Raw genomic sequence first — 56,853 nt, forward strand, 5'->3', positions numbered from 1 at the left:
CCGGCCGACGTCGTGCCGCCGGCCGCCCCGGCCCGCGTGGTCGAGCCGGTCGCCGCCGAGTGGGTCGACGGCGTCGACACCGTGCCGCGTGCCGGTGGCACCCCCGGCGAGCTCCAGCCGTACGCCGAGCTCGGTCTCCGCGACGACGAGTACGACCGGATCCGGCAGATCCTCGGCCGCCGGCCCACCCAGGCCGAGCTGGCGATGTACTCGATCATGTGGAGCGAGCACTGCTCCTACAAGTCCAGCAAGGTGCACCTGCGCCAGTTCGGTGAGAAGGCCCCGCCGAGCGACCGGCTGCTCGCCGGCATCGGCGAGAACGCCGGCGTGGTGCAGGTCTCCGACGAGCTGGCGGTGACCTTCAAGGTCGAGTCGCACAACCACCCGAGCTTCGTCGAGCCCTACCAGGGCGCGGCGACCGGCGTCGGCGGCATCGTCCGGGACATCCTCGCCATGGGCGCCCGCCCGGTCGCGGTGATGGACCCGCTGCGCTTCGGCGCGGCCGACCACCCGGACACCGCCCGGGTGCTCACCGGCGTGGTCGCCGGTGTCGGCGGCTACGGCAACTGCCTCGGCCTGCCGAACATCGGCGGCGAGCTGGTCTTCGACCCCAGCTACCAGGGCAACCCGCTGCTCAACGCGCTCTGCCTCGGCGTGCTGCCGGTCAACCGGCTGCAGAACAAGGCCGCCGCCGGCCCCGGCAACATCGTGGTACTGATGGGCGCCAAGACCGGCCGGGACGGCATCGGCGGCGTGTCGGTGCTGGCCAGCGCCACCTTCGACGAGGGCAGCGAGCAGCGCCGCCCGGCCGTGCAGGTGGGTGACCCGTTCATCGAGAAGCTGCTGATCGAGGCCTGCCTGGAGCTCTACGACGGTGAACTGGTCGTCGGCATCCAGGACCTCGGCGGCGCCGGCCTGACCTGCGCGCTCACCGAGACCGCCGCGGCGGCCGGCACCGGCATGCGGGTGTGGCTGGAGCGAGTGCCGCTGCGCGAGCCCTCGATGGAGCCGCACGAGATCCTGGCCAGCGAGTCGCAGGAGCGGATGCTCCTCGTCGTCGCGCCGGACAAGCTCGACGCGGTGCTCAAGACCGCCGACAAGTGGGGCGTGCTGGCCACCGCGATCGGCGAGGTCACCCCGCCGGAGGCGGACGGCCGTCCGGGCCGGCTGACCATCACCTGGCGGGACCACCTGGTGGTCGACGTGCCGCCGGGCTCCCTGGTCGACGACGGCCCGGTCTACGCGCGCCCGATGCGGGAGCCGGCCGACCTGATCCTGCTCCAGGCCGACCGGGCCGAGACGCTGCCCCGCCCGGCCGACCCGGAGGCGCTGCGGGAGACCGTGCTGCGCATGATCGCGTCGCCGAACCTGGCCGACAAGACCTGGGTCACCGAGCAGTACGACCGGTACGTGCTGGGCAACACCGTGCTCGCCCAGCCGGAGGACTCCGGCGTCATCCGGATCGACGAGCGGACCGGCCTCGGTGTCGCCCTCTCCGTCGACGGCAACGGCCGCTACGCGCGGCTCGACCCGTACCACGGCACCAAGTTGGCGCTGGCCGAGGCGTACCGGAACGTGGCCGTCACCGGTGCCAAGCCGATCGCGGTCACCAACTGCCTCAACTTCGGCTCGCCGGAGGACCCGGGCGTGATGTGGCAGTTCGCCGAGGCCGTGCGCGGCCTGGCGGACGGCTGCGCCGAGCTGGGCATCCCGGTGACCGGCGGCAACGTCAGCTTCTACAACCAGACCGGCGCGGCGGCGATCCACCCGACCCCGGTGGTCGGCGTGCTCGGCGTGCTGGACAACGTGGCCGAGCGGGTGCCGATGGGCTTCGTGCCGCGGCCGAACGGCGACCACGACCAGCTCTTCCTGCTCGGCGAGACGCACGTGGAGCTCTCCGGCTCGGAGTGGGCCTGGGTCACCCACGAGCACCTCGGCGGCATCCCGCCGCAGGTCGACCTCGCCCGCGAGAAGGCGCTCGGCGACCTGCTGGCCGAGGCGGCCCGGGTGGGTCACCTCAGCTCGGCGCACGACCTCTCCGACGGTGGCCTGGCCCAGAGCCTGGTCGAGTCCTGCCTGCGTCGCGGGGTCGGTGCCCGGGTCGCGGTGCCGGAGCAGTTCGCCGGTGGCTCGATGCCGTTCGTCTACCTGTTCAGCGAGTCCGCCGGGCGGGCGCTGGTCTCGGTGCCACGCGGGCACGAGAAGGCGTTCACCGCGCTCTGCGCGGAGCGCGGTGTGCCGTTCGAGCTGATCGGCGTCACCGATCCGGGCGCCGGTGCGCTCGAGGTGCACGGCCAGTTCCGGATCGGTCTGGACGAGCTGCGCGCCGCGCACACCGCCACCCTGCCGCGGCTCTTCGGGGGCGCGGAGCTGGTCGAGGTGCCGGCGCCGGCGGCCGGTGTGGCCGGGGCCGTCGAGGCGGTCCCGCTGCCGGTCACCGAGCCGGCCGCCGAGGTCGCGCCGTTGGACCCGGAGTCCGTCGAGTCCGAGCCGATCGCCTCGGCCGGCCCGGTCGCTCCGGTCGGTCTGGCGGAGCCGGTCGCGACGACCGGCAGCGACGAGGTGGCCGACCGCGACGCCGGTGACACCGAGCAGCCGTCGGCGCCTGACGAGCGCTGAGGCGGTGGACGCGGCGGTTCACGCCCAACCCGGTTCCGGCGCCCGGTTCGACTGGGGGCTGACCGGCGCGGCGGAACTCGGCCGGGTCTGTGCCGCGCTGGTGGTGGTGGACGTGCTCTCGTTCACCACCGCCGTCGAGGTGGCGGTCGCCCGGGGCATCCGGGTGCACCCGTTCCCCTGGGGTGAGCAGGCGGCCGACTACGCCCGCCGGGTCGGCGCGGTCGCCGCGGTGGGTCGCCGGCAGGCCAGCCCGGAGCAGCCGTGGTCGCTCTCGCCCGCGGCGCTGCGGGCGGCACCGGTCGTTCCGGACCTGGTGCTCCCCTCGCCCAACGGTTCGGCGATCAGCGCCGCGGCCAGCGCCACCGGACTGCCGGTGGTCGCGGCCTGCCTGCGGAACGCCCGCGCCGTCGGGCGGTGGCTGCGCCGCCAGGGGTACGGCACGACGAACGCCCCGATCGGGGTGGTCGCCGCGGGGGAGCGCTGGCCGGACGGCTCGCTGCGCCCCTCGGTGGAGGACCAGCTCGGCGCGGCCAGTGTGCTGGACGCTCTCTCCGGGGTGCCCGGTGGGCTCTCCGTCGAGGCGGCGATGGCCCTCGCCGCGCTGGCCAGTACGCCGGACGTGCCGGCCGCGATCCGTGGCTGCGTCTCCGGCCGGGAACTCGTCGAGCGCGGCTTCGTCGAGGACGTCGAGATCGCGGTCCAGCTCGACGTGTCGGACGTCGTCCCGCTGCTGCGCCAGGGCGTCTTCTCCGCCGCCTGAGCTACCGGGACAGCCACCTGAACTACCAGGACAAGAGCTGAAAAAGGGGCCGCCCGGGTTGACCCGGGCGGCCCCTTTCGATCGTCGTGCGGTCAGGCGGTTGCCCGCCGGTCAGTCGTCCAGCCAGTCCAGCCGGCGACCGCTGCGGTCCTGCTGCGGCGCGTTGGCGTCGCGGCCCCGGCCACCCTGGTTCTGGTCGCCGTAGCCGCCGGACTGGTCGTAGCCGCCCTGCTGACCGTAGCCCCGGTCGTCGTAGCCACCGCGCTGCGTCGGGGGCTCCTGGCCGTAACCGCCGGGCTGGGCCGGGGGCTCCTGGCCGTAACCGCCGGGCTGGGCCGAGGGCTCCTGGCCGTAGCCACCGGACTGGCCGTAGGAGCCGCCCTGGCCATAGCCGCCCTGGTCGTAGCCCCGGTCGTCGTAGCCACCGCGCTGCGCCGGCGGCTCCTGGCCGTAGCCGCCCGGCTGGTCGTAGCCGTTCTGCTGGCCGTAGCCACCCTGGTCGTAGCCGCCACCACCCTGGCCGTAGCCACCGGCCGGCTCGGCCCCGCGGCCGTACGGCGCGGGCTCGGTCTGGCCGTACCCCTGGGCCTGGTCCTGCTGGTAGAGCCCGGTGGCGTACGGGTCGGCCGGAGCCGGGTACTGGGTGCTGTCGCCGGTGTAGCGCCCGGTCGGCTCGTCATAGCCGCCAGCGCCCGCGGTCGCCGGCGGATAGCCCGCCGCCCCGGCCGGTGCGCCGTAGTCCCGGCTGCCGTAGCCGCCGCCCGAGGAGGGCGCGCCGCCGTAGCCGCCGTCGGAGGCGGGCGGAGTGCCGTAACCGTCACCGGCGGCGCTTCCGTAGCCGCCGTCGGCTCCCGCGCCGGCGCCGTAGCCGCCGCCCGAGCCCGGCGCGTTGCCGTAGCCGCCACCGGAGGCGGGCGCGTTGCCGTAACCGCCACCGGAGGAGGGTGCGTTGCCGTAACCGCCGGCGCCGTAGCCGGCCGGCTCGTCGCCGTAGCCGTTACCGGCCCAGCCCTGCTGCGGGCTCGCGCCGTAGGACTGCGGCGGGGCGCCGTACGGGTCCGGTGGGACGTCGTCGACGACCGGGCGGTGCATCATCGTCGGGGCCTCGCTCAGCGCGGCGCCGCCGACCATCGTCGGGTCGGGGCCGGCGCCGGCCCGGTTGACCACCCGGGTCTGGTCGTCCGCTCCGCGGAAGGCACCCCGGGCTGCCGGCACGGGACCGCCCGCGGGGCCACCGGTCGGCGAGTCGTCGCCGGCGTCGTCCGGGTTCTCCCGGCGCTTCATCCAGAGCAGCACGATCGTGCCCACGCCGGCGGCGACGAGCAGGCCGCCGAGCAGGATGATCACGTAGGAGCCCGTGCTGCTGCCGGAGTCCTCGTTGCTGGCGTTGGCCGCCGCGCCCTCGGTCGCCTCCGGCGTCTCGTCGGTGGCCTCCTCGGTCGCCTCGTCGGTCGGCAGCGCCTCCTCGGTCGCCGACGGGGTCGCGCTCGGCGTCACCTCAACCTTGATCGCCAGGCTGATCCGCTGGCCGGTGATCGACTGACCGGCCGAGGCGTTGACGCTCTTGATCGCCCGGATGTCGTCCTTGCTCGCGCCGAGATCCAGCCGACCCGGGGTGATCGGGTTGTCGGTGCTCCCGCTGAACCGGAAGTTGCCGCTGCCGTCGCTGGTGGTCTCGAACCGCTTGTTCCTGCTGTCCTGCAGGATCACGATCGCGTTCGGCACAGCGCTGCCGTCGGCCTGGGCCACGACCTTGCCGGAGACCGACTTCACGGTCTGCACCTGCGGCGGCGCGTTTGGTCCGCGGACCGTCATGTTCTGCTCGTCGCTGCCTTGATCGCCGCCGGCCTTCGCAGATACGCGCACCGCGCCGGACTTGGTCTGACCTGCCGGGATGTTGTCGGCAACCAGCGTGGCGCTGAACTGTTGCTCACTACCAGGCGCGATCAGCCGAGCGGGCACGTTGCAGTCGCCTTGGCAGGACAGACCGTCGAAGGTAGCGACGCTGACGCTGAACGTCGTGGGGAGGTCATTGTTGTTCTTGACCGTAAAATCAAGCTTGGCCTGTTGCCCGCTCTGCAACGAACCTGCTGACAGGTTTGTGATTCGCACATCGGGGTCATCGGCTAGGGCTGGTGTGGCGGGGAGGGCGAGGAGGGCGCCGGCAACCAGCGCTACGACCACACCGGCCCGCTGCTTCCAGGCACGTCGGTGTGTTGACACGTCCACCGCCTTCCGGGCTGACTTCCCTCACCGGCGGGCGCCGGGCCGGGGATCATCACGGTACGAATACGCCGTCGGCAACTATGCCTTGTCCGGCTGTCTCGGCGCGACCCAGGGCCAGCGTCGAGTCGCGCCGGCTCGGGTCGTATCGTCCCGTCGTGTCCTCTCCGCACATTAAGTCCGCCGCGGTAGCGGCGGCGTTGTCGGCGCTCGATGAGGGGCGTACGCCCGAACGGCCGGTCCTCCGGGAGGCGGTCCGGACGCTGTTGACCGTCCTCGCGGAGCGCGCCCCCGGCCGATCGGTGGAGGTGCGGGTCCCACCATACGGCGCGGTGCAGTGTGTTCCGGGTCCTCGACACACCCGTGGCACCCCACCGAACGTGGTGGAAATGGACCCGGCGACCTGGCTGGCGGTGGCCACCGGCCGCCTCGACTGGGCGGAGGCGGTTACCGAGGGTCGCGTACGGGTGAGTGGCCCTCGGGGTGACCTCTCTGCCCATCTGCCGCTCTAGCTGCGTCGACGGGCCAGGAGATGTAACTGCCCGGAGGCGGATCGTGACTTTCTGTATCGACAGCGATTCGCGTACACTGTCAGGCGACGACAGCGGTCCCGGCCGAGGGTACGGATCTTGACCCGTGATCCCGCCCGGCCATCCAGACCCAGCATGAGGGAGCGGCAGGTGCCTCGAGGCGACGGCCGGCTGAGCCACGACCTTGATCCCCAACGACCCGGCCCCCAGGACGAGTGCGGCGTCTTCGGCGTCTGGGCTCCCGGGGAAGAGGTCGCCAATCTGACCTACTTCGGTCTCTACGCGCTGCAACACCGCGGCCAGGAGGCGGCGGGCATCGCGGTGAGCGACGGCTCGGGCGTGGTGGTCTACAAGGACCTCGGCCTGGTCGCCCAGGTCTTCGACGAGCCGACGCTGGCCAGCCTGCGCGGGCACCTCGCCATCGGGCACGCCCGCTACTCCACCACCGGTGGCTCGACCTGGGAGAATGCCCAGCCGACCATCCGCTCGACCACCGCCGGCACCACGATCGCCCTGGCGCACAACGGCAACCTGGTCAACACCGCCGACCTCCAGCGTGAGGTCGCCGAGCGGGGCCTGGTCGACGACGGCTCGACCAACGACACCTCTCTGGTGACCATGCTGCTGGCCAGTCGCCCGGATCTTTCGGTCGAGGCGGCCGCGCTGGAGGTGCTGCCGCAGCTGCGCGGCGCGTTCAGTTTCGTCTTCATGGACGAGTCGACGCTCTACGCGGCCCGCGACGCGCACGGTGTACGCCCGCTGGTGCTCGGCCGGCTGGAGCGCGGCTGGGTCGTGGCCAGCGAGACCGCGGCGCTCGACATCGTCGGCGCGAGCGTGGTCCGCGAGGTCGAGCCGGGTGAGCTGATCGCGATCGACGAGAACGGCCTGCGCTCCACCCGGTTCGCCGCGCCGGAGCCGAAGGGCTGCCTCTTCGAGTACGTCTACATCGCCCGCCCGGACGCCACCATCGCCGGGCGCAACGTGCACTCCGCCCGGGTGCAGATCGGCCGCCAGCTGGCCAAGGAGCACCCGGTCGAGGCCGACCTGGTCATCCCGGTGCCGGAGTCCGGCACCCCGGCCGCGATCGGCTACGCCGAGGAGTCCGGGATCACCTACGGCGCCGGCCTGATGAAGAACCCGTACGTCGGGCGCACCTTCATCCAGCCGTCGCAGACCCTGCGCCAGCTCGGCATCCGGCTCAAGCTCAACCCGCTGCGGGAGAACGTGCGGGGCAAGCGGCTGGTGGTGGTCGACGACTCGATCGTGCGCGGCAACACCCAGCGGGCCATCGTGCGGATGCTGCGCGAGGCGGGTGCGCTCGAGGTGCACGTGCGGATCTCGTCGCCGCCGGTGCAGTGGCCGTGCTTCTACGGCATCGACTTCGCCACCCGGGCCGAACTGCTGGCCAACGGGCTGGACAACGAGGGCATCCGGCGCTCGATCGGCGCCGACACGCTGGGCTACGTATCGCTGTCCGGCCTCATCGCCGCGACCGAGCAGCCGAAGACCCGGCTCTGCCGGGCGTGTTTCGATGGGGAGTACCCCATCGAGCTGCCGGCGGGAAACCTGATCGGCAAGCACGTGCTCGAAGGGGTGGGCCGGCGGGTCGCCAACGGCGGCCCGGACGCCCCGGAGCGCAGCACTCCTCCGCTCGTCGCCACTTCGGGCGGCTCGACCGTCCACCGCCCGTAGCACCGCCCGGCGCGGGCCGGCCACCTCCGGCGCCGCACCGAGAACCACAAAGGGGAGAACCGTGACGCACGTTTCCGAGCGCAGCGGCGCAGGAACCAGCCCGACCGGCGCCGGCGGCGACCGTCAGCCCTGGACGGCCGGCAACAGCCGCCAGGCGCGCAAACGCGCGGTCTCGTACGCGGACGCCGGCGTGTCCATCGAGGCGGGCGACCGCGCGGTCGAGCTGCTGAAGTCCAAGGTGCGGCAGACCCGGCGCCCGGAGGTGCTCGGCGACCTGGGCGGGTTCGCGGGTCTCTTCCGGCTCGACACCCAGAAGTACAAGAACCCGATCCTGGCCTCCTCCACCGACGGTGTGGGCACCAAGCTGGTGATCGCCCAGCAGATGGACATCCACGACACCGTCGGCATCGACCTGGTCGCGATGGTCGTCGACGACCTGGTCGCCTGCGGCGCGGAGCCGCTCTTCCTGCTGGACTACATCGCGACCGGCGAGGTGGTGCCGGACAAGGTCGCCGAGATCGGCGCGGGTATCGCCGACGGCTGCCGCTACGCCGGCTGCGCGCTGCTCGGCGGCGAGACGGCCGAGCACCCGGGCGTGCTGCGCCCCGACGAGTACGACATCTCGGCCACCGGCGTTGGCGTGGTGGAGGAGAGCGACATCCTCAGCCCGGAGCGGGTCGAGGTGGGCGACGTGGTGATCGCCATGCGCTCCTCGGGCCTGCACTCCAACGGATACTCGCTGGTCCGGCACGTGCTGCTGGGCGCGGGCCGGATGCGGCTCGACGTGGTGATCGACGACTTCGGCCGGCAGCGGACCCTCGGCGAGGAGCTGCTCACCCCGACCAAGATCTACGCCCAGGACTGCCTCAAGCTGATCGCCGAGGCCGAGGTGCGGGCGTTCGCCCACGTCACCGGCGGTGGCATCCCGGGGAACCTGGTGCGCGTCCTGCCCGAGCACGTCGACGCGGTGGTCAACCGCTCCACCTGGCGGCCGCAGCCGGTCTTCGACCTGATCCAGTCCAAGGGACGGATCGAGGACCCGGAGATGGAGGCGACGTTCAACATGGGCGTCGGCATGTTCGCGATCGTCTCCGCCGAGGACGCCGACCGCGCGCTGGCCACCCTCACCGGGCGGGGCGTCGAGGCGTGGCAGGCCGGCGAGATCATCGAGGGCTCCGGCAACGTTCAGATGATCGGGCAGCACACCCGCGGCTGATCACGCTCTGCTGATCATACGAGCACCTGATCAGGGGTTCACCCGAGTGGCCAATGCCGCCTAGCCTGAAGGGCACCCTCAGGCTAGGCAAGGGAGGGCAATGGCTGCTCGGGGACAGTCGTTCAGCGGGATGCGCGGGGTCGCCGCCGTTCCGTCGTACGTCGTGATGCAGCCCACCACGCTCTGCAACCTGGACTGCGCGTACTGCTATCTGCCGTTCCGGGCCGCCGACCGGCGGATGCCGGTGCCGGTGGCCGAGGCGGTGGCGGCGGCGGTCAACCCGTGGGCGACCGCCGGCCGGTTCTCCGTGGTGTGGCACGGCGGCGAGCCCCTGGCGGCCGGCCGGGAACACCTGGCGGCCCTGCTCGCGCCTTTCGGCCCCGAGGTCGAGCATCACGTGCAGACCAACGCCACGCTCATCGACGACGCCTGGTGCCGGTTCTTCGCCGAGCACCGGGTCCGGGTGAGCGTGAGCGTGGACGGGCCCCGGGAGCGCAACGGCGACCGGGTGAGCCGGGCCGGCTCACCGGCGTACGACCGGATCCTGCGCGGTGTCGACGCACTGCGCGCGCACGAGCTGCCCTTCTCCGCGCTCGCGGTGGTCTCCCGGCCCGAGCCGGGGCTCGCCACCGAGCTGTACGACTACTTCCTCGATCTCGGCTGCGACGTGCTGGGAATCAACATCGAGGAGACCGAGGGGGTCAACACCCGCGACAACTCGCACGACCCGGCGGACGTGATCGCCTTCTGGGCCGAGCTGGTCGCGGCGTGGCGGCGGGATCCCCGGATCCACCTGCGCGAGGTCGAGTGGTCGCTGCGGTACGCCGCGGCGGTCCTGGACGGCGTGGCGGACGACGTGCTGCCCCGCCGGCTGGACCCGATCCCCACGATCGGGCACGACGGCTCGGTCACCGTGCTCTCCCCGGAGCTGGCCGGCTTCACCGACCCGAGGTACGGCGACTTCAGCAGCGGCAACGTGCTGGACACCCCGTTGGCCGAGATCCTGGCCGGCGCGGAGCGCACGCCGTGGGTGGGCGAGTTCCTCGCCGGCGTCGAGGCGTGCCGGTCCAGCTGCCCCTACTTCGGCTTTTGTGGCGGCGGTCACGCCGCCAACCGTTACTTCGAACTGGGGCGTTTTGACGGTACGGAGACCGAGCACTGCCGCAACAGCAAGATCCGCCTATTGGAGGGAGTGTTGGAGCATGCCCGAGACCACCAGTCACCGGCAGTCTGAGCGGGTGGCGGACGCCGCCCCGGTCGGAGTCGCCGAGCGGGTGCTGGACGCCGCCCCGGGGCTCATCGCACTGCTGCGTGAGGCGGAGGCCGCGCGACGGCTCCGGTCGGAGGTGGCGGGCGGAAACGGCGAGGGCGCGGTCTGCGCCTGGAACCACTTCGAGAACATCCCGACGTTCTACAACTGGAACAACCGGCCGCGCTGAGGGTGCGGTACCGGGATCAGGGACCTGTCTGGCGATTCTGCAGGGCAGGTCCCTGATCGTCGGTCGCTACGCCGCTGCGGCGGGCACATGCGTGAGCACGCGGGGGCTACCGCGTGCTCAGCTGCGTCGGGAGGTCAGCGGGTCGGACGGACCCAGGTGTCTGGGTCCTCGTCCGCGTGATCCTCATCATCGTCGTCGACGAACTCTTTGTAGTCGTCGTCGAAGTTGTGCTCAGACTTACCAGCACCCGCCAGTTCACGCTGCAAGGCGGTGAGGTCGGTGTTCGGGGAGTGGTACTTCAACTCCCGGGCCACCTTCGTCTGCTTGGCCTTAGCACGGCCGCGCCCCATGGCTCGACCCCCTCGCACAGAATGCGGGGCAGCCCGAAGGCGGGCCCCGATGACGTCAGGCATCTCTCGTGGCTCTTACGGTACATGGGGATGCCATCGTTCGGCACCTCGGGTTACCGCCAGCCGGCCCTGCGCGTCGCAGTGATCCGGCCGTCACCCAGTGTACCCGGTAAGGGGTGGAGCCATGAGCACCCGTGACACCGGACGAAACGGCACGAACCTGTCCCATCCCCCAGCTTAGAACGCGGCCGGGGTCGGGATGGCCCCGGGAGCGGATCCGGACGGTCCGCTCCCGGGGACGGGTCACCGGAGGTGGATGGTGCGCAACCGGCCGACGTCGGCCATCCGCCGCTCGGCCAGCCGGTCCGCCGCGACCGCCGGCGGGACGCCCTCGGCGTCGGCGAGCTGGAGGATCTCCCGGGTGGTGTCGTAGATCCGGGTGGCCCGCAGCTTGGCCCGCTCGAAGTTGAAGCCCTCGATCTCGTCGGCGACCTGGATGACGCCACCCGCGTTGACCACGTAGTCGGGGGCGTAGAGGATGCCCCGGTCGGCCAGCAGCTTCTCGATGCCGGGGTGGGCGAGCTGGTTGTTCGCCGCGCCGGCGACCACCTTGGCGCGCAGCGCCGGCACCGTGTCGTCGTTCAGCGCGCCGCCGAGGGCGCACGGCGCGTACACGTCGATGTCGCCGGCGACCATCATGCTGGCGTCGTCGACCAGGGTGACCTGCGGGTGGTTGTTGCGCGCCCACTCCAGGGCCCGCGGGTTGACGTCGGTCGCCACCACCTCGGCCCCGTCGTCGAGCAGGTGGCGGACGAGGTACTTGCCGACCTTGCCCAGCCCGGCCACGCCGACCCGCCGGCCGGAGAGCGACGGGGTGCCCCAGACGTGCTCGGCGGCCGCGCGCATCCCCTGGAAGACGCCCCAGGCGGTGAGGATGGAGGAGTCGCCGGCGCCGCCGTGCTCGACGCTGCGGCCGGTGACGTAGCTGGTCTCCCGGGCGATCACGTCCATGTCGGCGACGTAGGTGCCGACGTCGCAGGCGGTGTAGTAGCGCCCGGCCAGCGATTCCACGAACCGGCCGTACGCGCGCAGCAGGGCCTCGCTCTTGATCTGCTCCGGGTCACCCCAGATGACCGCCTTGCCGCCGCCGAGATCCAGCCCGGCGAGAGCGTTCTTGTACGCCATGCCGCGGGAGAGGTCCAGCACGTCGGCGAGGGCGGCCTCCTCGCTGTCGTACGGGTAGAAGCGGGTGCCGCCGAGCGCGGGCCCCAGCGCGGTGGAGTAGATCCCGATGATCGCCTTGAGGCCGCTCTGCTTGTCCTGGCAGAACACGACCTGTTCGTGGCCGGTAGATCCCGGGTCGTCGGTGCTGGCGAATACGCCCATGACTGGCTCCTGGTGTCGGTGCGTCCTTGTGGGACGCGTGCCTGGTGGACGCCGGCGGGGATGCTGCCGGTGAGCTTGAGCCTAATATCGGCCGCCGGCTGCCCGTCGAGCGCGGCACGCGTGGTGGGCGGGCGCTGACGGCGACGGGGCGAGGTTCGTGGGAGGATCGCGCCGTGCCGTCGCTCTTCGCTTCTTACCTGCGCGTGTACGAGCCGCTGACCGCCTTCGACCGGGACCGCCAGTCGTACTGGCGGCGCTACGTGTCGGAGGGGCGGGCGGTCGCCCCGGTGGAGGGGCCCGGCCGGCAGCGGACGGCGGTGATCGAGGCGCTCGGCGCCGGCTGGACCCGCCTGCCCGACCTGCCCGAGGAGGCGTACGTCCTGGAGACGGACGACACGCTGCTGGTCTGCCCGTGGAACCTGCGGATCCGGGTGGCCGAGGCGGCGCTGAGCGCCCGTGACGGCGTGCCCTCGGTGCTCGCCGACGCCTTCGTGCCCCCGGTCCTGGCCGGTCAGGCCAAAGCCGTGGTGGACGACTGGCGCAGCGGCGCCCGGGTGCTGGAGCACGGCGTGCCGCGGGTGCACGAGCAGATCGCCACCTGGGGCGTGCCGCTGCGTTGGTTCGTGCTCTTCGACCCGGCGGAGCGGGACCTGGTCACCGAGCCCGGTCGGCGGTCGCTGCGCTACCGCACCGAGATCTCCAAGGCCCGGCGCCGGTCGTCGCGGGCGCTCTCGGTGCTGCGCAAGTCGGTCGGCGAGGCTCCGATCACCGAGGCGGTCGAGGAGGCCGCCCGCTGGTTGGAGGAGTTCCACCCGCGCTCGGTGGTGGAACTCGACTACGGCGGCCTGGTCGAGCTGCTGCCCGACGAGACGCTCACCGCGGACGACTCGCCCGAGCTGGTCGCGTCGGGGCTGGCGGGGCTCTCCCGTGGCGAGGCTGAGGAGGCCTCGGCCGCGTACGACAAGCTGGTCGCGCGATGGCGAGCGGTGCAGCTGCTCGAGCGGTGCAACTAGGGGCATATCGCCCGAGAAGCGCTCCCAAGACGAGGGGTGCTCGTAGTTGACGCTTCACGAACCGTGATCATGAGTCCGAATAAGGTACTTTCTGCCGTGTAAAAGTCGCATAAATCGGGCATGGTTCATCCGTCCGTCTAGGGACGTTCGGCCGTTCGGCCCATGTCGGACATCGGGGACTAGCCGGACCATGGGAGACGCGTCGGCCGGCGGGACCCCGGCCGATGTCTATACATGTGGAGGAGTGACCGATGGCATCGCGAACGCATGAACCAGAGCCGCTACTCACGCCGGCCGAGGTGGCGTCGATGTTCCGTGTCGACCCGAAGACGGTGACCCGGTGGGCCAAGGCGGGCAAGCTCTCCGCCATCCGCACCCTCGGCGGCCACCGCCGCTACCGCGAGTCGGAGGTCAGGGCCCTGCTGCAGGGGCAGATTCCCCAGCAGCGCCAGGGGGACTGAAACCGGCACCCACGTTCGTGGATCAGGGGCGGAGGACTTCGGTCCGCCGCCCCTTTTTCATGCCCGCTCCTCGGTCAGCTCGATCCGGATGCCGACCGTGCCACCCTCGCCCCGGCGCAGCCGGCTGCCGAGCAGGGTGAGCCGACCGAGGACCCGGTACTTGTGCTTGAGCAGGCCACGGATCCGCCGGCTGCCGGCCGAGTCGTAGAGGCTCGCGCGCGCCGGCACCGGCACGCCGTGCGGGTGCCCCCGCACGTCGCACGGGCCCACCGTGACCGTGCCGTTGTTGCGGATCCGCTTCACCTTGCCGGAGTCGGCCGCCGTCCAGACCGCCAGACCGTCGCCGTCCCGAACCGCCCAGACCGGAGTCGGCACCGGCTGACCGTCCTTGCGGAAGGTCGTCAGCAGGATGTACTTCTCCGCCGACAGGCGGTCCAAGGTGGTCACGTGGCCAGGATACGGCCGCGCGGCTGACTGACCGGCCGGATAGCGTGAAGCCCGTGACGAGTGGACCGCAGATCGGCGATGTGGTGGGTGAGCTGCTGCGGGACACCCTCGCCGTGGCCACCGGGGTCGGTCCCCGACCGATGGTCGGCGGGCGGCTGCCCCGGCCGGTCATCGAGATCATTGAGCGTGACGACGGGCTGATCAACGGCGCGCCGGCCGCGCACTACCTCGACGGGCCGGCGGACTGGCAACCGTACGACCACCGGGCGGTGGGGCGGGCCCGGGGCGAGACGCTCGACATCGGGGTCGGTGCCGGCCGGATCGCGCTGCGACTCCAGGAACTCGGCGTACCGGTCACCGGGCTGGACACCTCGCTCGGCGCGCTGAAGGTGTGCCGCCACCGGGGCGTGCACCGGCTCGTGCACGCGACGGTGGACGACCACGTCGCCGACGGCCACCGGTACGACACGTTCCTGCTGCTCGGCAACAACCTGGGTCTCTTCGAGGGGCGGGAGCGGGCGCCGGAGCTGCTCGCCGCGCTCGCCGCGCTGGCCCGGCCGGGAGCGCAGATCATCGCGCACGGCACCGACCCGTACGGCACCCGGGATCCGGTGCACACCGGCTACCACGAGTTGAACCGGCGACGGGGCCGGCTCGGCGGTCAGCTCCGGCTCCGGCTGCGCTACCGCGAACTGGCCACCGACTGGTTCGACTACCTGGTCTGCTCGCCGACGGAGTTCGCCGAGCTGGTCCAGGGCAGCGCGTGGCGGTTGACCGATGTGGACGACCGCGACGCGCCGTACTACCTGGCCACCCTCCGGCTGGCTGGCTGACGAACGCGGCCACCGGGGAGCGGCAGCGGGCCCCCGCGCCGACCTGACGGCGGCAGGGGCCCGGGCGCTCAGACCTGGACGGTCGGCGGCAGCGGCTCGGGCGGCAGGCCCCCGTCGCCGTCGACCACCTCGTCCGGGGTGCCGTCCTCGTCGAGGTCGACCATGGTGACGTCCACCTTGCCGTCGCCGTCCGTGTCGAACTGGAACAGGTCCGCCTTGCCGTCGCCGTCGGTGTCCACCACCCAGACGTCGGTGCGGCCGTCGTTGTTGGTGTCCGCGCGCAGCAGGTCGACCCGCTCCTCCCCGCGGGTCTCCACGGTCTCGGTGGTCTCCGCGTCCGCGACGCCCTCCGGTGCCTGGCTCATGTCGACTGGTCCTTCCCTCGGTTGACCGCCGTCTGTACCCGATCCGCCGCGCCCCCACGCATGCCGCCGCGATCCGGACTCATAGGGTCGCAGCATGAGCGAGCGCAGCGAGCAAATCATCAGTGCCGGCATGAGTGATCGGTTCGTGGTGGTCGGGGCCGGCACGATGGGGCTCGGCATCGCGTACGTGGCGGCGGGCGCCGGGTACGCCGTCGAGCTGGTGGAGGTCGACCCCGCCCGGGGCGCCGCGGCCGTGGCCCGGCTCGGTGAGCTCTGGGACCGGGCGGTGGAACGCGGCAAGCTGACCGCCGACCAGGCCGGCGCGAACCGGGGCCGGGTGACGCTGCGGGCCGCCCTGAGCGAGGTCGCCGAGGAGCCGGACGTGGTGGTGGAGGCGGTGCCGGAGCGACTCGACCTCAAGCGGGCGGTCCTGCACGACGCGGAGGCGCTGCGCCCCGCGCTGCTGGGCAGCAACACGTCCAGCATCGCCATCGGAGACCTGGCCGCCGGACTGGCCCGGCCGGAGCGCTTCCTCGGGCTGCACTTCTTCAACCCGGTCTGGGCGATGGCGCTGCTGGAGATCGTGGTCGGCCCGGCCACCGCCGAGCAGACCACCGCGGCGGGCGTCGCGCTCGCCGGCCGGCTGGGCAAGGACCCCGTCGTGGTACGCGACCTGCCCGGCTTCGCCACCTCGCGGCTCGGCGTCACGCTCGGCCTGGAGGCGATCCGGATGGTCGCCGACCAGGTGGCCAGCCCCGCCGACATCGACAAGGCCATGGTGCTCGGCTACCGGCACCCGATCGGGCCGCTGGAGCTGACCGACCTGGTCGGGCTGGACGTCCGGCTCGACATCGCCCGCACCCTCCAGGCCGCGTACGGGGACCGCTTCGCGCCGCCGCCGCTGCTCGAGGAGATGGTTGCCGCCGGCCGGCTGGGCAAGAAGTCCGGACAGGGCTTCTACCGCTGGGAAGGCGGGGTGAAGCAGTGAGCGCGAGGAATGAGCTTGCGAGCCCCGCGGTCGCGAACGAAGGGCGAGCCGAGTGAGCGGGCTGCGGATCGAGGAACAGCCGGACCGGCTGGTGGTCACCCTGGACCGGCCGGAGAAGCGCAACGCGATCGACGCTGACCTGATCGCCGAGCTGCACGCGGTCTGCGCCGAGTTGGAGGCCAACCCCCGGCTGCTGCTGCTCACCGGCGGCGCGGACGGCATCTTCGCCGGCGGCGCCGACATCGGTCAGCTACGCGAGCGGGGCCGGCTGGACGCCCTCGCCGCGATCAACTCGGCCGCGTTCGCCCGGATCCGGGCACTGCCCATGCCGACCGTGGCGGCCGTGGACGGTCCGGCGCTGGGCGGCGGCGCCGAGCTGGCGTACGCCTGTGATCTGCGGGTGTGCACGGAGCGGGCCGTCTTCGGTCAACCGGAGGTGCGGCTGGGCATCCTGGCCGGCGCCGGCGCGACCCACCGGCTGCCGGCGCTGATCGGCGAGGCCCGGGCCAAGGAGCTGCTCTTCACCGGCCGCCGGGTGGACGCGGCGGAGGCGCTGCGGATCGGGCTGGTCAACCGGGTGGTGGCCGAGCCGGCCGAGCTGCTGCCGGCCGCGCACGGTCTGCTCGACGAGATGGCCAAGGGCTCGGCGTTGGCGTTGCGGCTGACCAAGCTCGCCGTGGACGCCCCGCCGGCCGCCCATCCCCAGGTCGACCTGATCAGCCAGGCGGTGCTCTTCGAGGACGAGGAGAAGCACCGCCGGATGACCGAGTTCCTGGACCGGCGACGCGACCGCTGACCCGCACGGGCGCGAAAAACGGCCGCACCGGTTTCCCGGTGCGGCCGTCGTCGTTCGTCGGGCTGCGGCCCGCTCAGTGCCGGATCTGCACGCCGCCGTCCGCCAGCGCCCGGATCACCTGCGCCGACTCGCCGAAGCCGATCACCAGCACGGCGTCCGCGCCGAAGTCCTTGATCTCCTTCGCGCCGGCGCCGAAGTCCACCGGCGGAGCGTCCGGGGCGTCCGGCGGCTGGTAGGTCAGCAGCTTCAGCCGGTCCGCGCTGATGCCCGCCTGCTCCAGCTCCGTCTTGACCACGGCCTGCAGGCCCTCGCCGTAGGAGTCCTTACGGGCGACGATCGCGATCCGCTGCGAGCCGTCGCGCAGGATCACATCGGCCAGCGCCCGGCCCTGGAGGCTGTCCGGCGGCGCGGTACGGAAGTAGAGGCCGTTGTCCTCCACCTCGGTCAGGCTGCTGTCGGTGTTGGACGGGGAGAAGAGGATCCGACCCGCCTGCACCACGTCCGGCAGCACCTCGCGGGAGATACCCGAACCGCCGGCGCCGATGATGACATCCACGCCGCTCTGGACGAACCGGGCCACGGTGGCCTTCGCCACCGCCGGGCTGGTGCCGTCGTCGCCGTCGAGCCAGGTCACCGGGTCGCCGAGCACCCCGCCGGCGGCGTTGATCTGCTGGATGGCGAGAGTCGCGCCAGCGGCCATCGGCGGGTACGCGATCGCCAGGTCACCGGTCTTCGGCAGCAGGCCACCGATCACCAGCGGTGAGCCGTCGTTGGCATCCGCGGCGCCGGTCTTCTGCTTCTTCGGCTTCGGCGGCGCCTTGGTGCTCGCCGCCGACTCGCTGCCGGCGCCGACGAACTCGGTCTTGCTGTCGTTGAGCTGCTGACCGTCGAAGTGCAGCGTCGCGTAGCTGGCGGTGGCCGGCTCACCGGCGTCGGTGAACCCGGCGCGGGTCAGCGAGACGCTGCGGTACTCGATGTCCTGGCCGTTGCGGGCCAGCGTCAGGCAGGCCGCGATCTCCTCGCAGCGCTCGCCCTCGTTGGTCACGGCGACGATCTGCTTGGCGATCGCCGCGGGCTCCGTGCTGCCGGCCAGCTGCGCGGCGAGCGCGCTGATCATGACCGCGTCGTACGTCTCCGCGGCGTAGAGGTAGTCGGTCAGCTTGGGGTCAACGGACCGTAGCCGACTCTTGAAGTCCTCCGGCAACGGCGTCAGCGGCGTGGTGCCCTTCATGCCATCGACGAGGTCTGCCCGTTCCTTCAACTCAGCGGGGAAGGAGTTGAGCATGTTGCCGTCGGTCCCGTAGAGGCGCGCCTGTTGGGTCGTCGCCTCCTCGGGGCTGTCAGTCCCGCAGGCGCTTGTGGCGAGCAGGAACGTGGCGCAGGCAGCCAGTGTGGCCGCACGCGAGCCGCGCGATACGAGCATGATCGTCCTTCCTCCGGCGAAGGTCCGCTGCGCACATTAGCGTGCCGACGCTGGGCGCGGGACCGTGGAGCCGGCTTACTCCGCAGGTCGTCCGCGGTGAGCACGGAGAGTAGCAGTCGACCCGGTGGCGATGGTCCCTTGACCCGTCCGCCTACTGTGCGGTGCGTGACGGAGCTACCACAGCAGCTGCTCGACGACGCGACCGCCGTGCTCCGCTCGGCGCTGGCCGGAGACGGCGCCGCGGTGGTGGGCACGTTCGACGCGGTCGTCGACCGGTCCGGGCTGGCCGGGGCGTACGGGGTGGCCTGGTGCCTCGCCGCCACCATGGTCGGCGACCCCGGGCCGCCCGGCTTGTGCGCCCTGGACTTCCCCGGCATCGACGAGGCCGGCTACGACACCCGCTGGGTGGCCCGCTTCGTCAGCGCGTACGCCAACCGGGACGTGGACACGGGTGAGGCGCTTTTCGGCGCGGCGGCGGCCGACGGGCAGTTGCCCGACTGTCTGCTCACCCTCGCCGGCTCGACGGTGGCCACGCTGCGCAGCCGCGCGGACTGACCCGGCCGGCGGGCCGGGCCTCGACAGCAGCTGGTGTGATAGCTCTGGTGGCATGTCCGAGGCCATGCTCAGCAAGGTCCGCAAACTGCTGGCCCAGGCCGAAGACGCGGCCTGCACCCCCGCCGAGTCGGCGGCGTTCACCGCCAAGGCGACGGAGTTGATCGCCCGCTACGGGGTGGACCGGGCGCTGCTCGCCGCCCGGGACCCGGCGACCGACCCGGTCGGCGATCGGGTGGTCGAGGTCGTCGCCCCGTACGCCCGGGACAAGGTCGGGCTGCTGGCCGCGGTCGCCGACCCACTGCGCTGCCGCTGCGTACGGCGACCGCACGGCAACGGCTTCGCGATGCACCTCTTCGGTTTCGCTAGTGACCTGGAACGGGTCGACCTGCTCTTCACCTCACTGCTGGTACAGGCCGCCCACGGGCTGGCCGGGACGCTCGTCCCCGCCGGCGAGCAGCCGGCCGCCTTCCGCCGCTCCTGGTTGGCCGGGTTCGCCCAGGTGATCGGGGCGCGGCTGCGCGAGGCCGAAACCGAGGCGGCGAGCGGGTCGGCGGCCCCCGGGGTGGCGCTGGTCCTGGCGGACCGCTCCGACCGGGTGAGGCAGCGCCTCGCCGAGGTCTATCCGCGACTGCGTACCGCCCCGCGACGCCGGCTCGCCGGCGGTGGATTCGGTCCGGGGGCCGAGGCGGGCCGTCGGGCCGACCTCGGCGGTCCGGAGGTGGACGCCGGCCCGGGCGCGGACCGCGGCATCGGGCGCTGAGCGGACGCCCGCGCGGGCCCGGGTCTCAGCTGAGCGGCGGGCGGTGGCCGTCGACCGTGGCGACGTAGCGGGAAAGCAGCTCGTGCCAGCCGGCGGTGAGCGCCTTCCGGTAGCCCTCGGCCGCCTCGCCGTGCCTGTCGAAGTGGCGGTGTTCCAGCTCGAGCCGGGTCTGCTCCGGCTCGTCGGCGAGGAAGAGCACCTCGACCTCGCTCGCGTGGGCCGGGTCCGGCACCGGCGAGCGGTCCGGGCCGATCTGCCAGGTGAAGACCAGCCGTCGGGGTGGATCCCAGGTGAGCACCCGACCCCAGTCCGCCCGGAAGCCGTAGGGGCCGATCTCGTAGAGCATGCCGCCGGCGCGCGGCTCCATCCCCAACTCGGCCAGCGCCTGTGGGCCCGACCAGGTGTATTCGCTGACCCACCAGTCAGTCAGCGCCTCGGTGAAGACGGCGAACGCCCGCTCCGCGGGAACGGGGACGGACAGGCCGCAGCGCAACGAGAACTGGTCGACGTCCTGCCGGATGGCGGCCGGATCAGCCATCTCCTGTCCCATAGGCCCGGACAATACCGGCTGATACCCGAGTGTGCACCGGCGCGCGGTTGCCTGGTTCCGGACAACACGCCGGATCGGGCGGTGCGGCCGGTGGCCCGTACCAGACGGCCGGAACGGGGATGGGACGCGGCATTTCGGGTAAGCGCGGCCGGTTGGGCCCGGGCCGTCCCGGGAGAACCGAGCCGGGAGCGGGGCAGATGAGCGAGACCGAGTCGGGCCAGCGCGGAAAGCCGCAGCCGGGCCAGCCGGATGCCGAGCCGGGGCGGACAGATCAGGGCCTGGCGCAGCCGGGTCAGGGTGCGCAGGGCCGCCAGCAGGGTGCGCCGGAGCGGCACCTGCGGGAGGGCCGTTGGCCCGCCGAGGAGGAGCCGCGATCGGGCGAGCCGGACGTCCTGCTGGACGTGCCGGAGCTGCGGGTGGGTTCGATCCGGCTCGCTGTGGACGGGCTGGACGCCGACCTGTCCCTCCGGGCACGACTGGCCAACCTGCTCCAGTTGGACGCCGGAGTCCGGGTGCGCTTGGACGCCGTTGAACTCGACATCACCGACGTCCGGGCCGAGGCGCTGCTCAAGGTCCGGTTGGAGCGGCTGATGCGGATCCTCGACCGCGCCCTGGACACCATCGACCAGAATCCACAGATCATCGAGGCGCTGGCGGGCAGCGCTCGGAGCGCGCTCGACGGCGCGGACCGGGCGGCCCAGCAGCTGACCGGCAACACGGAGCAGCTCGGCAACATGGTGGACCGGCTCGGGCGCCAGGTCGGGTCGGTCGAGGCACGGGCCGAGTGGACCGGGGCGGGCGCACTGGCCAAGGGCGAGCCGAAGCAGCCGTCGGGCGGGCCGGGCCAGCCGTCGGGCGGTGCGGGTCAGCCGTCGGGCGGTGCGGGTCAGCCTCAGCCGCCGGGCGGTGCGGGTCAGCCGGCCGCCAAGGGCCAGCCTGCGGGTGGAGCGGGCCAACCGGCCGCCAAGGGCCAGCAGCGGCCCGGCCAGGGTGAGGCGGGCGGGCCGCCGGCCACGGGCCAACAGCCGGGCCCGACCGAGGGTAAGAAGCCAGGTCCGAGCGAGGGCGAGAAGCCGGGCCCGAGCGAGGGGCGGCCGGGTACGGCCGAGGCCGGACACGGGTGGCAGCCGGGCCGGGGTCGGCCGGGTCAGCCCAGCCAGCCGGGCGGCGAGCAGGGGCGGATGGTGCCGAGTCCGACGGATCTCGCCGAGCAGGCCAGCGAGGCGCTGCGGCAGGCTGGCCGCAGTGTGTGGGAGGCGATCAGGTCGGGCATGACGCAGCACGGACAGCCGCCCCAGCGCTGAGACCGGTGTCCCGCCGGCCGCCGGCGGAGGTGGCTCACCCCGCTGCGGTGCGCCGGCGTAGGGATCTTGGCGGCCGGGAACTGAGGCCGCGTGAGCCCGAGCGACACGGAGCCGGTGTTGGTCGCCGTCCGCCTGGTGGTGGCGGTCGTCAGCCTGGCGCTGCTCGTGTTCGGTCTCCGCGCCGTCATCCTGCGCCGGCTGCCCCGAGGGCGGCTCAGCTTCGGGCACCTGTCCGCGGGGCAGCGTGCCCAGCCGGTCCGCATCGGTGGCGGGGTCGCGCTGGTGGCTGCTGGCCTGCTCGTCCAGCAGGTCGCATCGCTCGTCGCCCTGCCCTTCGCGATCAAACTCTGCCTGTTCGGGGTGGCGCTGGTGCTCTTCGTGACCGCGGTGGGATGGTTCGCGCTACGTCAGGACTAGTGCAGCACCGCGTCGATTCGTCGTGGGTGAGACCAGGGTGTGACTCTGTTCACTGAGCACGCTGCGTTATCCGGCGGTATCTGCCGTTTCGGCACCCGCTGAGGAGCGACCTCGCGCCCGGGATCGGCCTACCGCGTCGTTCGACCCCGGAAAGACGCACGGAACCCCCTTGCTCAATGGTCAAGAGTCGTTGACCATTGACCGCATGCCTGCCGATGATCTTCCCGAGACGCTTCATGTCACCACTGACGAGCAGCTACGTGCCGTCTCCAACCTCACCCGTCACCGGATCATGGCCGTACTCCGCTTCGAGCCGGCGACGATCACCCAGATCGCCGAGCGGGTGGGCCTCGCGAAGGGCAGTTCCAGCTATCACGTGCGGCTGCTCGAGCGGGCCGGCCTGGTGAAGGTGGTACGGACGCGGAAGGTGCGAGGGGTCACCGAGCGGTACTACGCCATGGCCGCGCAGGCCATCGTGCTGCCGGATCCGGGCGAGGGAGGGCCGGATGTACTGATGCGGCATGCGGTGGCCGACCTGGAGGCGGCACCGGCGCAGAGCGAGCGACACGTACGGATGGCGCACCTGCGGCTCACCGAGGAGCAGTTCGCGGAGTTGGGGGCGCGGCTGCAGGCGCTGGCGGACGAGTACCGGGAGCTGTCTGATCCGTCGTTGCCGGACGCGTCACTCGTCTTCGCACTGTTCCACCCGGCCTGGCGCGAGCAGGCTGCGGGGGACGCCAAGTGACCTCAGGTGCAAGGAAGCTGCCGACCGGGTTCGGGCGGCTGTGGACCGCACAGACGGTGTCCTCGCTCGGTGACGGGGTGATGCACGCGGCCCTGCCGCTGCTCGCGTTGACGGTGACCCGGGATCCGATGGCGCTCGCCGTCGTCACGGCCGCCGGGACACTGCCCTGGCTGCTCTTCGGGATCCTGGGCGGTGCGCTGGTGGACCGCTGGGACCGCCGACGCACGATGTGGATCGCGGACACCGCCCGTGCGGCACTGCTCGTGATACCGGCGGCAGCGGCCGCGCTCGACATGCTGAGCGTTCCGCTGCTCGCGGTCGTCGCCTTCCTGCTCGGCCTCGGCGGACTCCTCTTCGACACGGCCGCCACGGCCTATCTGCCGGATCTGCTCGGCCGCGACCCGGCACTCCTGGAGCGCGCCAACGCCCGCCTGCGTAGCGCCCAGACCGCCGCTTCCGGCTTCGCGGGCCCGCCTGCGGGCAGTGCGCTGCTCGTGCTCGGGCGGGCGGTTCCGCTGCTCGCCGACGCGGTGTCGTTCGCGCTCTCCGCCCTGCTTGTACGCTCGCTGCCTGCCGTACCCCGGCCCGTACCGCAGGTCCGTGAGTCGCTGCTTCGGCAGGCGCGGGCCGGCGCCTCGTACGTCTTCCGGGATCGGTTGCTGCTCGGGCTCGCGCTGCGTCCAGCGGTCGGGAACGTCGCCTTCCTCGCCGTGGAGACCGTACTGGCCCTCTTCGCGCACGATCGTCTTGGCGTCGGCGCTTTCGGCTTCGGCCTGCTCCTGACGGCGGAGGCCACCGGCGGTCTGCTCGGCGCGGGCATCGCTTCCTTCCTTGGCCGACGACTCGGCACCGGCACCGCGCTGACCTGCACGGCCGCGGTCGAGGGCCTTGCCATCCTGGCGCTTGCCGGCGCCCCGAACCCGTACGTGGCCGGGCTCGCGCTCGCCGTCTGCGGGGCGGGCATGGGCGCCACGATGGTGCTCGGCCCCTCCCTCCGGCAGGCGATCGTCCCGGCCCACCTGATGGGTCGGGTCGCCTCGACCTCCCGGATGCTCGCCATGTGCGCCGCCCCGTTCGGCGCCTTCCTCGGCGGCTGGCTGGCCACCACGTACGACGTACGCACCCCGATCTACGCCGCGGGCGGCCTGCTCCTTGCCATGACCGCCGTCACCTCGACCATGACCAGCAACCGCCGGGTCGAGGCGGCGCTACGTGGTTCTTCCGACGGTGAGAGTTCGGCAGAGGAAAGCCGCCCCGCCCGGGTGACCGATGCAGTCGCCTCTGCCTGACCGGCGTCACCGCCCAACTCCGAAACCACGACTGCCGGAAAGGCATCAGATGCTCGTTGAGCTGGCGGCCGCCGGCCGCAAAGGACCCCCGACGAACCAGCGCGTGCTGCACCAGCCATCCCTGCTCGCGGGTGGCGACGGACCGGGAGCGCTCGCTACGGATCGATCACGGCCGTGGTCGACCGGGCGAGTCGTTCTGCCGGAGCACGGCTTCGCCGAGGGGCGTACGCCGATAGCGGATCTCGTGCCGGTGTCGCTCCCCGGTGACGAACCCGGCGTCGCGCAGCACCGACAGGTGTTCGGAGACCGTCCCGGCGGCCAGCGCGTGGCGGTGCGCGAGCGTCGTCGTGCTGGCCGGCTCGTCGAGGCCGAGCAGCAGCACCGTCCGGGTTCTGCCGATCAACCGGCCCAGGGCCGTGTGCCGGTCGGCGGAAAGGGGCTGCCAGAGCGCGCCGAGCCCGCGCGCCGGGTAGATCACTGTGGGCTGCCACGGCGGATCCACGATGACGACGACCTGATCCCACTTGAATGCGCTGGGCACCAGGACAAGTCCCTCGCCGCGCAGATCGCGACGCTCGTCGCCGCCGTACTCACGGGTCAGCACGCCGTTGTTCCAGCGCAGGCGAGGATGCAGCTCGGCGAACAACCGGTCCAGGCCGCCTTCGGCGAGACGTCGGGTCTGGAAGCCCACATCGGCGTCAAGCAGCCCGCGTACCTGCGGCCAGACCGGTTCGACCAGGACCCTCCACACCTGCTTCACGAGTGAGACCAGCGTCTGGAGGACACGAGCCGGCTCGCCCAGCAGGAGTCGTCCGGTCGCAGACTCGGCAGCCCCCGGGTTGTCCGCGAGTGACCGTCGTACCTCTGCGCGTACCCGATCGTGGTCGGTGGCCGCGAGGGCCGCGAGCTCGTCCTCGAACCGGGTGTGCGGGCTGGCCGGCGGCGGTGAGAGGAAGTCGGGGGTGTAGCCGCGACGCGGCTGGAGCAGGGCGATCGGCCGCAGGTCGAGTTCCCGCGTGTCGATGGTGTCGAGCCAGCGCTGGTGCGGGCCGACGCCTTCGCGAGGGGAGAGCAGGCGCACCGCGGACAGCGTCTCGAGCATGGGTGAGATGGCGAAGCGGCAGCGCAGCAGATCAGCAGGGCCGAACCGCAGCATGATCGCCACCGCTTTACCCCCTGGAAAGAGAAGGAGATTCGGCAACAGCCGAATCTCTGGCGGCCACGGTACCAACCCCCGCAGAGTTCCGGTCCGAACCGACGATCATGAGGAGAACGAGGATGAGCCCGAATCGGGACTGGGAGCAGCGCAGCGCGGACCTGTGGGCGGCCTTCAACGCGGCGCCCGACGACTGGGACGAAGAGCGGTTCCGCGAGCGGGTCGGCGCCCTCGCCGACGAGTTGGGACCGGATCATCCGGTGGCGGCGTTCGAGCGGGCCTGCGCCTGGGATTCGACCGGTCACTCGGACAGGGCGGTCCCGCTCTACCGCAAGGCGCTGGAGTTGGGCATCGACGGCATCCGGCGGCGGCGGTCAGTGATCCAGATGTCCAGCTCGCTGCGGAACGTGGGGCAGGCCGAGGAGAGTGTCCGGCTGCTGACCGAGGAGCGCGAGCGCGGCTCCGACGAACTCGACGATGCGGTCTGCGCGACGCTCGCGCTGGCCCTGACCAGCGTCGGCCGGGAGCGGGAGGCAGTGTCGATCGCGGTCGGAGCGCTCGCCAGGCACCTGCCGCGCTACCAACGGTCAATGGCCAACTACGCCCGGCTCCTGGTCGAGACCGCCTGACTTCGCCTGCGGCAAAGTTGAGCGGTTACTAGCCACAATAGGTTTGTTATGGAAACCTGTTGGCATGACTAGTGAGTCGATCCCCGCCGGCGGCGATCCCCGCCGGCTCCTGGCCGATGCGCGCGACCTCGCGCGCCGGGTACGTCTTGCCCAGCGGGTGACGTGGTTGCCGCTGCTGGTGCTGGCCCTGGTGACGTTCGGGGCGATCCTGGTGTACCGGTTCAGTCAACCGGTCCTCAGCGACTGCCAGCCGATGGCGGACGGCCAGGTGTGCAAGGCCTGGTACCGGACCGCGCAGTTCTACTGGTGGGCGGCGCTCGTGCTGGCGTACGTGGTGATCGCCGGCGGGTATCTGCGGGTCGCCCGGGCCCGGGGACTGGGCACCCGGGTGCTGCCGTACGTGCTCACCGGCGTCGCGCTCGTCGTGCTGTCCGCCGCCGTCTCGGGGGTGTGGAGCATCCTCGACCATCCGTACTACCCCGACGAGCCGCCCGCCTTCGTCCAGTTCCTGTTCCGGCTGGTGGATCCGACCGGCGCGATCGGGTTGGCCCTGCTGGTGCTGGCCTGGCTGGAGCGACGCGTCGCGCTGCTGCTGTTCGCCCTCGGGTACCTTGCGGTGGTGCTGGTGCCGATCAACTTCGGGTGGGGGGTCGGCTGGGGGTCCCAGTGGGCCTTCGCCCCACAACTGGTCATCAACGGCGGCCTGCTGCTGCTGGGCAGCGCCGGCTTCGCGCTGGCGCAACGGCTGCGGCGGCCCCGGTGACCGGCCCCACCGACCCCCCGGCACCGGACGAGAGCGAATCCCCGCATCCGGTCACCGGCCTGGACGACGTGGTGCACCAGCGGGTCCGGCTGGGCATCCTCACCATCGCGCACGAGGCCCGTCGGGTGGAGTTCGGCTACCTGCGCACCCAGTTGGAGCTGACCGCCGGCAACCTCTCCCAGCACCTGGGCGTGCTGGAGACGGCCGGCCTGGTCGAGGTCGAGAAGGGGTACGCCGGGCGGCGTGGCCGTACCTGGATCACGCTCACCGCCGCGGGCAGCGCCGCGCTCGCCGAAGAGATCGGGCGGCTGAAGCTGCTCATCGCGCGGGTCGAGACCACCGACGCCCCGGAGGCCCGATGAGCACCGCGCTGAGCGGTCCCGACGAGTTCCGGGCCGCCGGTTAGCGACAGCCGACACAGCAAGATCCCCACCTGCGTTTCCGCTGGTGGGGATCTCTGTAGCCCGGCGAAAGGCTATGTGGCCAGGGGCGGGGTCGAACCGCCGACCTTCCGATTTTCAGTCGGACGCTCGTACCAACTGAGCTACCTGGCCGGGTCGCTCGGACCATGCTACCCAAGTGGCGGACATCCCGCCGGAGGGCCACACGCTCCGATACGCAGAACGCCGCGCATGTTTCGCGCGGCGTAAGCGCTGCGGTCCTGACGGGACTTGAACCCGCGACCTCCGCCTTGACAGGGCGGCGAGCACTCCAACTGCTCCACAGGACCTAGCTTTTGTTGCTCCGGCTTGCGCCGGTCGTGCCCCCAACGGGATTCGAACCCGTGCTACCGCCTTGAAAGGGCGGCGTCCTGGGCCGCTAGACGATGAGGGCGGCCCCGCCATCATTGCACATTGGCAACGTGAAGCGGACTTGCTCCCATCCGGCCCCGCCGGAGGCTTGGAAAGCATACGTGATGTCCCTGCGGTCGACAAAACCGGTATGGCCCGGGCCCGCCGAGCCCGGAAAACCGCAGGTCAGACGGGTCTAGCGGAGTCGGGTGACGCCGAAGCGCCGCTTCAGGTCGGCGATCACCGCGGGGCAGGCGGCGAAGGTCGCGGCCCGGTCGCCGCCCCCGTCGTGCAGCAGCACGATGGAGCCGGGCCGGACCGCGGCCAGCACCCGGTGCTTGATCGTCGGGGCCGGCGGCTTGGCCCAGTCCTGCGGGTCGACGCTCCAGTGCAGCGAGCGCATGCCGAGCTGCTTGGCGACCGCCACCACCTCGGGCGTCCACCGCCCGCCGGGCTGCCGGTAGAAGGCGATCGGCGCGCCGGGGGCGGCCGTCTGGATAGCCTTGTTCGTCCGGACCAGGTCGGCCCGGATCTCCGCGACCGGCAGCCGGCCGAGGTCGATGTTGTGCTTCCAGCTGTGGTTGCAGAGCTGGTGCCCCTCGCGGACGATCCGCCGGACCAGCTCGGGATGGCGCTGCGCCTCCCGCCCCACCAGGCAGAAGGTGGCCGTGACCTTGGCTGCCCGCAGGCGGTCGAGGATCTTCGGCGTCCACGTCGGGCTCGGCCCGTCGTCGAAGGTGAGCGCGACCGGGCGTACGCCGGTGGTGCGCCGCAGCCCGGCCGGCAGTTTGGCCGGCAGGGGGCGGACCGGCTTGCCGGTGGTGGGAGGACGGGTCGGCCGCGGCGGGACCGTCGGTTTGGGACTCGGTGCCGGGGTGGCGGAGGGGCTGGAGGCGGGGCCGCCGACGGCGACGACGCGGCCCGGCTGGGCACAGCCACCGAGGACCAGGACCAGACCCAGGGCGTACGCCAGCAGGGCGCGGGATCTCATCTGTTCGCTCCCGAAGGGGGTCGGGGTACGCGGACCACCCGACGCTAGTGGACGCCGTCAGGCCCCGACACCCCCGGTCACCGCTCCAACGAGTCCCGTACCGCCACGACCAGTGCGACCGCCTCGGCGAGCTGTGTGGGGTGGACCACCCCGGCGGGCAGCGTCCCGGTCGACCAGCCGGGGCCGGCGGCGAGCACCAGCAGTGGCCGCCGGGGCGCGGCGAGCAGCGCGTCGAGCTGGGCCGGGTCGGCGGTGGCCCGGCTGTGTGACCAGAGCACCACGGCGGCCGGCCCGGTCCGGTTGACCGCCTCCAGCAGGGCTGGCACAGGCACCCGGGCGCCGAGCATCCGGTAGCCGACGCCGGCTTCGGCGAGCGCGGCGGCGAGCGCCTCCAACGGCAGCGTGTGCTGCTCCTCGTCGGCGCAGGAGAGCAGGATCCGCGCCGGCCCACCCGGGGTGGCCGTCCGGCCGGCCGCGGCGAACGCCTCGGAGACGCACCGTGACATCAGGTGTTCCACCTCGATCAGCCCGCCGGTCGCGGCGTGCCGCTCGCCGATGCCGGCCAGCACCGGCCGGAGCAGCCGCTCCCAGGTGGCGACGACCCCGTCGGCGGCCAGGGCGCGGGCGGTCGCCTCGCCGATCGCCGCGGAGTCCAGCCGCATCGCCGCGCGAGCCAGCCCTCGGGCGGCCGGTCCGGCCCGGCCGACCGGAATGGTCGGGCCGCCGTCCCGGACGCCGGCCTGCCGCGGCCGGGCCAGGTTCTCTGCGCGTACCGGATCGGGCGCCTGGCGGGCCCAGCGGGCCGCCTCGGCCGGGCTGACCCCGTCGGCGGTGAGCCGCCGCATGATCTCCAGACGGGCCAGGTCGGTCGCCGTGTAGCGGCGGTGCTGACCCGCCTCGTGCTGACTGGGCCCGAGCCCGTAGCGCTGGTGCCACGTGCGCAGGGTGGTCACCGCGACCCCGAGCCGGCGAGCCACCGCACCCGCGCTCAGCGCCTCATCGGCCACCCGACCGCTCCGGCGCCTCATCGGTCGGTAGGCCGGACGGTGCCGCGGTGGGCTTGTTCGGGTCGGCGGGGTGCAGCAGCCGGTCGACCACCCCGCCCAGCCACGGGGAGTACGACCGCGGGTCGGCGACGAGGTCGGCCGCCACCGCGGCCGGCTCGGCCCAGCGCAGCTCGGCCACCTCGGTCGGGTCCGGCAGCAGTGGCGCGCCGGGCCGGAACTCGCCCCGCAGGACGTGGTCGTACTCGAACTCGACCCGGCCGGTGGCCGGGTCCTCGGCGTAGTAGACGTACACCCCGACCTCGGTCAGCTCGACCGGGCCGGTGCCCAGCTCCTCGCGCAGCCGCCGGTTGGCGGCCTCGCCCAGGGACTCGCCCGGCCCCGGGTGGCCGCAGCAGGAGTTGGCCCAGCGCAGCGGGAAGCGGGTCTTCACGGCGGCCCGGCGCTGGAGCAGCACCTGCCCGTCCGGGTCCACCAGCATCACCGAGAAGGCCCGGTGCAGCTGGCCCGGCGGCTGGTGCGCGGCCGCGACCGTGGTCTCCCCGTGCGCCCGCCCCTCCTCGTCGACCAGCTCGACGAGGTGCTCCTCGCGTTGGCTCATCGATTGCCTCCCGTGATGCGGCCGGCCGCCAGCTTGCCGGAGATGAGCACCATCGGCACGCCCACGCCGGGCTGGGTGCCCGAGCCGACGAAGACCACGTTGGAGAGCGTCCGGTGCAGGTTGTTCGGTCGGAACGGGCCGGTCTGGCGGAAGGTGTGCGCGGCCGCGAAGGGGGTCCCGGCGGCCATGCCCTGGGCGGCCCACTCCGCCGGCGTGATCGTGCGCAGCACCTCGACGCCGGCGCCGAAGCCGACGTAGCCGCGCTCCTCCAGGGTGCCGATGAGCCGGTCGGCGTAGCGACGCGGCAGCTCGCCGTGCCAGTCGAACGGGGCCCGGTCGAGGTTCGGCACCGGGGCGAGCACGTAGTACGTGTGCCGGTCCGGCGGCGCCACCGTGGGGTCGGTCCGGCTCGGGTTGGTGACCAGCAGCGACGGGTCGGACATCAGCTCGCCCCGCCGGATGACCTCATCGAAGGTGCCCTTCCAGGACCGTCCGAAGTGGATGTTGTGGTGGGCGATCTTCGCATACTGCTGGCGCGAGCCCACGTGCAGCACCACGCAGGACGGCGAGTAGGCGAGCCGGCGCTGGCGGGCCGGGGGCAGCAGGTCACGGTAGGCGACCGGCAGGTCGGGGTTGAGCACCACCACGTCGGCCGGGACCAGTTCGCCGTCGGTGGTCAGCACCCCGGTGGCCCGGCCGTTCGCGGTGCGTACCTCGGTCACCGTGGTGTCGTAGCGGATCTGCACGCCGTGCTTCTCGGCGGCGCCGGCCATGCCCCGGGAGACCGCGTGCACGCCGCCGCGCGGGAACCACACCCCGGCCACCGAGTCGAGGTACGCGATCACCGCGTAGATGGCCAGCGCGTCGTGCGGGGCGAGCCCGGCGTACATGGCCTGGAAGGAGAAGATGCGCTGGGTGCGCGGATCGCGGAAGAACTGGCCGATCTTGGTGTGCAGCCGGCGGAAGGCGCCACCGGCGAGCAGCTTCAGCAGGTTGCCGGTGAGCAGGTCGACCGGCGTGTCCAGGTTGCGTTCGATGAAGTCGGCCCGCTCCAGCTGCCACAGCCGGCGGGCGTAGTCGACGAAGCGCAGGTAGCCGTCCGCCTCCCGGGGGCCGCACACGCGGGCGATCTCGGCGGCCATCCGGGTGGTGTCGGTGATGACGTCGAGCGTCGAGCCGTCCGGGTAGTAGGCCCGGTAGGCCGGGTCGAGCGGGGTCAGGTCGAGCCAGTCGTCCAGCTCCTCGCCGACCGCGCCGAGCGCCTCGGCGATCAGCTCCGGCATCGTGAGCACGGTCGGGCCGGTGTCGAACTCGTAGCCGTCGACGCCCAGCCGGCCGGCCCGGCCGCCGGGCACCGGCTCGCGTTCCAGCACCGTCACCTGCCGGCCGCTGCCGGCCAGGTGCAGCGCACAGGCCAGGCCACCGAGGCCGGCACCGACGACCACCACCCGGTCCGTTCGTCCGTCCACCGTCCGCACGCGACCACCTCCTCCCGGGAAACCGCCCATCATGCCCGCCGGTCCGTGGCCGTGACGGCCAGCCGGGCCAGCGCACGGCGCGCGCCCACGTCGATCGCCGCGCCGTCCAGCGCCGCCAGCGCCTCGGCCACCCGATCGGAAATCATCCGCCGTACGCGGGCGACCGCGCCGGTCAGCTCGACCAGCTCGGCCAGCCTGGCGACCTCCCGTTGCCCCACGGGCGCGCCGGCGTGCTCCAACGCCCGGCGCTGCGCCGGGGTGGCGAGCTGCCGGGCGAGCATCATCAGCACCGTCGGCTTGCCGGTGCGCAGGTCGTCGCCGGCCGGCTTGCCGGTGGTCGCCGGGTCGCCGTAGACGCTGAGCAGGTCGTCGCAGAGCTGGAACGCCTCGCCCACGGCGAGGCCGTAGCGGGTGTACGCGGCGACCTGCGGCGCGTCGCCGGCGACACCGGCCAGGGCGGCGCCGAAGTGCAGGGGCCGCTGAACCGTGTAGCTCGCGGTCTTGTAGCGGACCACCCGCAGCGCCCGGTCGACCGACCAGCCCGCCGCCTCGCTCTCGCCGTACACGTCGAGGTACTGCCCGGCGATGGTCTCCACCCGCATCTGGTCATAACAGCGGCGCACCTCGAGCAGCCGGTGCGGCGGCACGACGGCGTGCGCCAGCAGCCGGTCGGCCCAGACCATGCAGAGGTCACCGACGAGCACCGCTACCGACTCGCCGAACCGCCCCGGGTCGCCCCGCCGGCCGGCGGCGGCATGCTGCGCGGCCACAGACACGTGCGTGGTGAGCCGGCCGCGCCGGGTGGTGGAGGCGTCCATCACGTCGTCGTGCACCAGGGCGAAGGTGTGCAGCAGCTCCAGCGCGGCGAACGCCGGCACGACCGGTGGCAGGGGCGCCGTGTCGCCGACCAGCCCGCGCCAGCCCCAGTAGGCGAACGTGGGGCGGATCCGCTTGCCTCCGGCGAGCGCCGCGTCCCGGGCGGTGGCCGCGAAGTCACCGATCGCCGGGTCGACCTCGGTGAGCGAGTCGACCTCGGCGGTCAGGAAGGCGGTGAGCGTGTCGTCGACGGCGTCGACCAGGTCACCGGTGTGGTCGGCCAGGACGGTGCGGGCCGGCTCGCTCCGGCGGGTCGGCTGCACCGGCACACGGAGCACATCGTCCGCAACAGCGTCGTTGGCCATGCGGCCGAGGGTACCCTAGAGTTACGAGTTGCGTCGATTGGTGCGTCGATATTGGAGGAGGGGGCCGGTGGACACGGATCTCACCGCTGCCTACGACCGCTGCCGTGAGCTGCACCGACGCCACGGCCGCACCTACTATCTCGCCACCCGCCTGCTCCCCGGGTGGAAACGCCGACATGTGCACGCCCTCTACGGCTTCACCCGGTACGCCGACGAGATCGTCGACCGCACCGACGACCTGCCGCCGACGGAGCGCGCAGCCCGGCTCGACGACTGGGGCGGCCGGTTCATGGCCGGCCTGCACGGCGAGCCGATCGACGATCCGCTGCTCCCGGCGGTGCTGCACACCATCGCCGTCTTCGACCTGGACCGGGACGACTTCGCCGCGTTCCTCAAGAGCATGGCGATGGACCTGACCGTCAGCTCCTACCGGACCTACCCCCACCTGCTCGACTACATGGAGGGCTCGGCCGCGGTCATCGGCACGATGATGCTGCCGATCCTGGGCAGCGACGACCCGATCGCGGCCCGGGAACCGGCCCGGCAGCTCGGCTTCGCCTTCCAGCTCACCAACTTCATCCGCGACGTGGCCGAGGACCTGGACCGGGGGCGGACCTACCTGCCGGAGGAGGACCTGACGCGGTTCGGGGTGACCCGGCGGGACCTGGTCGACGCCCGCCGGCGTTGCCGGGCCACCCCGGCGATCCGCGAGCTGATCGCCTACGAGGTGACCCGGGCCCAGCAGCACTACGCGGCGGCGGCACCCGGGATCACCCTGCTCGCACCCGCGTCACAGGCCTGCATGCGGACGGCGTACGCGCTCTACGGCGGGATCCTCGACGAGGTGGCCGCGCAGGACTACGACGTCTTCGCCCGCCGGGCCGTGGTCCCGCAGCGGCGGCGGCTCAGCGTGGCGGCCCGTGCGCTGCTCGCCCCGACGGGCACCCCGGTGGTCGTACCCGGGCCGCCGGGTCCGACCGCTCGGTGACCGCGCGCACCGCTCGGTGACCGCGCGCACGGCTCGGTGACCGCCGCCCGCACGGCTCGGTGACCGCCGCCCGCACGGCTCGGTGACCGCCGCCCGCACGGCTCGGTGACCGCCGCCCGCATCGCGACCCCGGCTGCCGGTGCCGGCGGTCAGAGGCAGCTGTGCAGCGCCTCGGCCAGCTCCTCCACCCGGTCGAAGCCGGCCAGCCGGGCGGTGGCGTAGGCGAAGGCGTAGCCACGCTCCGGGTCGGCCCAGCCGCAGCTCCCGCCGAGCCCGCCCATGCCCCAGCTGCCGTCCTCCTCCCACTGCATGCCCAACGTCCACCGGGTCCGCCGGTCCAGCACCAGGTCCGGCCCGTCGTACTGGACCCGGGTCGCCTCGGCGACCAGTTCGGGGCTGAACAGCCGGACGCCGTCCAGCGTGCCGCCGGCGAGCAGCCCGGCGTAGAGCCGGGCCAGCCCGGTCGCGGTGGCGTGCAGGTTCACCGCGGGCATCTCGGCGCCGCGCCAGAGCGGGCTGTTCAGCACCGCGAGGTCCAACCCGCCGGCTGGATTGGAGACGGCCCGGGCCCGCAGCGAGCCCGGTTCGCCGACCATCCGGACCGGCCAGTCCGGGTCGCCGTAGGAGAGGTCGGCGCAGCGCCGCTGGTCCGCCGGGCTCAACCCGAAGCCCAGGTCCAGCCGCCACGGGCCGGCGATCTCGTCGGCCAGGAACCGGCCCACCGACCGGCCGTCCACCCGCCGTACCAACTCGCCCACCAGGTGCCCGTACGTCCAGGCGTGCTCGCCGGCGGCGGTGCCCGGCGTCCACTCCGGCTCGGCGGTGGCGAGGTCACCGGCGAGCAGGTCCCAGTCCGCCACGGCGGTCGCCGGCCGGGGCACCGGGAAGGCCGGCAGGCCGGCGGTGTGGCTGAGCACCTGCCGGACAGTGGCCGGGGCCCGGAAGCCCGGCCAGTACGCGGCGACCGGATCGTCCAGCCCGAGCCGGCCCCGGTCGACGAGCAGCAGCAGGCAGAGCGCGGCCACCGGCTTGCCGACCGAGTAGACGTTGACCAGGGTGTCCGGCCGCCACCCGGCGGCGTCCGGGCCGGCCGCGGTGACCCCGCCGACCAGATCCACCACCGGTCGGCCGTCGTACCAGATGGCCAGTGACGCCCCGGTCTCCCGACCGGTGGCCAGCAGGTCGTGGAAACAGTCGTGGACGGCGGCGAAGCGGACGTCGGGCATCCGGCCACGGTAGGCGATCGACCTGTCCCGGGTGGTCGACTTTTCGGGGCCTGGCTGGCTCGGCGCGGTCGGCTGGGGGATGCTGTCCGGGTGGCGGAGCCGGAGCAGGTGGACGTGGTCGTGGTCGGGCTCGGCGTCGGCGGCGAGGAGGTGGCCGGACGGCTCGCCGAGTCCGGCCTGACCGTCGTCGGCATCGAGCGGGACCTGGTCGGTGGGGAGTGCCCGTACTGGGGCTGCATCCCGAGCAAGATGATGATCAGGGCGGCGAACGCGCTCGCCGAGGCGCGCCGCGTCGACGGGCTCGCCGGCACCGCCGACGTGCGACCGGACTGGGCGCCGGTGGCGAAGCGGATCCGTGCGGAGGCCACCGACAACTGGGACGACCGGGTCGCGGTCGAGCGGTTGGTCAACCGGGGTGGCCGGTTCGTCCGGGGCAGTGGCCGGCTGGACGGGCCCGGCCGGGTCCGCATCGGCGACCAGGTGTTCCAGGCCCGGTACGGCATCGTGCTGGGCACCGGCACCCGGCCGTCGGTGCCGCCGATCGAGGGCCTGGCCGACACCCCGTACTGGACGAACCATCAGGCGATCGAGGTCGAGGAACTGCCGGAGTCGCTGCTGGTGCTCGGCGGCGGAGCGATCGGGCTGGAGCTCTCCCAGGTCTTCGCCCGGTTCGGGGTCCAGGTCACCGTCGTCGAGGCGTTGGACCGGGTGCTCGCCGTCGAGGAGCCGGAGGCCTCCGAGGTGGCCGCCGCGGCGCTCCGGGCCGACGGGGTGGAGATCCGCACCGGGCTGCGGGCCGAGCGGGTCGAGCATGACGGGCAGCGGTTCACCCTGCACGCCGGTGGCGCCGAGTTCACCGCCGAACGACTGCTGGTGGTGACCGGCCGCCGGGCCCACCTGGAGGAGTTGGGGCTGGACACCGTCGGGGTGGACCCCGGCCAGCGCTACCTGCGGGTCGACGACCGGATGTCCGCCGCGGACGGCATCTGGGCGGTCGGCGACGTGACCGGCGAGGGCGCGTTCACCCACATCGCGATGTACCAGGCGGGGATCGTGGTCGCCGACCTGCTCGACCGGACCCGGCATGAGAAGGCCGGTGCGGACCCGAGCGGTACCGCGAGCGTGGTAGGCGGCGCCATGGGCGCGGCCAGCCGGCTCGGCGCCAGCGGGTCGAGCGGATCGGCGGGCACCGTGCCGCGCGCCGACTACCGGGCGCTGCCCCGGGTCACCTTCACCGACCCGGAGGTCGGCGCGGTGGGGCTGACCGAGCAGCAGGCCCGGGACCGGGGGATCAACGTCCAGGTGGGCTTCACCAAGCTGGGCAGCTCGACCCGGGGTTGGATCCACCAGGTCGGCGACGAGGGCTTCATCAAGCTCGTCGCGGACGCCGACCAGGGGGTGCTGATCGGGGCGACCTCGGCCGGTCCGGCCGGCGGCGAGGTGCTCTCCGGGCTGGTGGTCGCGGTGCACGCCGCGGTGCCGCTGAGCCAGTTGCGGCACATGATCTACGCCTACCCGACCTTCCACCGGGCCATCGAGGACGCGTTGCGGAACCTCAAGTGACGGTCGGCTGGTGACCGGAAGTGGTCGAGCCGGGACTTTTCGCTGTCCAGTTCTTGCACCAGCTTGACGTAGGATTGCGGCCGTGACGAAACGGCTCACCGAGGTAGCGAAGAAGGCGGGCGTCAGCGAGGCCACCGTCAGCCGGGTGCTCAACGGTCGGGGCGGGGTCTCCGAGGCGACCCGGACGGCGGTGCTGACCGCACTGGACGTGCTCGGCTACGAGCGGCCCACCAAGCTGCGCGGCGAGCGCGCCCGACTGGTCGGGCTGGTGCTGCCCGAGCTGCAGAACCCGATCTTCCCGGCGCTGGCCGAGGTGGTCACCGGGTCGCTCGCCCAGCGCGGCTACACCCCGGCGCTCTGCGCCCGGACCATCGGCGGAGTGTCCGAGTCGGACTACGTCGAGATGCTGCTCGACCACCAGGTCTCCGGGGTGATCTTCGCCGGTGGCTCGTACGCGCTGGCCGACGCCACCCACGAGCACTACCGGCGGTTGACCGACCGCGGTCTGCCGGTGGTCCTGGTCAACGCCGGCGTGGACGAGTTGGAGTTTCCCCGGGTCTCCACCGACGACGCGGTGGCGGTGGAGCAGGCGTACGGCCATCTGCGCTCGCTCGGCCACGAGCGGATCGGCATGGTGCTCGGCCCCGAGGACCACGTTCCGTCCCAGCGGAAGCTGGCCGCGATGATCCAGGTGGCCGGCTGGGCCGACGGCGACGAGTGTGTCGAGCGCTCCAGCTTCTCCATGGAAGGGGCCCGGGTCGCCGCCACCAAGCTGGTCGACCGGGGGGTCACCGGCGTCATCTGCGCCAGCGACGTGTTGGCCCTCGGGACCATCCGGGCGGCCCGCCGGTTGGGTCGTTCGGTGCCGGCCGACATCTCGGTGGTGGGCTTCGACGACTCCGCGTTCATGACCTGCACCGACCCGCCGCTGACCACGGTCCGTCAGCCGATCGAGACGATGGGGCAGGCGGCGGTGAACCTGCTGGTCACCCAGATCGAAGGGGTCGGCGTGCTGCACGACGAGCTGCTCTTCGAGCCCGAGTTGGTGGTACGCGGCTCGACCGCTCCCGCTCCCGCCCGCTGACCGACCACCGGACACGGACCGGGCGACCCGGTTGGACACACCGGGCGACAGTCCCGTGGCCGCCTGAACGACACGTTGGCCGTCGACCGCTCTTCGCGGCCGGCGGCCAGATTTCGTCGCGCATCGGCACCCGGTGATCGACTCGGGATCCGTGAGGTCGGGGTGAAGCGGCGATCGGGACACCCCGACATCACCGAAACCGAGTCGATCACGCGGGACAAGCCGCTTGATCCACTCCAGGTCGCCGACATGGCGGTATCCGTCCACCCGGGACACCGCTATGTCGGCGACCTGGCCGGCCTGCCGACCGCAGCTCGGCCCGCCGAACGCCGCGCGGCCACGTCCGCCGAGCGCGGGCGTCGGGTTGCCCGTTGGACCGTGCTCACCAGCTTGGATGCGTGCTGCCGGGGGTGGCGCGGTGCCCGAGCCGGCCGTTCAGGTCTCCCGGCACTTTAGTCGCAGTCTTTCGAATTCCAGTCGAGTTCTTGCGGCAGCCGATCCGACTTTGTATCGTCATCGCCACGAAACATCCCGAGCAAGAGAGCTAGATCACCATCCCGCGCTGGCCCCGACGTGTCTCCAGGGGTCAGGTCCAGACGGCGGAGACAGATCAGTTGCAGGGCATCGCCGCGGTGAACGACCACCGCGGGTCAGCGAAGGTCATGGACACACCCGTTCGGAGAAGGGATGGACAGATGTCCGTACCGCAATACCGAAAGGCTGCGGCGATAGCGCTCGTGGCCGGCCTGGGGTTCAGCCTCACGGCATGCTCCACGAAGAGCGACGACAAGGACACGAACGCAGGCGGCAAGGTCACCATCACGGTCGACTGCCAGCCGGTCGGCTCCCAGAAAGAGCTGTTGCAGAACTGGAACGACGATGTCGCCGAGTTCCAGCGGCAGAACCCGGACATCGTCATCAAGAGCGTGAGCGTCGGCGAGCAGTGCAACAACCCGCCGGACTTCACCGCCCGCCTCGCCGGCGGCACCGTGACCGACGTGTTCTACGGGTACATGACCGATCTCCAGCAGGTGCTCGACTCCGGTCAGGCGATGGACATCACCGAGTACGCCAACAAGGACAACGTCCCGACCTGGGACAGCGTCGACCCGGCGCTCAAGGAGGTGTTCACCGACGGCGGCAAGCTCTACGCCGTCCCGGTGAAGAACTACTCGATGGGCTTGGTCTACAACAAGGTCCTGTTCCAGCAGGCGGGGCTCGACGTCAACAACCCGCCGAAGACCTGGGCCGAGGTCCGGGCCGCCGCGAAGAAGATCTCCGCGCTCGGCAACGGCGTCGCCGGCTACTCCGAGTACAGCGCGGGCAACACCGGTGGCTGGCACTTCACCTCCCTGCTCTACTCGCAGGGTGGCCAGGTGCTGACCCCGGACGGCAAGAAGGCCGACTTCAACAACGCGATGGGCAAGCAGGTCCTGCAGAACCTCAAGGACATGCGGTACGGCGACAACAGCATGGGCGCCCGCCAGCTGCTGCAGTGGGGTGACCTGCTGACGAACGCCGGTGCGGGCAAGGTCGGCATGTTCATCGGTGCGCCGGACGCCACCCAGGCGATCGTCAGCCAGTTCCAGGGCAAGTTCCAGGACTGGGCGATGGCCCCGCTGCCCGGCCAGGACGGGCCGGCGAAGGGGACGCTCGGTGGTGGCGAGGGTTACTTCTTCAAGAAGGGCCTGACCCCCGAGCAGGTCGAGGCCGGTCTGAAGTGGATCGCGTACCAGAAGCTGACGCCGGGCAAGGGCCAGTTCGACTACGCCCGGGCCAAGCCGCAGAACTACCCGGTGGGTCTGCCCCAGCCGCTGCTCTTCGCCAACGGCAGCGAGGCGCAGAAGCAGGAGCTGGAACTGCGTAAGGCGAACGCGAACGTCGACACGGCGAACTTCGCGATCTTCGAGGCGACCCCGGTGCCGATCAAGGGTGAGCCGCGCAACGCGCAGGCGGTCTACGCGGTGCTCGACGCCGCGATGTCCGGGGTGCTGACGAACCCGAACTCGAACATCGACGCGCTGCTCAAGACGGCCGAGGAGAAGGTCAACCAGCTCCTCGCCGCCGAGAGCTGATCCGACGGTGTGGGGGCCGGACCGCCGGCCCCCACACCATCCGCGCCGAACCGTCCGGTCATCGACTCACCAGGAGTTGCCTTGGCGATCACCACCGCCCCGGGGACCATCAGCGCAACCGGTCGCCCCCCGTCGCCGTCCCCGGCCGGGCGTACGAGCCGCAAGGTACGCGACAACCTCACCGGGCACGCGTTCCTGATCGGGGCGGTGCTCTGCTTCGCCGTCTTCTCCTGGTACCCGATGATCCGCGGCATCGTGATGAGCTTCCAGCGCACCCGGCGGGGCGAGACCACCTGGGTCGGCTGGGACAACTACGCCCGCATCATCGCCGACCCGAGCTTCTGGCCCGCGTGGCAGAACACGTTCTACTTCACGGTCCTCGCGCTCGTCCTCGGGTACGCGGTGCCGTTCTTCGTGGCGATCCTGCTCAACGAGTTCCGCCACGCCAAGGGGTATCTGCGGATCCTGGTCTACCTGCCGGTGATGCTGCCGCCGGCCTCGGCGCTCTTCCTCTTCAAGTTCTACGCGTACGACCCCAGCGAGGCGGGACTCTTCAACGCGATCCTGAAGGCGCTGCACCTGCCGACCTCCCAGTGGATGCAGTCCCCCGAGATGACGATGCCGGCGATGGTGCTCGCGTCGACCTGGATGAACATGGGCAGCGCCGTACTGATCTATCTGGCCGCGCTGCAGAACATCCCCGGCGAGCTCTACGAGGCGGCCGAGCTCGACGGCGCCGGGATCTGGCGGCGGATCCTCAACGTGACCATCCCGCAGACCCGGCTGATCCTCGCGCTCCTGGCGATGCTCCAGATCGTCGCCACGATGCAGCTCTTCATCGAGCCGCTGATCCTGGCGAACGGTGCCGGTGCGGAGGACTCGGCGACCTCGGTGGCGTACCTCATCTATCAGCACGGGTTCTTCCAGAACGACCTCAACGGCGCCGCGGCGCTCGGCGTGATCATGCTGGTGGTGCTGGCCGGGTTCTCCGCCGTCTACGTGCGACTGACCGCGAAACAGGACTAGGACGGGCGAGAAATGGCACAGGACTCCGGGACCCGGACCCTCATCTCCCACGCCCAGCTGAGGCGGGGGCGCGGCAGGGCGATCTACTGGACGCTGCTCGCCGTCGTCGTCGTGGGCTTCACGCTCGTCTTCCTCGGGCCGCTCTACTGGATGGTCACCGGCGCGCTCAAGTCCGGCCAGGAGATCGCGCAGACCCCGCCGTCGCTGTTCCCGAAGGATCCGCAGCCGCAGAACTACATCGACGCGTGGAACAACCTGGACCTCGCCAAGCTGCTTTTCAACACCTTCTACTACGCGACCGGCGCGGTGGTGTTCCAACTCGTCTTCGACACCGCCGCGGCGTACGCCCTGTCCAAGCTTCGACCGATCTTCGGCAACGTGATCCTCGGGCTGATGCTGGCGACGCTGATGATCCCGGCGATGGTCCTCATCGTCCCGCAGTACGTGACCGTGATCGACCTGCCGATCCTGCACATCAACCTGCTCGACTCGCCGTTCGCGATCTGGCTGCCGCTCGTCGCGAACGCGTTCAACATCTTCCTGCTGAAGCGGTTCTTCGACTCGATTCCGGAGGATCTGATGTCGGCGGCCCTGATGGACGGGGCGACGCCGCTGCGCACGCTCTGGTCGATCATCCTGCCGATGTCGCGCCCCATCCTCGGCGTGGTCTCGATCTTCGCCGTGACCGCGGTCTGGAAGGACTTCCTCTGGCCGAAGCTGGTCATGCCGTCGCCCGAGACCCGGACGGTCAGCGTCGGCATCTACGCCTTTTCCGGCGGTACGCCGATGAACGTGGTGATCGCCGCGTCGGTCATCGCCGCGATCCCGACCGTCATCATCTTCCTGATCTTCCAGCGGAACATCATGTCCGGGCTGACCACCGGCAGCCTCAAGGGATAGCCCCCGACGATGGCAAACGTTGATCATGGCAGCCTTCAGGCGGGCTCGATGACGAGCTGACCCCTACACCCCACCAGCGCACCCCCCGCGGCGGACAACGACGGTTCGCCGCAGAGACATCCAGGTCCGGCGAACCCGCCGACGTACCGACGCAGAAAGCAGGTGCTCGTGTCCACAGCAGACGACAGTCCGTGGTGGCGTGGAGCGGTGATCTACCAGGTGTACCCGCGTAGCTTCGCCGACGGCAACGGCGACGGCATCGGCGACATCGCCGGCATTCGGTCCCGGCTGGATCACCTGTCCGCGCTCGGTGTCGACGCGATCTGGTTCAGCCCCTGGTACCCCTCCCCGATGGCCGACGCCGGCTACGACGTGGCCGACTACCGCGACATCGACCCGGTCTTCGGCACCCTTGCCGAGGCGGAGGCGCTGATCGCGGAGGCCCACGCGCTCGGCATCCGGACCATCGTCGACGTGGTGCCGAACCACTGCTCCGACGCGCACCCGTGGTTCCAGGCGGCGCTCGCGGGCGGACCGGACGCACCCGAGCGGAAGCTGTTCTGGTTCCGTCCCGGCCGGGGCCCGAACGGCGACCAGCGGCCCACCGACTGGGTCGGCGAGTTCGGCGGCGAGACCTGGACCCGGACCACCAACCCGGACGGCACCCCCGGCGACTGGTACCTGCACCTGTTCGCCCCGCAGCAGCCGGACTTCAACTGGGACCACCCCCGGGTACGCGCCGAGTTCGAGGACGTCCTGCGGTTCTGGTTCGACCGGGGCGTGGACGGCATCCGGATCGACTCGGCCGGGCTCCTGGTCAAGGACGGGACGCTGCCCGAGGTCCGACCGGACCAGCCGCACCCGTTCCACGACCTCGACGGCGTGCACGACATCTACCGTGGTTGGCGGCGGGTCGCCGACGAGTACCCCGGCGACCGGGCGCTGATCGGTGAGGTGTGGCTGCCGGATCGGCAGCGGTTCGCCAACTACCTGCGCCCGGACGAGCTGCACGCCGCGTTCAACTTCGACTTCCTCGGCTGCGCCTGGGACGCCTCGGCGCTGCGCGAGAGCATCGACGGGACGCTGAGCGCGCACGCGCCGGTCGGCGCGCCGGCCACCTGGGTGCTCTCCAACCACGACGTCACCCGGCACGTCACCCGGTACGGCCGGGAGGACACCACGTTCAGCTTCGCCAAGAAGCGGGAGGGGATCTTCTCCGACCTCGAACTCGGCACCACCCGGGCCCGCGCGGCGGCGCTGCTCTCGCTTTCGTTGCCCGGTGCCGCCTACGTGTACCAGGGTGAGGAACTCGGGCTCGCGGAGGTCGAGGACATTCCCCCGGAGCTGCGCACCGACCCGATGTGGCCGCGCTCCGGCTACGTCGACCCGGGCCGGGACGGCTGCCGGGTGCCGTTGCCCTGGTCCGGCGACGAGCCACCGTTCGGTTTCAGCCCGGACGGGGCCGCGTCGCCCTGGCTGCCGCAGCCGACCGACTGGAAGGACCGCACGGCACGGGCGCAGACCGGTGACCAGCGCTCGATGCTGGAGCTGTACCGGTCCGCGATCGCCATCCGCCGGTCCGAGCCCGCGCTCGGCGACGGCGAGATGACCTGGCTCCCCGCCCCGGACCGGGTGCTCGCCTACCACCGTCGGCCCGGCTTCACCTGCCTGGTCAACCTCTCCGACACGGCGGTTCCGCTGCCGCCGCACGACGAACTGCTGCTGGCCAGCGGTCCGCTCGATGACGACCTGTTGCCGCCGGACACCGCCGTCTGGCTGCGTACCACCGAACCGACCGCGGCCGGAGCAGAACCGGCCTGATCCGCACCTCGCGGTGCCGGCGGCCCCGTCCCGGCCGCCGGCACCGCGCCACCCCGCCGGCCCCCGCCGGTCCGGAGCCTGAGAGGAGGTGTCCACCCCAAGCGCAGCCGCAACGCACGGGGGGACCTGCATCACCCATGAAAGGGAGAGCGCCGCTCATGCCCGACCACACCACCGCCGCCCCGCACCCACCTCGAAGAGCCCGCACCCGCGCGGGGGTCGCCGCCCTCGCCGGCGCCGCGCTCGCCGCCACCTCGCTCACCGTCATCGCGTTGACCAGCACCGCCACCCCGGCCCAGGCGGCCGGGCTCTCCCCGTTCGACGTCCCCGGCCGGGGCGCGACCGTTCCCTTCGTCGAGCACGAGGCGGAGGAGGTCGCGCACACCGGCACGAAGATCGGCCCGGACCGGTACTACGGCACGCTCCCGTCGGAGGCGTCCGGCCGGGAGGCCGTCACCCTCGACGCCGTCGGCGAGTACGTCGAGTTCACGCTGACCGCGCCCGCCAACGCGGTGACCTTCCGCTACAGCCTGCCGGACAACGCTGCCGGCACGGGCCGGGACGCCGCCATCGACCTGCGGGCCAACGGAACCCTGCTGAAGTCGGTCCCGGTCACGTCGAGGTACGGCTGGTACTACGGCGGCTACCCGTTCAACAACAACCCGGGCGACACCAACCCGCACCACTTCTACGACGAGACCCGGGCACTCTTCGGCGCCACCTACCCGGCCGGTACGAAGATCCGCTTGCAGGTCGCCTCGACCGCCCAGTCGCCCACCTTCACCATCGACCTGGCCGACTTCGAGCTGGTCGCGCCGATCGCCAAGCCGGCCGGTGTCCTCGACGTGGTCACCGACTTCGGCGCCGATCCGAGCGGCGGCACCGACTCGACCGCCAAGTTCCAGGCGGCGGTGGACGCCGGAAAGGCCCAGGGGAGGCCGGTCTGGATCCCGACCGGCACCTTCACCCTCTGGGACCACGTCGTGGTCGACGGGGTGACCCTGCGCGGCGCCGGCCCGTGGTACTCGGTGCTCGGTGGCCGGCACCCCACCGACCGCAAGCGTGCCGCCGGCATCTACGGCAAGTACGTCCCGGGCGGCGGCTACAGCGGCGGGATCCGGCCGCACGAGGCCGGCGGCCCGAGCCGCAACGTCACCCTGCGCGACTTCGCCATCATCGGCGACATCCGCGAGCGGGTGGACGACGACCAGGTGAACGCGCTGGGCGGGGCGATGTCCAACTCGGTGGTGGACAACCTCTGGCTGGAGAACACCAAGGTCGGCGCCTGGATGGACGGCCCGATGGACAACTTCACCATCCGCAACAGCCGGATCCTGGACCAGACGGCCGACGGGGTGAACTTCCACTGGGGCGTCACCAACTCGACGGTGACCGACACCTTCGTCCGCAACACCGGCGACGACGCGCTGGCCATGTGGGCGCAGAGCGTGCCGAACGTCAACAACTCCTTCACGCACAACACCATCGGCGTGACCCTGCTGGCGAACCACCTGGTGAGTTACGGCGGCCGGGACATCAAGATCACCGACAACGTGACCGCCGACTCGCTGACCAACGGCGGCGGCATCCACGTCGCCAACCGCTACCCCGGCGTGCAGGGCGCCACCGGCGTCCAGGGCACCTGGACGATCGCCCGGAACACCCTGATCCGCAACGGCAACTCCGACTACAACTGGCGCTTCGGGGTCGGCGCGATCTGGTTCTCCGCGCTCAACGAGCCGTTCCAGAACCCGACCATCAACATCACCGACACCGACATCCTGGACAGCTCCTACGCGGCGCTGCACTGGATCGAGGGCCAGACCAACGGGATCAACCTCAACAACGTCCGCATCGACGGCGCGGGCACGTACGCCCTCCAGGTGCAGGCGCCGAGCCAGGTCTCGTTCACCAACGTGCGGGCCACCGGCATCGCCCAGTCCAACCCGATGCACAACTGCGTCGGTGGCGGCTTCCAGATCACCCAGGGCGCCGGCAACTCAGGCTGGTACACGCCGACCCCGTACTGCGGGCCGTGGCCGGAGCCGCAGTGGGGCGGCGGCCCGACCAACCCGCCGCCCACCACGCCGCCGCCCACCACCCCGCCGCCGACCGGCGGCAACCTGGCCCAGGGGCGGCCGGTCACCGCGACCAGCGTCAACCAGAACTACGTCCCGGCCAACGCGGTGGACGGCAACGCCGCCAGCTACTGGGAGAGCGCGAACAACGCCTTCCCGCAGTCGCTCACCGTCGACCTCGGCGCCACGCGCGCGGTCGACCGGGTGGTGCTGAAGCTGCCGGCCGGCTGGGAGCGGCGCACCCAGACGATCTCGGTGCTCGGCTCGACCGACGGGTCGTCCTGGTCGACGCTCGCCGGCTCGGCCGGCCGGGTCTTCGACCCGGGCAGCGGCAACGCCGTGTCGGTCGCGCTGCCGGCCGGTGACCGCCGGTTCGTCCGGCTCACGCTCACCGGCAACACCGGCTGGCCGGCCGGCCAGCTCTCCGAGTTCGAGGTGTACGGCGACGGCAGCACCCCGCCACCGACGACCCCGCCACCCACCACGCCGCCGCCCACCGGCAACCTGGCGGCCGGGCGGCCGATCGCGGAGACCAGCCACGCCGACGTGTACGTCGCCGGCAACGCGGTGGACGGCAACCCGAACACCTACTGGGAGAGCACCAACAACGCCTTCCCCCAGTCGGTGACCGTCGACCTGGGCAGCAACCGGCCGGTGTCCCGGGTGGTGCTGAAGCTGCCGCCGGCCTCGGCCTGGCAGACCCGCACCCAGACGGTGACCGTGCTCGGCTCGACCGACGGCTCGACGTTCAGCACGCTGAAGGCCGCCGCCGGCTACACCTTCAACCCGGCGAGCGGCAACACCGTGTCGATCGCGCTGCCAGCCGGTGACCGCCGGTTCGTCCGGCTCACCGTCACCGGCAACAGCGGCTGGCCCGCCGGCCAGCTCTCCGAGTTCGAGGTCTACGCCACCTGAGACGTGTGCGGCGGGACTCCGTACGCCGATCGGGGTCCCGCCGCACACCCGCTCCACCCGCACCGCCCCCGCACCACCGCACACGCCCTCTCCACGTCCCCCGGGAAGAAGGTGTACCCCCGCCATGTCCAGATTCCGTACCCGAATGATCGCGGTGCTCGCCGCGGTCGGCCTGGTCGTCACCGTGGCCCCGGCCCTACCGGCCGTCGCCGCCGGTGGGCCGAACCTCGCCGCCGGACGCAGCACCTCGGCCAGCAGCACCAACGGATCGTTCGTCACCGCCAACCTGACCGACGGCAACCAGGGCAGCTACTGGGAGAGCAGCGGCGCTCTCCCGCAGTGGGCCCAGGTCGACCTCGGCGCCAGCACCGCCATCGACCAGGTGATCCTCAAGCTGCCCAGCGCCTGGGAGGCCCGCACCCAGACCCTCTCCGTGCAGGGCAGCCTGGACGGCAGCGGCTTCAGCACCATCGTCGCCTCCGCGGGCCGGTCGTTCAGCCCGGCCGCCGGCAACGCCGTGACCATCAACTTCCCGGCCACCAGCACGCGCTTCGTCCGGATCGCGATCACCGCGAACACCGGCTGGAGCGCCGCCCAACTCGCCGAGCTGGAGGTGTACGGCGCGGCCACCTCGTCGACCAACCTGGCCCTCGGCAAGGCGATGGCGGAGAGCAGCCACTCCGACGTCTACGGGGCCGGCAACGCCAACGACGGCAACGCCGCCAGCTACTGGGAGAGCGCCAACAACGCCTTCCCGCAGTGGATCCAGGCCGACCTGGCGGCCACGGTGAACGTCAACCGGCTGGTGCTCAAGCTGCCCGCCGGCTGGGGCGCCCGCAACCAGACGCTGACCGTGCAGGGCAGCACCAACGGGTCGACGTTCAGCACCCTGGTCGCCTCGGCGTCGTACGCCTTCAACCCGGCCAGCGGCAACACCGTCACCGTGACCGTGCCCACCGCGGCCACCCGGTACGTCCGGCTGCTCATCACCGCGAACAGCGGCTGGCCGGCCGGGCAGCTGTCGGAGCTGGAGATCTACGGCCCGGCCACCGGGGACACCCAGGCACCGTCGGCGCCCGGGAACCTCGCCTTCACCGAGCCGGCGACCAACCAGATCCGACTGACCTGGTCCGCGTCCACCGACAACGTCGGGGTGACCGGCTACGACGTGTACGCCAACGGGGTGCTGCGGACCAGCCTCGGCGGCTCCACCCTGACCTACACCGACACCCAGCCGGCCGGGTCGACCGTCTCGTACTACGTCCGGGCCAGGGACGCCGCCGGCAACCAGTCGGCGAACAGCAACACGGTGACCCGCACCGGCAACACCGGTGACACGGTGGCGCCGACCGCGCCGGGGAACCTCGCGTACACCCAGCCGGCCAGCGGCCAGGTCCGGCTGACCTGGTCCGCGTCCACCGACAACGTCGGGGTGACCGGCTACGACATCTACGCCAACGGCGCGCTGCGCGGCAGCGTGAACGGCTCGACGCTCACCTACACCGACAACCAGCCGGACACCGCGACGGTCTCCTACTACGTGCGCGCCAAGGACGCCGCCGGGAACGTGTCGTCGAACAGCAACACGGTCACCCGCAACGGCAGCACCCCTCCGGGCGGCACCAACCTGGCGGTCGGCAAGCCGATCACCGCCTCGTCGGTGGTGCACGTCTTCAACGCGGTGAACGCCAACGACAACGACGTCGCCACCTACTGGGAGGGCGCGCCCGGGGCGTACCCGAGCACGTTGACCGTGGCGCTGGGCGCGAACGCGAGCATCAGCTCGCTGGTGGTGAAGCTCAACCCCGATCCGTCCTGGGGCCCCCGTACCCAGACCTTCCAGGTGCTCGGCCGGGAGCAGTCCGCGTCCGGGTTCAGCACGCTGGTCGGCTCGGCGACGTACTCGTTCAGCCCGGGCAGCAGCAACACGGTGACCATCCCGGTCTCGGCGACGGCGGCCGACGTCCGGCTCCAGTTCACCGCGAACTCCGGCTCCTCCAACGGGCAGGTGGCGGAGTTCCAGGTGATCGGGGTCGCGGCGCCGAACCCGGACCTGACCGTCACCGGGCTCACCGCGTCGCCCGCCGCGCCGGTGGAGACCGACGCGATCACCCTCTCCGCCACGGTCCGCAACGCCGGCACGGCGGCCTCCGCCGCCACCGCCGTCGGCCTCTACCTGGGTACGACGAAGGTCGGCACGGCCAACGTCGGCGCCCTGGCCGCCGGCGCGTCGACCACCGTCTCGGCGAACATCGGCCCGCGCAACGCCGGCAGCTACCAGCTGATCGGCAAGGTCGACGAGGCGAACACGGTGATCGAGCAGAACGAGGCGAACAACACCTACACCAACCCGACCGCGCTGACCGTCAACCCGGTGGCCAGCTCCGACCTGGTCGCCTCGGCGGTGACCTGGTCGCCCGGCACGCCGACCGCGGGCGCCACGGTCAACTTCTCGGTGACCATCCGCAACCAGGGCACCGTCGCCTCGGCGAGCGGCGCGCACGGCATCACGCTGACCGTGCTCAACGACTCGGGAAGCGTGGTCCGCACGTTGACCGGCTCGTACAGCGGCGCCATCGCGGCCGGGGCCACCGCCGGCCCGGTCAACCTCGGCACCTGGACCGCGGCGAACGGCCGGTACACGGTCCGGGTGGTGCTCGCCGACGACGCCAACGAGCTGCCGGTGAAGCGGCAGAACAACACCAGCGACCGATCGCTCTTCGTCGGTCGTGGGGCGAACCTGCCGTACGACATGTACGAGGCCGAGGAGGGCTCGGTCGGCGGCGGTGCGCAGGTGCTCGCGCCGAACCGGGACATCGGCGACCTGGCCGGTGAGGCCTCCGGCCGGCGGGCGGTGACCCTCAACAGCAACGGCGCGTACGTCGAGTGGACCACCAAGGCGGCGGCCAACGCCCTGGTGACCCGCTTCTCCATCCCGGACGCCCCGGGCGGGGGCGGGATCAACTCGACGCTGAACATCTACGTCAACGGGGTGCTGCACAAGCCGATCAACCTCACCTCGAAGCACATCTGGCTCTACGGCGCGGAGGCCAGCCCGAGCGACTCGCCCAGCGCGGGCCCGCCGCGGCACCTTTACGACGAGGCGAACGTACTGCTGAACTCGACCATCCCGGCGGGCAGCCGGATCCGGTTGCAGAAGGATCCGGCGAACAGCACCACGTACGCGATCGACTTCATCAACCTGGAGCAGGTCGCGCCGCGGGCCAACCCGGACCCGGCGCGGTACCGGGTGCCGACCGGGTTCAGCCACCAGGACGTGCAGAACGCCCTGGACGCGGTCCGGATGGACACCACCGGCAACCTGGTCGGGGTCTACCTGCCGGCCGGCACCTACGAGACCGCGCAGAAGTTCCAGGTCTACGGCAAGGCGGTCAAGGTGGTGGGCGCCGGCATCTGGTACACCCGGTTCCAGACGCCGACCTCGCAGCAGAACACCGACGCCGGCTTCCGGGTGGAGTCCTCGGCGAGCGGGTCCTCGTTCGAGCACCTCGCCTTCTTCGGCAACTACACCAACCGGATCGACGGGCCGGGGAAGGTCTGGGGTGAGCTGAAGGACGTCGACAACATGACCCTGGACAACGTCTGGGTCGAGCACACGGTCTGCGCGTACTGGGGGGTCAGCGTCAGCGGCCTCAAGATCACGAACAGCCGGTTCCGGAACACCTTCGCCGACGCGGTGAACATGACCAACGGCAGCACCAACAACCTGGTCGCCAACTCGGAGGGCCGGTCCAACGGGGACGACGCGTTCGCGCTCTTCTCCGCGACCGACCAGGGCGCGTCCACCGGCAACCACGGCAACGTCTTCGAGAACCTGAGCGCCACGCTGACCTGGCGGGCGGCCGGCATCGCGGTGTACGGCGGCTACGACAACGTGTTCCGCAACCTCTACATCGCGGACATGCTGACCTACTCCGGCATCACGATCAGTTCGCTGGACTTCGGCTACCCGTTCATCGGGTTCGGGGCCAGCCCACCCACCCGGTTCGAGAACATCTCCCTGATCCGGGCCGGTGGCCACTTCTGGGGCTCGCAGACCTTCCCGGCGATCTGGGTGTTCTCGGCGTCGAAGGAGTTCCGCGGCATCCGCGTCACGGACGTGGACATCGTGGACCCGACGTACTCCGGGATCATGTTCCAGACCAAGTACAACGGCAGCCAGCCGGAGAACCCGGTCACCGACACCGTCTTCACCAACGTCTCGATCTCCGGGGCGCGGCGCAGCGGTGACGCCTTCGACGCCAAGTCCGGCTTCGGCATCTGGGTCAACGAGATGCCGGAACCCGGTCAGGGCCCGGCGGTCGGCTCGGCCACCTTCAACAACCTGCGGCTGTCCGACAACTACCAGGACATCAAGAACACCACGTCGACCTTCACCATCGTCCGCAACTGACCACCTCGGATCCGGACGCCGTCGGGAGGACCTACCCTCCCGGCGGCGTCCGCCGTCGTCCGGCCGAGTGGATCCGGCCCGACCGTGGCGGCGGCGGACGGGTCAGGACGCCGGGGCGCCGTGCCGGCCGGCGCCGGCGGCGAACCGGGCCGCGCCGGCCGCCGCGTCCGTCGCCAGCGACTCCATCCCGTACGCCAGCTCGGTCGCCATCGCCGCCGGCTCGGGCAACCCACCGCCGGTCAGGACCGCGGCCCGGTCGTTGCGCAGGCAGGTCTGCGGATGCCGGGCGATCTCCGCGGCCAGCTCCTCGGCCGCCGCCCGGGCCGTCCCCGGCGCGACGAGCCGGTTGACCAACCCCATCGCGTACGCCTCCTCGGCCGGCACCGGCCGGCCGGTGAGGATCAGGTCCATCGCCCGGCTCTCGCCGATCAGCCGGGGCAGCCGGACGGTGCCGCCGTCGATCAACGGAACTCCCCAGCGGCGGCAGAACACACCGAGCACCGAATCGGTTTCGGCGATCCGCAGGTCACACCAGAGCGCCAGCTCCAGGCCGCCGGCCACCGCGTAACCCGAGATCGCCGCGAGCACCGGCTTGCCGAGGACCATCCGGGTCGGGCCCATCGGGCCGTCCCCGTCCGGCTCGACCCGGTTGCCGCTCGGCGTGCCGATCGCCTTGAGGTCGGCACCGGCGCAGAACGTCCCGCCGGCACCCCAGAGCACGGCCACCGCCGCGTCCGGGTCGGCGTCGAAGGCGCGGAACGCGTCGGCGAGGGCCCGGGCGGTCGGCCCGTCGACCGCGTTGCGCGCCGCCGGCCGGTCCAGGATCACCGTGGTCACCGGTCCGTCGCGTTCGACCCGTACGCCCATCGGCACAGCATGCCCCCGGCCCCGCCGGCACGCCAGGGCCCCGGCCGCCGGCACGCCAGGGTCCCGTCCCCGTCGGCGCGGAGGCCCCTCGAACCACCTTTGCTCTGCTTCAGCCGAGGCAACGCTCAGGGCCCTTCAGTGTTGCCGGGGGTGAAGCAGAGCAAAGGAGGCGCGGCGGGCCTCCCGACCCTGCCTCCCGTTCCTGCCCCCGCCGCACCCGCCGCCCCCGCCGGGCCCTGCTGGGGTGTCGGGTTCCGGTGCTGCTGAGCCGTCGTCACGGCGCGCTGTGGATCCGTCACGCGAGGTCGGTTTGGGGGCGCGAATGCCGGGAAGTCGGTACCCGTGCGAGCACTCTTGACGAAGATCGAGCAGGCATCCGGCCTCGACCGGGTGGGTAACCGTTTGCAACGAGTCGTGCTGGCGACCCTGCGCCCGCAGCGGGTCAAGGACCTGCTGCACGGCGTGCCGCTGGGCCATCCGCTGCACCCGGCGATGGTGCAGGTGCCGGTGGGCGCCTGGATCAGCGCGGCGATCCTGGACTTCATGCCCGGGCAGCGCCGGGCCGCCACCACGCTGACCGCGGTGGGCACGGCGAGCGCCGTGCCGGCGGCGGTCGCCGGGCTCAACGACTGGGCGGCGCTCGCCCCCGACCAGCGGCGGGTGGGCCTGGCGCACGCTGCCGCCAACTCCGTCGGGCTGGCCTTCTACGCGAGCTCGCTGGCGGCGCGCGTCAGCGGCCGGCACGGCCTCGGTCGGGCGCTCGCCATGGCGGGGCTCGGCGCGGTGAGCATGGGCGCCTACATCGGCGGGCACCTGGCGTACAAGCAGGGTGCGCAGGTCAACCAGAGCATCTCCGAGCTGCATCTGATGAGCGCGGGGTGGCACGAGCTGGGTGACATGGCGGGGCTGCCGCAGCGCCAGCTGATCACCCGGGAGATCGACGACGTGTCGGTCATCCTCTACCGGCACGGCGAGGACGTCACCGTCATGCTGGAGCGCTGCCCGCACCAGAGCGGCCCGCTCGGCCAGGGCCAGGTGCAGGAAATCAACGGGCATGACTGTGTGGTCTGCCCGTGGCACGGCAGCACCTTCCGGCTCAACGGAGGCGAGGTCGTGCACGGCCCGTCCGGCAACGACCAGCAGATCCTGCCCACCCGGGTCCGCAACGGCGTACTCGAGGCCCGGCTACCCTGACGGCCCAGCGCGACTGCCGCGGGGGACCAGCGGTCAGTCGCGTCGGTGCCGGCCGGTCGACGGCTCATCGGCGGCGCTCGCGTGCGCCCGCGCCTGGCTGGCCGCCGCCGTGCCACCCCGACCTCGCGTCACCCCGCCACCGGCCGGGCCGCCGCGCGCCGTCGTACCCCGCGTGGCGCCGCGTCCGGTCAGGCCGCCGCGCGCCTTCGTACCCGGCCGAAGCCGGCCCGGGACGCTGAGCCGCGCACCGGCGGCGGCCGGCCGACGGCGCAGCCCGAGCACCGCGCCGATCTGCGCGCCCACGATGCTGGCCACAGCGAGCACGGCGGAGACCGCGAGCGGGCGGTTCACCCGGTCCGGCTCGCCCACTCGGGCCGCGCCCACGGTCACGGCCGGGGCCTCGCCGCGGGGCGCCTCGGCCGCCGGCGGGGCCGGCGCCGCGGGTGACGTCTCCTGCCCCGGGGTGGCCTGACTCGGCGCGGCGGAGGGTGCCGGCCGGGCCGGCGCGGGGCGGACGACGAGGTGGCCGGTGGCATGTGGTCGGGCACCCCGGTCGGTGGCCTGTTCGGGAAGCTTCAGCAGCTGGCCGGGCCGGATCCGGTCCGGGTCGCCGAGCCGGTTCAGCCGGGCCAGCTCCCGGTAGTCGGCGAACTCGTCCAGGTAGCGCTCGGCGACCGCGCCCAGATAGTCGCCCTTCGCCACCCGGTAGACGGGAACCTCGGCGGACCGGGTGGCCCGGACTGGGGCGGGCGCGGTCGCCGCGACCGGCCCGGTGACCAGCGAGAGCCGCGGCGGGATTGCCGTGGTCGCCCCGGGAGCCGACTGGGCGACCGCGGCCGGCGCCGCCGGCGCGGCGTACGACGGAGCGTTGGCCACCGCGGCGGCGCTGGCGGCCGGCGACGCGGCGACGATCAACGCGACCGAGCCGACCAGGGCGGCGGCGGCGCGCTGCTGCCGGCTCATCCCGGGCAGTCGGGGCGCCGGCCGGCGCAGCGCCTGGGCGCCCAGCTCCACCAGCACCGAGAAAGCGAAGGTGGCCCAACCGAACCAGCCGGCCAACGCCAGCGCCCGCAGGAAGAGCTGCCCGTCGTCGCGGCTGGTCAGCACGGCGCCGACCTCGGTGATGGTGGGTACGTGGTCGGGAAGCGGATTGCCGGCGAAGGCGAGCAGCGCCACCGGGGCGCCGACCAGCACCGCGCAGAGCACGACGAGCGCGCCGAACCCGGTGAGGACCCGTCCGGTCCGACGAACGGCGGAGCGACCCATGGCTGCCTTCCTTCCTACGGCGCCCCGGTGAGGGCCCGAGCGGTCGCCTCACCGGTGACGGTGACGGTGTCGTCGAAACCGAAGAGGCCGAGCATCGACCGGCGGTAGGTGACGGTCACCCGGACGCTGATCAGCGTCTCCCCGCCGACCACCGGAAAGCTGACGGAGTGCCCGACGGTGCCGGCGGCGGCGAGGTAGTCCGCCACGGCGGCGCGCGCCTGCTGCTGGTCGATGCGCTTCGGCCCGCCGGCGATGGCGGTGGCCCGGTCGATGGCCTGCCCACCGGTACGGGCCGCCTCGGCGGCGAGGTTGTCGGCGCGTTGCAGGGTGCGCAGCTGGCCGGCCCCGTCGAAGGAGAGCCCAATGACGGCGAGTACCCCGACCATCGCCACCGCGAGGAAGATGCTCACCCGGCCCGCGTCCCGCTGCCGGGCGACCACGGCGGTCATCCCCGGCTCCGGTAGCGGTCGAGCGGCGAGGTGAAGCTCGCCGAGATCCGGTTGCCGTCCGGCATCCCCGGCAGCACCGAGAGCCGCAGGTCCCGGTAGGAGACCGTGCAACGGACCTCGACGGTGACCGCGGCCTCCTGCCCGACCGGGCTGCGGAAGGCCGCGGCGAAGCTGGTCGCCCGGCCGCGCACCGAGCCACTGAAGGTGAGCGTCGGGGCGCCGTCGCAGGCCAGCCCGCGCCAGTCCAACTGGCGGACGGCAGCGTCCCTGGCCTCGCGCCGGGCGGTGTCGGCGTTCCGGGAGATCGAGGCGGCCCGCGCCGCGTCATGCGCGGCGGCGTCGATCGCCTCGGTCGCCACCGCCGTACGCCCGGTCACCCCGGCCAGCACCATCAGCGCGATGAACGCAGGGGCGAGCACTGCCACCTCGATGGAGACCGAGCCACGCCCGGCGTCGCGACTCACGGCGTGGTCCACCGTTCCACCGTCCCGTGCGCGGTCTGTCGCACCGGGAAGCTCACCAGGGGTACGACCGAGAGCGACCTGCCCTGCACCGTGCAGGTGACCTCGGTGGCGGTGGTCTGGCAGCTCGGCCCCGGCCGGTCCCAGCCGACCAGCCAGTCACCGGAGGCGGCGAGGAAGCGGTTGGCCCGTTGCGCGCCGGCTCCCTCGGGCGCCTGGTGCACCCGCTGCGCGTTCACCGCGCTCTGCGCCGCGTTCAGCGCGGTCGACCGGGCCACGAACCAGACGGCGACCTGGATGGAGCCGAAGAGCAGCAGCAGGATCAGCGGCATCACCACCGCCAGCTCGACCGGGTTCGCGCCCATGTCCGTACCGCCCGCGCCGAGCCGCCGGCGCACCGCGGCGGTGAGGGGCGCGCGGCGGCGCCGGGCGGCGGATGCCGTCCGGCGCCCCCACCGGTGAGCGGTCCGGCGCATGGCGCCTTACTTCGGGTTGGTGTGGTTCGGGATGGCGTTCATCCAGTCCCTCGACTTGGTCAGGGCCAGACCGGTGACGATCGTGGCCACGAAGACCAGACCGAAGATGATCACGGCGGTGGGAACCGGGCTGTCACCGCGCTCGCCGTGGCGGCGCAGCTCGGCCAGGCGCGCGGTCAGCGCGACGTGCAGGTAGGTGACGAGGGACATGACGTGCTCCTTCTCTTGAAGCGGGGTCACACACGGGCGATGAACGGATAGAGGACGAAGCCGAGCAGCACGAACACCAGCAGCGCACCCGGGATGTCCAGGCGACTGGTCACCCCCTCAGCACGGGCCAGGTTGTCGGTACGGATCTGGTCGCGCAGCGAGTCGGCGCGGCTGCGCAGGGTCTCGTGCACCTGCGCGCCCTCGCTGCCTGAGGAGCGCATGATCGCCCCGACGTCGCCTAGCTCGGGAATGCCGATCCGGTCGGCCAGCTCGCGCAGCTCGTCCCAGGGCGAGTGCATCTGCATCTGGGCGATGCGCAGAGCCTCGGAGATCCGGTCGAAGACCCAGCCGTCGCAGACCGCGGCGGCCCGCTCCAGCGACTGCACCGGGCCGTGCGCGGCGGAGAGCTGCAACGCCACCAGATCCAGGTAGGTGCAGACGGCCAGCCGGAACTCGTCGCGGGCGGCGGCGGCCTTGGTCAGCACCGACCGGTGTGCGAGCAGCGCGGCGAGCAGGGCCAGCCCGAGGCTGCCCAGCACCGGCACCACCAGCGGCAGCTGGATGCCGAGCACGAAGCACGCGACGGTGAGCAGGGTCGGCATGGCCAGCCCGATCAACGCGGAGAGCAGCATCGACAGGGCGTACTGCTCGGGTGTCTGGTTGATCAGCGCGAGCTGCCGGTGCGGCGGTCGCAGCCACCGGGACAGCCCGGTGAGCCACTCCAGCCGGCGGCCGCCGGGCCCGGCGCTCGAGCTGGTACCGGGGGGCTGGTGCAGTCGCCGCAGCGCCGGCCCGAGCGCCGGGGTCGCCGGCACCAGCTCGCGGAGCACCAGGAACACGCCGAACCCGACGGCCGCGCCGCTGCCCACCGCGATCCCGAGCTGCCAGTTGAGGATCATCGCGCCGGCCCTCCGTGCGCGACTGCGGGACTCGCAAGCTCACTCCTCGCGCTCACGCCGAGCCGCCTTTCGTTCGCGACTGCGGGGCTCGCAAGCTCACTCCTCGCGCTCACGCCGAGCCGCCTTTCGTTCGCGACTGCGGGGCTCGCAAGCTCACTCCTCGCGCTCACGCGATGACCTCCTGCG

At 72.2% G+C, this 56,853-nt stretch carries 52 protein-coding genes, 3 tRNA genes and 1 pseudogene (2 of these 56 cut by a window edge); 31 read left to right on the forward strand and 25 right to left on the reverse strand.

The genetic code is table 11. The features are described 5' to 3' along the window. Together purL and ACIBBA_RS03955 are read left to right on the forward strand one after the other, a co-directional pair. Positions 1-2,619: the 3' portion of a phosphoribosylformylglycinamidine synthase subunit PurL gene (gene purL / locus ACIBBA_RS03950; protein ID WP_396693542.1), read on the forward strand. It extends 78 nt beyond the left edge of the window; only the last 2,619 of its 2,697 coding nucleotides appear in the window; its start codon lies off the left edge, out of view; it ends in the stop codon at positions 2,617-2,619. 4 nt (positions 2,620-2,623) lie between these two features. Continuing rightward, a complete protein-coding gene (locus ACIBBA_RS03955; protein WP_396693544.1) occupies positions 2,624-3,379 on the forward strand; it encodes a 2-phosphosulfolactate phosphatase in 756 nt (251 codons plus the stop codon). A 111-nt stretch (positions 3,380-3,490) separates the two neighbouring features. On the opposite strand, the pseudogene ACIBBA_RS03960 reads toward ACIBBA_RS03955, so the two are convergent. Further along, positions 3,491-5,633: pseudogene (locus ACIBBA_RS03960) on the reverse strand (hypothetical protein). 127 nt (positions 5,634-5,760) lie between these two features. Here ACIBBA_RS03960 and ACIBBA_RS03965 point away from each other — a divergent pair. The 5 genes from ACIBBA_RS03965 to amcA all read left to right on the forward strand — a co-directional run bounded on the left by ACIBBA_RS03965 (position 5,761) and on the right by amcA (position 10,479). Next, complete coding sequence (locus tag ACIBBA_RS03965) at positions 5,761-6,114, forward strand: sterol carrier family protein (RefSeq protein WP_396693546.1); 354 nt, start codon at positions 5,761-5,763, stop codon at positions 6,112-6,114. Positions 6,115-6,282: 168 nt separating this feature from the next. Continuing rightward, complete coding sequence (gene purF / locus ACIBBA_RS03970; RefSeq protein ID WP_396693548.1) at positions 6,283-7,824, forward strand: amidophosphoribosyltransferase; 1,542 nt, start codon at positions 6,283-6,285, stop codon at positions 7,822-7,824. Positions 7,825-7,885: 61 nt separating this feature from the next. After that, positions 7,886-9,040, forward strand: a complete 1,155-nt coding sequence (gene purM / locus ACIBBA_RS03975) for a phosphoribosylformylglycinamidine cyclo-ligase (RefSeq protein ID WP_350868353.1) — start codon at positions 7,886-7,888, stop codon at positions 9,038-9,040. A gap of 130 nt (positions 9,041-9,170) precedes the next feature. Beyond that, positions 9,171-10,274, forward strand: coding sequence for a cyclophane-forming radical SAM peptide maturase AmcB (gene amcB, locus ACIBBA_RS03980; protein ID WP_396694298.1), 1,104 nt, complete (start codon positions 9,171-9,173; stop codon positions 10,272-10,274). Continuing rightward, on the forward strand, positions 10,243-10,479 hold the full coding sequence (amcA, locus tag ACIBBA_RS03985; protein WP_357046959.1) for a multiple cyclophane-containing RiPP AmcA: 237 nt from the start codon (positions 10,243-10,245) through the stop codon (positions 10,477-10,479). The genes amcB and amcA overlap by 32 nt, the downstream gene beginning before the upstream one ends. 134 nt (positions 10,480-10,613) lie before the next feature. Here amcA and ACIBBA_RS03990 read toward each other — a convergent pair whose 3' ends face one another. Then, positions 10,614-10,829: a DUF3073 domain-containing protein gene (locus tag ACIBBA_RS03990; protein WP_396693549.1), complete on the reverse strand. Its 216-nt coding sequence runs from the start codon at positions 10,827-10,829 to the stop codon at positions 10,614-10,616. A 303-nt stretch (positions 10,830-11,132) separates the two neighbouring features. Next, entirely contained in the window at positions 11,133-12,215 is a 1,083-nt protein-coding gene (locus ACIBBA_RS03995) for a Glu/Leu/Phe/Val dehydrogenase (protein ID WP_396693551.1), read from the reverse strand. Positions 12,216-12,388: 173 nt separating this feature from the next. Here ACIBBA_RS03995 and ACIBBA_RS04000 point away from each other — a divergent pair, with 173 nt between their 5' ends. After that, on the forward strand, positions 12,389-13,228 hold the full coding sequence (locus ACIBBA_RS04000) for a hypothetical protein (RefSeq protein ID WP_396693553.1): 840 nt from the start codon (positions 12,389-12,391) through the stop codon (positions 13,226-13,228). 251 nt (positions 13,229-13,479) lie between these two features. Next, positions 13,480-13,689 carry a BldC family transcriptional regulator gene (locus ACIBBA_RS04005; RefSeq protein ID WP_007073996.1) on the forward strand — a complete coding sequence of 70 codons (210 nt, stop codon included), beginning with the start codon at positions 13,480-13,482 and terminating at the stop codon, positions 13,687-13,689. A 57-nt stretch (positions 13,690-13,746) separates the two neighbouring features. Here ACIBBA_RS04005 and ACIBBA_RS04010 read toward each other — a convergent pair whose 3' ends face one another. Continuing rightward, a complete protein-coding gene (locus tag ACIBBA_RS04010; RefSeq protein WP_396693555.1) occupies positions 13,747-14,136 on the reverse strand; it encodes a PPOX class F420-dependent oxidoreductase in 390 nt (129 codons plus the stop codon). A gap of 53 nt (positions 14,137-14,189) precedes the next feature. Between ACIBBA_RS04010 and ACIBBA_RS04015 the strand changes: the two genes are divergently transcribed. Beyond that, the gene (locus ACIBBA_RS04015) at positions 14,190-14,969 is read left to right on the forward strand and encodes a class I SAM-dependent methyltransferase (RefSeq protein WP_396693557.1); all 780 of its coding nucleotides are present in this window, start codon (positions 14,190-14,192) and stop codon (positions 14,967-14,969) included. A gap of 68 nt (positions 14,970-15,037) precedes the next feature. Here the strand turns inward: ACIBBA_RS04015 and ACIBBA_RS04020 are convergent, their stop codons facing one another. Further along, positions 15,038-15,334, reverse strand: coding sequence for a hypothetical protein (locus ACIBBA_RS04020; RefSeq protein ID WP_350868342.1), 297 nt, complete (start codon positions 15,332-15,334; stop codon positions 15,038-15,040). Between the two features lie 130 nt (positions 15,335-15,464). Between ACIBBA_RS04020 and ACIBBA_RS04025 the strand changes: the two genes are divergently transcribed. Both ACIBBA_RS04025 and ACIBBA_RS04030 read left to right on the forward strand, forming a co-directional pair. Next, positions 15,465-16,322 carry a 3-hydroxyacyl-CoA dehydrogenase family protein gene (locus tag ACIBBA_RS04025; protein WP_396694300.1) on the forward strand — a complete coding sequence of 286 codons (858 nt, stop codon included), beginning with the start codon at positions 15,465-15,467 and terminating at the stop codon, positions 16,320-16,322. Positions 16,323-16,374: 52 nt separating this feature from the next. Next, a complete protein-coding gene (locus ACIBBA_RS04030; protein ID WP_396693558.1) occupies positions 16,375-17,118 on the forward strand; it encodes an enoyl-CoA hydratase/isomerase family protein in 744 nt (247 codons plus the stop codon). Positions 17,119-17,191: 73 nt separating this feature from the next. Here ACIBBA_RS04030 and ACIBBA_RS04035 read toward each other — a convergent pair whose 3' ends face one another. Then, entirely contained in the window at positions 17,192-18,541 is a 1,350-nt protein-coding gene (locus ACIBBA_RS04035) for an ABC transporter substrate-binding protein (protein WP_396693559.1), read from the reverse strand. Between the two features lie 165 nt (positions 18,542-18,706). Here ACIBBA_RS04035 and ACIBBA_RS04040 point away from each other — a divergent pair, with 165 nt between their 5' ends. Together ACIBBA_RS04040 and ACIBBA_RS04045 are read left to right on the forward strand one after the other, a co-directional pair. Then, positions 18,707-19,096, forward strand: a complete 390-nt coding sequence (locus tag ACIBBA_RS04040; protein ID WP_396693560.1) for a hypothetical protein — start codon at positions 18,707-18,709, stop codon at positions 19,094-19,096. Positions 19,097-19,148: 52 nt separating this feature from the next. Beyond that, positions 19,149-19,856, forward strand: coding sequence for a DUF2786 domain-containing protein (locus tag ACIBBA_RS04045; protein WP_396693561.1), 708 nt, complete (start codon positions 19,149-19,151; stop codon positions 19,854-19,856). 25 nt (positions 19,857-19,881) lie between these two features. Here ACIBBA_RS04045 and ACIBBA_RS04050 read toward each other — a convergent pair whose 3' ends face one another. Then, positions 19,882-20,406 (reverse strand): SRPBCC family protein, encoded by a 525-nt coding sequence (locus ACIBBA_RS04050; RefSeq protein ID WP_396693562.1) that lies wholly within the window; start codon positions 20,404-20,406, stop codon positions 19,882-19,884. Positions 20,407-20,603: 197 nt separating this feature from the next. Between ACIBBA_RS04050 and ACIBBA_RS04055 the strand changes: the two genes are divergently transcribed. The 4 genes from ACIBBA_RS04055 to ACIBBA_RS04070 all read left to right on the forward strand — a co-directional run bounded on the left by ACIBBA_RS04055 (position 20,604) and on the right by ACIBBA_RS04070 (position 24,161). Beyond that, complete coding sequence (locus ACIBBA_RS04055; protein ID WP_396693563.1) at positions 20,604-21,710, forward strand: hypothetical protein; 1,107 nt, start codon at positions 20,604-20,606, stop codon at positions 21,708-21,710. A 90-nt stretch (positions 21,711-21,800) separates the two neighbouring features. Beyond that, positions 21,801-22,127, forward strand: a complete 327-nt coding sequence (locus tag ACIBBA_RS04060) for a hypothetical protein (protein WP_396693564.1) — start codon at positions 21,801-21,803, stop codon at positions 22,125-22,127. Positions 22,128-22,332: 205 nt separating this feature from the next. Further along, complete coding sequence (locus ACIBBA_RS04065) at positions 22,333-22,872, forward strand: ArsR/SmtB family transcription factor (protein WP_396693565.1); 540 nt, start codon at positions 22,333-22,335, stop codon at positions 22,870-22,872. Then, positions 22,869-24,161, forward strand: a complete 1,293-nt coding sequence (locus ACIBBA_RS04070; protein WP_396693567.1) for an MFS transporter — start codon at positions 22,869-22,871, stop codon at positions 24,159-24,161. The genes ACIBBA_RS04065 and ACIBBA_RS04070 overlap by 4 nt, the downstream gene beginning before the upstream one ends. Before the next feature lie 166 nt (positions 24,162-24,327). On the opposite strand, the gene ACIBBA_RS04075 is transcribed toward ACIBBA_RS04070, so the two are convergent. Then, entirely contained in the window at positions 24,328-25,317 is a 990-nt protein-coding gene (locus ACIBBA_RS04075; protein ID WP_396694304.1) for a DUF5937 family protein, read from the reverse strand. A 122-nt stretch (positions 25,318-25,439) separates the two neighbouring features. On the opposite strand from ACIBBA_RS04075, the gene ACIBBA_RS04080 reads away from it, so the two are divergent. From ACIBBA_RS04080 to ACIBBA_RS04090, 3 genes are all read left to right on the forward strand, one after another. Continuing rightward, positions 25,440-25,946: a tetratricopeptide repeat protein gene (locus tag ACIBBA_RS04080; RefSeq protein WP_396693569.1), complete on the forward strand. Its 507-nt coding sequence runs from the start codon at positions 25,440-25,442 to the stop codon at positions 25,944-25,946. A gap of 64 nt (positions 25,947-26,010) precedes the next feature. Then, positions 26,011-26,709 (forward strand): hypothetical protein, encoded by a 699-nt coding sequence (locus ACIBBA_RS04085; protein WP_396693571.1) that lies wholly within the window; start codon positions 26,011-26,013, stop codon positions 26,707-26,709. Beyond that, on the forward strand, positions 26,706-27,071 hold the full coding sequence (locus ACIBBA_RS04090) for a transcriptional regulator (protein WP_396693573.1): 366 nt from the start codon (positions 26,706-26,708) through the stop codon (positions 27,069-27,071). Before ACIBBA_RS04085 ends, ACIBBA_RS04090 begins: the two co-directional genes overlap by 4 nt. A gap of 118 nt (positions 27,072-27,189) precedes the next feature. On the opposite strand, the gene ACIBBA_RS04095 is transcribed toward ACIBBA_RS04090, so the two are convergent. From ACIBBA_RS04095 to ACIBBA_RS04130, 8 genes are all read right to left on the reverse strand, one after another. Then, positions 27,190-27,263 (reverse strand) — tRNA-Phe (locus ACIBBA_RS04095). A 102-nt stretch (positions 27,264-27,365) separates the two neighbouring features. After that, a tRNA-Asp gene (locus tag ACIBBA_RS04100) sits at positions 27,366-27,439 on the reverse strand. A 31-nt stretch (positions 27,440-27,470) separates the two neighbouring features. Continuing rightward, positions 27,471-27,543 (reverse strand) — tRNA-Glu (locus tag ACIBBA_RS04105). Positions 27,544-27,696: 153 nt separating this feature from the next. Further along, positions 27,697-28,491 carry a polysaccharide deacetylase family protein gene (locus tag ACIBBA_RS04110; RefSeq protein ID WP_396693575.1) on the reverse strand — a complete coding sequence of 265 codons (795 nt, stop codon included), beginning with the start codon at positions 28,489-28,491 and terminating at the stop codon, positions 27,697-27,699. Positions 28,492-28,568: 77 nt separating this feature from the next. After that, positions 28,569-29,498, reverse strand: a complete 930-nt coding sequence (locus tag ACIBBA_RS04115; RefSeq protein ID WP_396693577.1) for a MerR family transcriptional regulator — start codon at positions 29,496-29,498, stop codon at positions 28,569-28,571. Then, positions 29,488-30,096 (reverse strand): isopentenyl-diphosphate Delta-isomerase, encoded by a 609-nt coding sequence (idi, locus tag ACIBBA_RS04120; protein WP_396693579.1) that lies wholly within the window; start codon positions 30,094-30,096, stop codon positions 29,488-29,490. Before idi ends, ACIBBA_RS04115 begins: the two co-directional genes overlap by 11 nt. Then, complete coding sequence (gene crtI / locus ACIBBA_RS04125; protein ID WP_396694306.1) at positions 30,093-31,604, reverse strand: phytoene desaturase family protein; 1,512 nt, start codon at positions 31,602-31,604, stop codon at positions 30,093-30,095. Before crtI ends, idi begins: the two co-directional genes overlap by 4 nt. Then, positions 31,604-32,755 (reverse strand): polyprenyl synthetase family protein, encoded by a 1,152-nt coding sequence (locus ACIBBA_RS04130; protein WP_396693581.1) that lies wholly within the window; start codon positions 32,753-32,755, stop codon positions 31,604-31,606. Before ACIBBA_RS04130 ends, crtI begins: the two co-directional genes overlap by 1 nt. Positions 32,756-32,822: 67 nt before the next feature. Between ACIBBA_RS04130 and ACIBBA_RS04135 the strand changes: the two genes are divergently transcribed. Next, on the forward strand, positions 32,823-33,743 hold the full coding sequence (locus tag ACIBBA_RS04135) for a phytoene/squalene synthase family protein (RefSeq protein ID WP_396693583.1): 921 nt from the start codon (positions 32,823-32,825) through the stop codon (positions 33,741-33,743). Positions 33,744-33,892: 149 nt separating this feature from the next. On the opposite strand, the gene ACIBBA_RS04140 is transcribed toward ACIBBA_RS04135, so the two are convergent. After that, positions 33,893-34,969: a serine hydrolase domain-containing protein gene (locus tag ACIBBA_RS04140; protein WP_396693585.1), complete on the reverse strand. Its 1,077-nt coding sequence runs from the start codon at positions 34,967-34,969 to the stop codon at positions 33,893-33,895. Positions 34,970-35,059: 90 nt separating this feature from the next. Here ACIBBA_RS04140 and ACIBBA_RS04145 point away from each other — a divergent pair, with 90 nt between their 5' ends. From ACIBBA_RS04145 to ACIBBA_RS04180, 8 genes are all read left to right on the forward strand, one after another. After that, the gene (locus tag ACIBBA_RS04145) at positions 35,060-36,532 is read left to right on the forward strand and encodes a dihydrolipoyl dehydrogenase family protein (RefSeq protein WP_396693587.1); all 1,473 of its coding nucleotides are present in this window, start codon (positions 35,060-35,062) and stop codon (positions 36,530-36,532) included. Between the two features lie 82 nt (positions 36,533-36,614). Then, positions 36,615-37,616, forward strand: a complete 1,002-nt coding sequence (locus ACIBBA_RS04150; RefSeq protein ID WP_350868301.1) for a LacI family DNA-binding transcriptional regulator — start codon at positions 36,615-36,617, stop codon at positions 37,614-37,616. A 695-nt stretch (positions 37,617-38,311) separates the two neighbouring features. Continuing rightward, positions 38,312-39,691: an extracellular solute-binding protein gene (locus tag ACIBBA_RS04155; protein ID WP_357047009.1), complete on the forward strand. Its 1,380-nt coding sequence runs from the start codon at positions 38,312-38,314 to the stop codon at positions 39,689-39,691. 81 nt (positions 39,692-39,772) lie between these two features. Beyond that, entirely contained in the window at positions 39,773-40,717 is a 945-nt protein-coding gene (locus tag ACIBBA_RS04160; protein WP_350868299.1) for a sugar ABC transporter permease, read from the forward strand. 12 nt (positions 40,718-40,729) lie between these two features. Next, a complete protein-coding gene (locus tag ACIBBA_RS04165) occupies positions 40,730-41,617 on the forward strand; it encodes a carbohydrate ABC transporter permease (RefSeq protein ID WP_396693590.1) in 888 nt (295 codons plus the stop codon). A gap of 168 nt (positions 41,618-41,785) precedes the next feature. Then, a complete protein-coding gene (locus ACIBBA_RS04170) occupies positions 41,786-43,438 on the forward strand; it encodes a glycoside hydrolase family 13 protein (protein ID WP_396693592.1) in 1,653 nt (550 codons plus the stop codon). Positions 43,439-43,596: 158 nt separating this feature from the next. Continuing rightward, the gene (locus tag ACIBBA_RS04175; protein ID WP_396693594.1) at positions 43,597-46,431 is read left to right on the forward strand and encodes a discoidin domain-containing protein; all 2,835 of its coding nucleotides are present in this window, start codon (positions 43,597-43,599) and stop codon (positions 46,429-46,431) included. Positions 46,432-46,555: 124 nt separating this feature from the next. Further along, positions 46,556-50,845 (forward strand): discoidin domain-containing protein, encoded by a 4,290-nt coding sequence (locus tag ACIBBA_RS04180; protein WP_396693596.1) that lies wholly within the window; start codon positions 46,556-46,558, stop codon positions 50,843-50,845. Between the two features lie 102 nt (positions 50,846-50,947). Here ACIBBA_RS04180 and ACIBBA_RS04185 read toward each other — a convergent pair whose 3' ends face one another. After that, positions 50,948-51,712: a crotonase/enoyl-CoA hydratase family protein gene (locus tag ACIBBA_RS04185; protein WP_396693599.1), complete on the reverse strand. Its 765-nt coding sequence runs from the start codon at positions 51,710-51,712 to the stop codon at positions 50,948-50,950. A gap of 342 nt (positions 51,713-52,054) precedes the next feature. Between ACIBBA_RS04185 and ACIBBA_RS04190 the strand changes: the two genes are divergently transcribed. After that, complete coding sequence (locus ACIBBA_RS04190; RefSeq protein ID WP_396693601.1) at positions 52,055-52,906, forward strand: Rieske 2Fe-2S domain-containing protein; 852 nt, start codon at positions 52,055-52,057, stop codon at positions 52,904-52,906. 33 nt (positions 52,907-52,939) lie between these two features. Here the strand turns inward: ACIBBA_RS04190 and ACIBBA_RS04195 are convergent, their stop codons facing one another. From ACIBBA_RS04195 to ACIBBA_RS04225, 7 genes are all read right to left on the reverse strand, one after another. Continuing rightward, entirely contained in the window at positions 52,940-54,172 is a 1,233-nt protein-coding gene (locus ACIBBA_RS04195; protein ID WP_396693603.1) for a LysM peptidoglycan-binding domain-containing protein, read from the reverse strand. Between the two features lie 14 nt (positions 54,173-54,186). Next, a complete protein-coding gene (locus tag ACIBBA_RS04200) occupies positions 54,187-54,621 on the reverse strand; it encodes a hypothetical protein (RefSeq protein ID WP_396693605.1) in 435 nt (144 codons plus the stop codon). After that, a complete protein-coding gene (locus ACIBBA_RS04205; protein ID WP_396693607.1) occupies positions 54,618-55,097 on the reverse strand; it encodes a TadE/TadG family type IV pilus assembly protein in 480 nt (159 codons plus the stop codon). The genes ACIBBA_RS04200 and ACIBBA_RS04205 overlap by 4 nt, the downstream gene beginning before the upstream one ends. Beyond that, entirely contained in the window at positions 55,082-55,558 is a 477-nt protein-coding gene (locus ACIBBA_RS04210; RefSeq protein WP_396693609.1) for a TadE/TadG family type IV pilus assembly protein, read from the reverse strand. The genes ACIBBA_RS04205 and ACIBBA_RS04210 overlap by 16 nt, the downstream gene beginning before the upstream one ends. 6 nt (positions 55,559-55,564) lie before the next feature. Further along, positions 55,565-55,768 (reverse strand): hypothetical protein, encoded by a 204-nt coding sequence (locus ACIBBA_RS04215; RefSeq protein WP_350868280.1) that lies wholly within the window; start codon positions 55,766-55,768, stop codon positions 55,565-55,567. A gap of 26 nt (positions 55,769-55,794) precedes the next feature. Then, complete coding sequence (locus ACIBBA_RS04220) at positions 55,795-56,664, reverse strand: type II secretion system F family protein (protein WP_396694308.1); 870 nt, start codon at positions 56,662-56,664, stop codon at positions 55,795-55,797. 169 nt (positions 56,665-56,833) lie between these two features. Continuing rightward, positions 56,834-56,853 carry the 3' end of a type II secretion system F family protein gene (locus tag ACIBBA_RS04225; RefSeq protein ID WP_396693612.1) on the reverse strand. It continues 883 nt past the right edge of the window, so 20 of the gene's 903 nt are visible here — the last part of the coding sequence; the start codon falls outside the window, past its right edge — the gene reads right to left on this strand; it ends in the stop codon at positions 56,834-56,836.

It is taken from the genome of Micromonospora sp. NPDC051006, from assembly GCF_044456245.1.
Lineage (GTDB): Bacteria > Actinomycetota > Actinomycetes > Mycobacteriales > Micromonosporaceae > Micromonospora.

Bases quoted from the DNA above. Each gene is read 5' to 3' on its own strand.
- ACIBBA_RS04175 (WP_396693594.1), top strand. From the start codon at position 43,597: ATGCCCGACCACACCACCGCCGCCCCGCACCCACCTCGAAGAGCCCGC.
- ACIBBA_RS04005 (WP_007073996.1), top strand. From the start codon at position 13,480: ATGGCATCGCGAACGCATGAACCAGAGCCGCTACTCACGCCGGCCGAG.
- crtI (WP_396694306.1), bottom strand. From the start codon at position 31,604: ATGGGCGGTTTCCCGGGAGGAGGTGGTCGCGTGCGGACGGTGGACGGA.
- ACIBBA_RS04200 (WP_396693605.1), bottom strand. From the start codon at position 54,621: ATGACCGCCGTGGTCGCCCGGCAGCGGGACGCGGGCCGGGTGAGCATC.
- ACIBBA_RS04165 (WP_396693590.1), top strand. From the start codon at position 40,730: ATGGCACAGGACTCCGGGACCCGGACCCTCATCTCCCACGCCCAGCTG.
- ACIBBA_RS03990 (WP_396693549.1), bottom strand. From the start codon at position 10,829: ATGGGGCGCGGCCGTGCTAAGGCCAAGCAGACGAAGGTGGCCCGGGAG.
- ACIBBA_RS04185 (WP_396693599.1), bottom strand. From the start codon at position 51,712: ATGGGCGTACGGGTCGAACGCGACGGACCGGTGACCACGGTGATCCTG.
- ACIBBA_RS04045 (WP_396693561.1), top strand. From the start codon at position 19,149: ATGTCCGAGGCCATGCTCAGCAAGGTCCGCAAACTGCTGGCCCAGGCC.
- ACIBBA_RS04025 (WP_396694300.1), top strand. From the start codon at position 15,465: ATGAGTGATCGGTTCGTGGTGGTCGGGGCCGGCACGATGGGGCTCGGC.
- ACIBBA_RS04085 (WP_396693571.1), top strand. From the start codon at position 26,011: ATGACTAGTGAGTCGATCCCCGCCGGCGGCGATCCCCGCCGGCTCCTG.
- ACIBBA_RS04210 (WP_396693609.1), bottom strand. From the start codon at position 55,558: ATGCGCCGGACCGCTCACCGGTGGGGGCGCCGGACGGCATCCGCCGCC.
- ACIBBA_RS04020 (WP_350868342.1), bottom strand. From the start codon at position 15,334: ATGAGCCAGGCACCGGAGGGCGTCGCGGACGCGGAGACCACCGAGACC.
- amcA (WP_357046959.1), top strand. From the start codon at position 10,243: ATGCCCGAGACCACCAGTCACCGGCAGTCTGAGCGGGTGGCGGACGCC.
- ACIBBA_RS04130 (WP_396693581.1), bottom strand. From the start codon at position 32,755: ATGGCCAACGACGCTGTTGCGGACGATGTGCTCCGTGTGCCGGTGCAG.
- ACIBBA_RS04080 (WP_396693569.1), top strand. From the start codon at position 25,440: ATGAGCCCGAATCGGGACTGGGAGCAGCGCAGCGCGGACCTGTGGGCG.
- ACIBBA_RS04155 (WP_357047009.1), top strand. From the start codon at position 38,312: ATGTCCGTACCGCAATACCGAAAGGCTGCGGCGATAGCGCTCGTGGCC.
- ACIBBA_RS04110 (WP_396693575.1), bottom strand. From the start codon at position 28,491: ATGAGATCCCGCGCCCTGCTGGCGTACGCCCTGGGTCTGGTCCTGGTC.
- amcB (WP_396694298.1), top strand. From the start codon at position 9,171: ATGCGCGGGGTCGCCGCCGTTCCGTCGTACGTCGTGATGCAGCCCACC.
- ACIBBA_RS04195 (WP_396693603.1), bottom strand. From the start codon at position 54,172: ATGGGTCGCTCCGCCGTTCGTCGGACCGGACGGGTCCTCACCGGGTTC.
- ACIBBA_RS04050 (WP_396693562.1), bottom strand. From the start codon at position 20,406: ATGGGACAGGAGATGGCTGATCCGGCCGCCATCCGGCAGGACGTCGAC.
- ACIBBA_RS03995 (WP_396693551.1), bottom strand. From the start codon at position 12,215: ATGGGCGTATTCGCCAGCACCGACGACCCGGGATCTACCGGCCACGAA.
- ACIBBA_RS04180 (WP_396693596.1), top strand. From the start codon at position 46,556: ATGTCCAGATTCCGTACCCGAATGATCGCGGTGCTCGCCGCGGTCGGC.
- ACIBBA_RS04140 (WP_396693585.1), bottom strand. From the start codon at position 34,969: ATGCCCGACGTCCGCTTCGCCGCCGTCCACGACTGTTTCCACGACCTG.
- idi (WP_396693579.1), bottom strand. From the start codon at position 30,096: ATGAGCCAACGCGAGGAGCACCTCGTCGAGCTGGTCGACGAGGAGGGG.
- ACIBBA_RS04215 (WP_350868280.1), bottom strand. From the start codon at position 55,768: ATGTCCCTCGTCACCTACCTGCACGTCGCGCTGACCGCGCGCCTGGCC.
- ACIBBA_RS04035 (WP_396693559.1), bottom strand. From the start codon at position 18,541: ATGCTCGTATCGCGCGGCTCGCGTGCGGCCACACTGGCTGCCTGCGCC.
- ACIBBA_RS04065 (WP_396693565.1), top strand. From the start codon at position 22,333: ATGCCTGCCGATGATCTTCCCGAGACGCTTCATGTCACCACTGACGAG.
- ACIBBA_RS04075 (WP_396694304.1), bottom strand. From the start codon at position 25,317: ATGCTGCGGTTCGGCCCTGCTGATCTGCTGCGCTGCCGCTTCGCCATC.
- ACIBBA_RS04055 (WP_396693563.1), top strand. From the start codon at position 20,604: ATGAGCGAGACCGAGTCGGGCCAGCGCGGAAAGCCGCAGCCGGGCCAG.